Origin of the sequence: Nonomuraea jabiensis (genome assembly GCF_014204795.1) — a bacterium.
In the GTDB taxonomy this organism is placed as follows: Bacteria; Actinomycetota; Actinomycetes; order Streptosporangiales; family Streptosporangiaceae; genus Nonomuraea; species Nonomuraea jabiensis.
Window position 1 is genome coordinate 4,073,338 of sequence record NZ_JACHMB010000001.1, and the last position, 54,968, is coordinate 4,128,305.

64 protein-coding genes (2 of these 64 only partly in view) are annotated in these 54,968 nt (G+C 69.9%); 47 read left to right on the forward strand and 17 right to left on the reverse strand.

All coding sequences use genetic code 11. The annotated features are described in order from the left end of the window. The 21 genes from rplE to truA all read left to right on the forward strand — a co-directional run. Positions 1–463, forward strand: partial view of a 50S ribosomal protein L5 gene (gene rplE, locus HD596_RS18735; RefSeq protein ID WP_043623458.1) — the 3' portion only. It extends 113 nt beyond the left edge of the window; the window shows 463 of its 576 coding nt (coding positions 114–576); its start codon lies beyond the left edge, outside the window; its stop codon occupies positions 461–463. Positions 464–467: 4 nt separating this feature from the next. Then, positions 468–653 (forward strand): type Z 30S ribosomal protein S14, encoded by a 186-nt coding sequence (locus HD596_RS18740; RefSeq protein WP_020542298.1) that lies wholly within the window; start codon positions 468–470, stop codon positions 651–653. 154 nt (positions 654–807) lie between these two features. Next, positions 808–1,206 carry a 30S ribosomal protein S8 gene (gene rpsH, locus HD596_RS18745; RefSeq protein WP_090930448.1) on the forward strand — a complete coding sequence of 133 codons (399 nt, stop codon included), beginning with the start codon at positions 808–810 and terminating at the stop codon, positions 1,204–1,206. A 16-nt stretch (positions 1,207–1,222) separates the two neighbouring features. Continuing rightward, complete coding sequence (gene rplF / locus HD596_RS18750; protein ID WP_185070630.1) at positions 1,223–1,765, forward strand: 50S ribosomal protein L6; 543 nt, start codon at positions 1,223–1,225, stop codon at positions 1,763–1,765. A 2-nt stretch (positions 1,766–1,767) separates the two neighbouring features. Continuing rightward, complete coding sequence (gene rplR / locus HD596_RS18755; protein ID WP_185070632.1) at positions 1,768–2,151, forward strand: 50S ribosomal protein L18; 384 nt, start codon at positions 1,768–1,770, stop codon at positions 2,149–2,151. Positions 2,152–2,200: 49 nt separating this feature from the next. After that, positions 2,201–2,830, forward strand: a complete 630-nt coding sequence (rpsE, locus tag HD596_RS18760; protein ID WP_091090115.1) for a 30S ribosomal protein S5 — start codon at positions 2,201–2,203, stop codon at positions 2,828–2,830. 2 nt (positions 2,831–2,832) lie between these two features. Next, positions 2,833–3,015 carry a 50S ribosomal protein L30 gene (gene rpmD, locus HD596_RS18765; RefSeq protein WP_080043226.1) on the forward strand — a complete coding sequence of 61 codons (183 nt, stop codon included), beginning with the start codon at positions 2,833–2,835 and terminating at the stop codon, positions 3,013–3,015. A gap of 2 nt (positions 3,016–3,017) precedes the next feature. Further along, positions 3,018–3,473 (forward strand): 50S ribosomal protein L15, encoded by a 456-nt coding sequence (rplO, locus tag HD596_RS18770; RefSeq protein WP_185070634.1) that lies wholly within the window; start codon positions 3,018–3,020, stop codon positions 3,471–3,473. A gap of 166 nt (positions 3,474–3,639) precedes the next feature. Then, positions 3,640–4,944 (forward strand): preprotein translocase subunit SecY, encoded by a 1,305-nt coding sequence (gene secY / locus HD596_RS18775; protein ID WP_185070635.1) that lies wholly within the window; start codon positions 3,640–3,642, stop codon positions 4,942–4,944. Continuing rightward, positions 4,944–5,594 carry an adenylate kinase gene (locus HD596_RS18780; protein ID WP_185070637.1) on the forward strand — a complete coding sequence of 217 codons (651 nt, stop codon included), beginning with the start codon at positions 4,944–4,946 and terminating at the stop codon, positions 5,592–5,594. Before secY ends, HD596_RS18780 begins: the two co-directional genes overlap by 1 nt. A gap of 113 nt (positions 5,595–5,707) precedes the next feature. Beyond that, a complete protein-coding gene (map, locus tag HD596_RS18785; protein ID WP_185070639.1) occupies positions 5,708–6,517 on the forward strand; it encodes a type I methionyl aminopeptidase in 810 nt (269 codons plus the stop codon). A gap of 18 nt (positions 6,518–6,535) precedes the next feature. Beyond that, positions 6,536–6,985: a DUF1707 SHOCT-like domain-containing protein gene (locus HD596_RS18790; RefSeq protein ID WP_185070642.1), complete on the forward strand. Its 450-nt coding sequence runs from the start codon at positions 6,536–6,538 to the stop codon at positions 6,983–6,985. Between the two features lie 103 nt (positions 6,986–7,088). Further along, positions 7,089–7,490, forward strand: coding sequence for a hypothetical protein (locus HD596_RS18795; protein WP_185070644.1), 402 nt, complete (start codon positions 7,089–7,091; stop codon positions 7,488–7,490). 291 nt (positions 7,491–7,781) lie between these two features. Then, positions 7,782–8,003 carry a translation initiation factor IF-1 gene (gene infA / locus HD596_RS18800; RefSeq protein WP_012887858.1) on the forward strand — a complete coding sequence of 74 codons (222 nt, stop codon included), beginning with the start codon at positions 7,782–7,784 and terminating at the stop codon, positions 8,001–8,003. A 25-nt stretch (positions 8,004–8,028) separates the two neighbouring features. Continuing rightward, positions 8,029–8,142 (forward strand): 50S ribosomal protein L36, encoded by a 114-nt coding sequence (rpmJ, locus tag HD596_RS18805; RefSeq protein ID WP_003956441.1) that lies wholly within the window; start codon positions 8,029–8,031, stop codon positions 8,140–8,142. Positions 8,143–8,364: 222 nt separating this feature from the next. After that, complete coding sequence (rpsM, locus tag HD596_RS18810; RefSeq protein ID WP_125644650.1) at positions 8,365–8,745, forward strand: 30S ribosomal protein S13; 381 nt, start codon at positions 8,365–8,367, stop codon at positions 8,743–8,745. A gap of 42 nt (positions 8,746–8,787) precedes the next feature. Then, the gene (rpsK, locus tag HD596_RS18815; RefSeq protein WP_020542285.1) at positions 8,788–9,192 is read left to right on the forward strand and encodes a 30S ribosomal protein S11; all 405 of its coding nucleotides are present in this window, start codon (positions 8,788–8,790) and stop codon (positions 9,190–9,192) included. Positions 9,193–9,215: 23 nt separating this feature from the next. Further along, complete coding sequence (gene rpsD, locus HD596_RS18820) at positions 9,216–9,842, forward strand: 30S ribosomal protein S4 (RefSeq protein ID WP_185070645.1); 627 nt, start codon at positions 9,216–9,218, stop codon at positions 9,840–9,842. Positions 9,843–9,936: 94 nt separating this feature from the next. Next, positions 9,937–10,953, forward strand: coding sequence for a DNA-directed RNA polymerase subunit alpha (locus HD596_RS18825; protein WP_103960866.1), 1,017 nt, complete (start codon positions 9,937–9,939; stop codon positions 10,951–10,953). 131 nt (positions 10,954–11,084) lie between these two features. Next, a complete protein-coding gene (gene rplQ, locus HD596_RS18830; RefSeq protein WP_185070648.1) occupies positions 11,085–11,639 on the forward strand; it encodes a 50S ribosomal protein L17 in 555 nt (184 codons plus the stop codon). 74 nt (positions 11,640–11,713) lie between these two features. After that, a complete protein-coding gene (gene truA / locus HD596_RS18835; RefSeq protein WP_185070649.1) occupies positions 11,714–12,610 on the forward strand; it encodes a tRNA pseudouridine(38-40) synthase TruA in 897 nt (298 codons plus the stop codon). Here truA and HD596_RS18840 read toward each other — a convergent pair. The 3 genes from HD596_RS18840 to HD596_RS18850 form a co-directional block, all read right to left on the reverse strand. Next, on the reverse strand, positions 12,575–14,488 hold the full coding sequence (locus HD596_RS18840; protein ID WP_185070650.1) for a hypothetical protein: 1,914 nt from the start codon (positions 14,486–14,488) through the stop codon (positions 12,575–12,577). The two genes, truA and HD596_RS18840, sit on opposite strands and share 36 nt — an antisense overlap. A 104-nt stretch (positions 14,489–14,592) precedes the next feature. Further along, positions 14,593–15,258 carry a hypothetical protein gene (locus HD596_RS18845; RefSeq protein ID WP_185070651.1) on the reverse strand — a complete coding sequence of 222 codons (666 nt, stop codon included), beginning with the start codon at positions 15,256–15,258 and terminating at the stop codon, positions 14,593–14,595. 660 nt (positions 15,259–15,918) lie between these two features. Continuing rightward, positions 15,919–16,599 carry a CAP domain-containing protein gene (locus HD596_RS18850; RefSeq protein WP_185070654.1) on the reverse strand — a complete coding sequence of 227 codons (681 nt, stop codon included), beginning with the start codon at positions 16,597–16,599 and terminating at the stop codon, positions 15,919–15,921. Between the two features lie 386 nt (positions 16,600–16,985). Here HD596_RS18850 and rplM point away from each other — a divergent pair, with 386 nt between their 5' ends. From rplM to glmM, 3 genes are read left to right on the forward strand one after another with little or no spacing between them, the layout of a single operon-like run. Then, positions 16,986–17,429: a 50S ribosomal protein L13 gene (gene rplM / locus HD596_RS18855; protein WP_185070656.1), complete on the forward strand. Its 444-nt coding sequence runs from the start codon at positions 16,986–16,988 to the stop codon at positions 17,427–17,429. 26 nt (positions 17,430–17,455) lie between these two features. Beyond that, positions 17,456–17,977 carry a 30S ribosomal protein S9 gene (rpsI, locus tag HD596_RS18860; protein ID WP_185070658.1) on the forward strand — a complete coding sequence of 174 codons (522 nt, stop codon included), beginning with the start codon at positions 17,456–17,458 and terminating at the stop codon, positions 17,975–17,977. Between the two features lies 1 nt (position 17,978). Next, positions 17,979–19,331, forward strand: a complete 1,353-nt coding sequence (gene glmM, locus HD596_RS18865) for a phosphoglucosamine mutase (protein ID WP_185070659.1) — start codon at positions 17,979–17,981, stop codon at positions 19,329–19,331. 47 nt (positions 19,332–19,378) lie between these two features. Here glmM and HD596_RS18870 read toward each other — a convergent pair whose 3' ends face one another. From HD596_RS18870 to coaA, 6 genes are all read right to left on the reverse strand, one after another. After that, positions 19,379–20,095, reverse strand: a complete 717-nt coding sequence (locus HD596_RS18870; RefSeq protein WP_221519392.1) for an ABC transporter permease subunit — start codon at positions 20,093–20,095, stop codon at positions 19,379–19,381. Continuing rightward, a complete protein-coding gene (locus tag HD596_RS18875; RefSeq protein ID WP_185070660.1) occupies positions 20,095–21,009 on the reverse strand; it encodes an ABC transporter ATP-binding protein in 915 nt (304 codons plus the stop codon). Before HD596_RS18875 ends, HD596_RS18870 begins: the two co-directional genes overlap by 1 nt. After that, on the reverse strand, positions 21,006–21,863 hold the full coding sequence (locus HD596_RS18880) for an ABC transporter permease (RefSeq protein WP_185070662.1): 858 nt from the start codon (positions 21,861–21,863) through the stop codon (positions 21,006–21,008). Before HD596_RS18880 ends, HD596_RS18875 begins: the two co-directional genes overlap by 4 nt. Beyond that, positions 21,856–22,764 carry an ABC transporter ATP-binding protein gene (locus HD596_RS18885; protein ID WP_185070664.1) on the reverse strand — a complete coding sequence of 303 codons (909 nt, stop codon included), beginning with the start codon at positions 22,762–22,764 and terminating at the stop codon, positions 21,856–21,858. The genes HD596_RS18880 and HD596_RS18885 overlap by 8 nt, the downstream gene beginning before the upstream one ends. Before the next feature lie 40 nt (positions 22,765–22,804). Further along, a complete protein-coding gene (locus HD596_RS18890; RefSeq protein WP_185070666.1) occupies positions 22,805–23,731 on the reverse strand; it encodes a DUF389 domain-containing protein in 927 nt (308 codons plus the stop codon). Positions 23,732–23,901: 170 nt separating this feature from the next. Further along, positions 23,902–24,804, reverse strand: a complete 903-nt coding sequence (coaA, locus tag HD596_RS18895; RefSeq protein ID WP_185078558.1) for a type I pantothenate kinase — start codon at positions 24,802–24,804, stop codon at positions 23,902–23,904. 194 nt (positions 24,805–24,998) lie between these two features. Between coaA and HD596_RS18900 the strand changes: the two genes are divergently transcribed. From HD596_RS18900 to tsaD, 12 genes are all read left to right on the forward strand, one after another. Continuing rightward, complete coding sequence (locus tag HD596_RS18900) at positions 24,999–26,405, forward strand: alkaline phosphatase PhoX (protein ID WP_185070668.1); 1,407 nt, start codon at positions 24,999–25,001, stop codon at positions 26,403–26,405. Positions 26,406–26,418: 13 nt separating this feature from the next. Continuing rightward, the gene (locus HD596_RS18905) at positions 26,419–26,769 is read left to right on the forward strand and encodes a holo-ACP synthase (protein WP_185070670.1); all 351 of its coding nucleotides are present in this window, start codon (positions 26,419–26,421) and stop codon (positions 26,767–26,769) included. 10 nt (positions 26,770–26,779) lie between these two features. Continuing rightward, complete coding sequence (locus HD596_RS18910) at positions 26,780–28,237, forward strand: NAD(P)H-hydrate dehydratase (RefSeq protein ID WP_185070672.1); 1,458 nt, start codon at positions 26,780–26,782, stop codon at positions 28,235–28,237. 81 nt (positions 28,238–28,318) lie between these two features. After that, on the forward strand, positions 28,319–29,476 hold the full coding sequence (gene alr / locus HD596_RS18915; protein WP_185070673.1) for an alanine racemase: 1,158 nt from the start codon (positions 28,319–28,321) through the stop codon (positions 29,474–29,476). 19 nt (positions 29,477–29,495) lie between these two features. After that, the gene (locus HD596_RS18920) at positions 29,496–30,623 is read left to right on the forward strand and encodes an alpha/beta fold hydrolase (protein WP_185070675.1); all 1,128 of its coding nucleotides are present in this window, start codon (positions 29,496–29,498) and stop codon (positions 30,621–30,623) included. Beyond that, complete coding sequence (gene tsaE, locus HD596_RS18925) at positions 30,620–31,078, forward strand: tRNA (adenosine(37)-N6)-threonylcarbamoyltransferase complex ATPase subunit type 1 TsaE (RefSeq protein ID WP_313044548.1); 459 nt, start codon at positions 30,620–30,622, stop codon at positions 31,076–31,078. The genes HD596_RS18920 and tsaE overlap by 4 nt, the downstream gene beginning before the upstream one ends. Before the next feature lie 207 nt (positions 31,079–31,285). Then, positions 31,286–31,942 (forward strand): hypothetical protein, encoded by a 657-nt coding sequence (locus tag HD596_RS18930; protein ID WP_185070677.1) that lies wholly within the window; start codon positions 31,286–31,288, stop codon positions 31,940–31,942. A 2-nt stretch (positions 31,943–31,944) separates the two neighbouring features. Next, the gene (locus HD596_RS18935) at positions 31,945–32,481 is read left to right on the forward strand and encodes a class F sortase (protein WP_225963919.1); all 537 of its coding nucleotides are present in this window, start codon (positions 31,945–31,947) and stop codon (positions 32,479–32,481) included. Positions 32,482–32,526: 45 nt separating this feature from the next. After that, on the forward strand, positions 32,527–33,456 hold the full coding sequence (locus HD596_RS18940) for an aminoglycoside phosphotransferase family protein (RefSeq protein ID WP_185070679.1): 930 nt from the start codon (positions 32,527–32,529) through the stop codon (positions 33,454–33,456). Positions 33,457–33,499: 43 nt separating this feature from the next. Next, positions 33,500–34,144, forward strand: coding sequence for a tRNA (adenosine(37)-N6)-threonylcarbamoyltransferase complex dimerization subunit type 1 TsaB (tsaB, locus tag HD596_RS18945; protein WP_185070680.1), 645 nt, complete (start codon positions 33,500–33,502; stop codon positions 34,142–34,144). Positions 34,145–34,155: 11 nt separating this feature from the next. Continuing rightward, the gene (gene rimI, locus HD596_RS18950; protein ID WP_185070682.1) at positions 34,156–34,587 is read left to right on the forward strand and encodes a ribosomal protein S18-alanine N-acetyltransferase; all 432 of its coding nucleotides are present in this window, start codon (positions 34,156–34,158) and stop codon (positions 34,585–34,587) included. After that, on the forward strand, positions 34,580–35,611 hold the full coding sequence (gene tsaD / locus HD596_RS18955; protein WP_185070683.1) for a tRNA (adenosine(37)-N6)-threonylcarbamoyltransferase complex transferase subunit TsaD: 1,032 nt from the start codon (positions 34,580–34,582) through the stop codon (positions 35,609–35,611). Before rimI ends, tsaD begins: the two co-directional genes overlap by 8 nt. 160 nt (positions 35,612–35,771) lie before the next feature. On the opposite strand, the gene HD596_RS18960 is transcribed toward tsaD, so the two are convergent. Both HD596_RS18960 and HD596_RS61835 read right to left on the reverse strand, forming a co-directional pair. After that, positions 35,772–37,958 (reverse strand): apolipoprotein A-IV repeat region-like domain-containing protein, encoded by a 2,187-nt coding sequence (locus tag HD596_RS18960; protein WP_185070685.1) that lies wholly within the window; start codon positions 37,956–37,958, stop codon positions 35,772–35,774. Between the two features lie 185 nt (positions 37,959–38,143). Continuing rightward, positions 38,144–39,679, reverse strand: coding sequence for a THUMP-like domain-containing protein (locus tag HD596_RS61835; RefSeq protein WP_313044553.1), 1,536 nt, complete (start codon positions 39,677–39,679; stop codon positions 38,144–38,146). Between the two features lie 253 nt (positions 39,680–39,932). On the opposite strand from HD596_RS61835, the gene groES reads away from it, so the two are divergent. Both groES and groL read left to right on the forward strand, forming a co-directional pair. Continuing rightward, entirely contained in the window at positions 39,933–40,244 is a 312-nt protein-coding gene (gene groES / locus HD596_RS18970) for a co-chaperone GroES (RefSeq protein WP_043623565.1), read from the forward strand. 73 nt (positions 40,245–40,317) lie between these two features. After that, positions 40,318–41,937, forward strand: a complete 1,620-nt coding sequence (gene groL / locus HD596_RS18975; protein WP_185070686.1) for a chaperonin GroEL — start codon at positions 40,318–40,320, stop codon at positions 41,935–41,937. 168 nt (positions 41,938–42,105) lie between these two features. Here the strand turns inward: groL and HD596_RS18980 are convergent, their stop codons facing one another. Next, on the reverse strand, positions 42,106–43,314 hold the full coding sequence (locus tag HD596_RS18980) for a sialidase family protein (protein WP_185070688.1): 1,209 nt from the start codon (positions 43,312–43,314) through the stop codon (positions 42,106–42,108). Between the two features lie 176 nt (positions 43,315–43,490). Between HD596_RS18980 and HD596_RS18985 the strand changes: the two genes are divergently transcribed. The 3 genes from HD596_RS18985 to HD596_RS18995 all read left to right on the forward strand — a co-directional run bounded on the left by HD596_RS18985 (position 43,491) and on the right by HD596_RS18995 (position 45,741). Then, a complete protein-coding gene (locus HD596_RS18985; RefSeq protein ID WP_185070690.1) occupies positions 43,491–44,105 on the forward strand; it encodes an ArsR family transcriptional regulator in 615 nt (204 codons plus the stop codon). Further along, complete coding sequence (locus tag HD596_RS18990) at positions 44,102–44,572, forward strand: HEPN domain-containing protein (RefSeq protein ID WP_185070691.1); 471 nt, start codon at positions 44,102–44,104, stop codon at positions 44,570–44,572. The genes HD596_RS18985 and HD596_RS18990 overlap by 4 nt, the downstream gene beginning before the upstream one ends. Before the next feature lie 533 nt (positions 44,573–45,105). Continuing rightward, positions 45,106–45,741: a sigma-70 family RNA polymerase sigma factor gene (locus HD596_RS18995; protein ID WP_132334441.1), complete on the forward strand. Its 636-nt coding sequence runs from the start codon at positions 45,106–45,108 to the stop codon at positions 45,739–45,741. 109 nt (positions 45,742–45,850) lie between these two features. On the opposite strand, the gene HD596_RS19000 is transcribed toward HD596_RS18995, so the two are convergent. Then, positions 45,851–46,228, reverse strand: a complete 378-nt coding sequence (locus HD596_RS19000; protein ID WP_090930411.1) for a DUF5319 domain-containing protein — start codon at positions 46,226–46,228, stop codon at positions 45,851–45,853. A gap of 39 nt (positions 46,229–46,267) precedes the next feature. Continuing rightward, the gene (locus HD596_RS19005; RefSeq protein ID WP_246554571.1) at positions 46,268–47,257 is read right to left on the reverse strand and encodes a helix-turn-helix transcriptional regulator; all 990 of its coding nucleotides are present in this window, start codon (positions 47,255–47,257) and stop codon (positions 46,268–46,270) included. A 630-nt stretch (positions 47,258–47,887) separates the two neighbouring features. On the opposite strand from HD596_RS19005, the gene guaB reads away from it, so the two are divergent. The 3 genes from guaB to HD596_RS19020 are packed head-to-tail and all read left to right on the forward strand — an operon-like array spanning position 47,888 to position 51,700. Beyond that, complete coding sequence (gene guaB / locus HD596_RS19010; protein ID WP_185070695.1) at positions 47,888–49,369, forward strand: IMP dehydrogenase; 1,482 nt, start codon at positions 47,888–47,890, stop codon at positions 49,367–49,369. Between the two features lie 4 nt (positions 49,370–49,373). Next, entirely contained in the window at positions 49,374–50,495 is a 1,122-nt protein-coding gene (locus HD596_RS19015) for a GuaB3 family IMP dehydrogenase-related protein (RefSeq protein ID WP_185070697.1), read from the forward strand. 5 nt (positions 50,496–50,500) lie between these two features. After that, on the forward strand, positions 50,501–51,700 hold the full coding sequence (locus HD596_RS19020; protein WP_185070699.1) for an RNA polymerase sigma factor: 1,200 nt from the start codon (positions 50,501–50,503) through the stop codon (positions 51,698–51,700). Here the strand turns inward: HD596_RS19020 and HD596_RS19025 are convergent. Continuing rightward, positions 51,678–52,238, reverse strand: a complete 561-nt coding sequence (locus HD596_RS19025) for a dihydrofolate reductase family protein (protein ID WP_185070701.1) — start codon at positions 52,236–52,238, stop codon at positions 51,678–51,680. The genes HD596_RS19020 and HD596_RS19025 overlap by 23 nt on opposite strands. A 69-nt stretch (positions 52,239–52,307) precedes the next feature. Between HD596_RS19025 and HD596_RS19030 the strand changes: the two genes are divergently transcribed. Genes HD596_RS19030 through HD596_RS19040 form a run of 3 tightly spaced genes read left to right on the forward strand, consistent with a single transcriptional unit; the run spans position 52,308 to position 54,097 of the window. After that, complete coding sequence (locus tag HD596_RS19030; protein ID WP_185070702.1) at positions 52,308–52,880, forward strand: TetR/AcrR family transcriptional regulator; 573 nt, start codon at positions 52,308–52,310, stop codon at positions 52,878–52,880. Between the two features lie 9 nt (positions 52,881–52,889). Next, on the forward strand, positions 52,890–53,666 hold the full coding sequence (locus tag HD596_RS19035) for a phosphotransferase family protein (RefSeq protein ID WP_185070703.1): 777 nt from the start codon (positions 52,890–52,892) through the stop codon (positions 53,664–53,666). Then, entirely contained in the window at positions 53,663–54,097 is a 435-nt protein-coding gene (locus HD596_RS19040) for a GNAT family N-acetyltransferase (protein ID WP_185070704.1), read from the forward strand. Before HD596_RS19035 ends, HD596_RS19040 begins: the two co-directional genes overlap by 4 nt. On the opposite strand, the gene HD596_RS19045 is transcribed toward HD596_RS19040, so the two are convergent. Together HD596_RS19045 and HD596_RS19050 are read right to left on the reverse strand one after the other, a co-directional pair. Beyond that, complete coding sequence (locus HD596_RS19045) at positions 54,087–54,911, reverse strand: class II fructose-bisphosphate aldolase (protein ID WP_185070705.1); 825 nt, start codon at positions 54,909–54,911, stop codon at positions 54,087–54,089. The genes HD596_RS19040 and HD596_RS19045 overlap by 11 nt on opposite strands. Before the next feature lie 10 nt (positions 54,912–54,921). After that, on the reverse strand, positions 54,922–54,968 hold the end of the coding sequence (locus tag HD596_RS19050) for a 1-phosphofructokinase family hexose kinase (RefSeq protein WP_185070706.1). 862 nt of this gene lie beyond the right edge of the window; only the last 47 of its 909 coding nucleotides appear in the window; the start codon falls outside the window, past its right edge; it ends in the stop codon at positions 54,922–54,924.

The window sequence follows — 54,968 nt, forward strand, 5'->3', positions numbered from 1 at the left end:
GATCCCGGCCCTGACCAAGATCAAGGTCAACATGGGCGTCGGCGAGGCGGCCCGCGACTCGAAGCTCATCGAGGGTGCCGTCCGCGACCTCACCGCGATCACCGGCCAGAAGCCGGCCGTCGTCCGGGCGCGCAAGTCCATCGCCCAGTTCAAGCTGCGCGAGGGCATGCCGATCGGCGCTCACGTCACGCTGCGCGGCGACCGCATGTGGGAGTTCCTCGACCGGCTGCTGGCGCTGGCCCTGCCCCGTATCCGGGACTTCCGCGGCCTGTCGCCCAAGCAGTTCGACGGCAACGGCAACTACACGTTCGGTCTGACCGAGCAGGTCATGTTCCACGAGGTCGACCAGGACAAGGTCGACCGGCCGCGGGGCATGGACATCACGATCGTGACCACGGCGAAGAACGACGACCAGGGCCGGGCGCTGCTGAAGCTCCTCGGCTTCCCGTTCAAGGAGGCCTGATCCAATGGCGAAGAAGTCGCTGATCGCCAAGGCGGGGCGCAAGCAGAAGTTCGAGGTCCGGGCGTACACCCGTTGCTCGCGTTGTGGCCGGCCGCGCGCCGTCTACCGCAAGTTCGGGCTCTGCCGCGTGTGCTTCCGTGAGATGGCGCACCGGGGCGAGCTGCCCGGCATCACCAAGTCGAGCTGGTAGATAACCTTAGGGGCGGCCTCGTGCCGCCCCCTGGGTGATCATATTTCAGAAGAAGACCAGGGCGCTCTCAAAGAGCGTCCATGACCACGCCGAAGGTCCACCGGCAGAGCGCTGCTTGGCCGACTGGAAACCGCGGCGAGGAAGGCCACTGGCCATGACGATGACCGACCCGATCGCAGACATGCTCACGCGTCTGCGTAACGCGAATTCGGCGTACCACGACAGCGTGTCGATGCCGTACTCGAAGATCAAGGCGCACATCGCCGAGATCCTCCAGCAGGAGGGTTACATCCAGGCTTGGACCGTCGAGGACGCCAAGGTTGGCAAGAACCTCGTGGTGGAGCTCAAGTTCGGGCCTACCCGTGAGCGGTCGCTCGCGGGCCTGCGCCGGGTTTCCAAGCCCGGTCTGCGGGTTTATGCGAAGAAGGACAACCTGCCTCGAGTCCTGGGCGGGCTGGGCGTCGCGATCATCTCGACGTCCGCCGGTCTCATGACCGACAAGCAGGCCGGCAAGCGTGGTGTGGGCGGGGAAGTCCTCGCCTACGTCTGGTAGAGGGGAGGAACACAGCATGTCGAGAATCGGACGGCTGCCCATCCCTGTGCCCAGTGGCGTAGACATCACGATCACCGGCCAGGATGTCCAGGTCAAGGGCCCGAAGGGCACGCTCAGTCACAAGGTCGCCGAGCCCATCTCGGTGGCTCGCGACGAGGACGGCGCCATCGCCGTCTCCCGGCCCAACGACGAGAACAAGGTCCGTGCGCTGCACGGCCTGTCCCGGACGCTCATCGCCAACATGGTGCAGGGCGTCACCCAGGGGTACTCCAAGTCCCTGGAGATCGTCGGCGTCGGTTACCGCGTCCAGGCCAAGGGCCCGACGCAGCTGGAGTTCTCGCTGGGCTTCAGCCACCCGGTCATCGTGGACGCCCCCGAGGGCGTCACCTTCCGCGTCGAGAAGCCGACCCTGTTCCACGTGGACGGCATCGACAAGCAGAAGGTCGGCGAGGTCGCGGCCAACATCCGCAAGCTGCGCAAGCCTGACCCGTACAAGGGCAAGGGCGTGCGCTACCAGGGAGAACAGATCCGCCGCAAGGTCGGAAAGGCTGGTAAGTAGGCATGGCTCCGAAGACTGCGTTCAGCAAGCACACGGCTGCCCGCACCGTCTCGCGGGCCCGCCGTCACCGCCGCGTCCGCAAGTTCGTCGTCGGTACGGCCGAGCGTCCGCGCCTGGTCGTCAACCGCTCGACGCGTCACATGTTCGTCCAGATCGTGGACGACTCCGTCGGCCACACGCTGGTGAGCGCGTCCACCATGGACGCCGCACTGCGCACGCTGGAGGCGGACAAGACCGAGAAGGCGAAGAAGGTCGGCGAGCTCCTCGCTCAGCGGGCCAAGGAAGCCGGGATCACCAAGGTCGTCTTCGACCGCGGCGGCAACCGGTATGCGGGCCGGATCGCGGCGCTGGCTGACAGCGCGCGCGAGGGCGGGCTCGAATTCTGATGAGGGCCCGAGGATCGCAAATGATGGCAACTGAGAAGAGGAACCACTGATGGCTGCAGCTCCGCGTCGCGGTGGCGGCACCGGTGGCGAGCGGCGGGACCGTCGTGACGATCGCCGCGGTGGCGCCGCCGACAAGGGCGTCTCGTACATCGAGCGCGTAGTGAAGATCAACCGAGTGGCCAAGGTCGTGAAGGGTGGTCGTCGCTTCAGCTTCACCGCCCTCGTCGTCGTCGGTGACGGCAACGGCCTGGTCGGCGTCGGCTACGGCAAGGCCAAGGAAGTGCCCGCGGCCATCGCCAAGGGCGTCGAAGAGGCGAAGAAGCACTTTTTCAAGGTGCCTCGGATCCAGGGCACCATCCCGCACACCGTGCAGGGCGAGGAGGCGGCCGGTGTCGTCTTCCTGCGTCCGGCCTCGGCCGGTACCGGCGTCATCGCCGGCGGTCCGGTGCGTGCGGTGCTGGAGTGCGCCGGCATCCACGACGTGCTGTCGAAGTCGCTCGGGTCCGACAACCCGATCAACATCGTGCACGCCACCGTGGCGGCTCTGAAGGGCCTCTCGCGCCCCGAGGAGATCGCCGCCCGCCGTGGCCTGCCGATCGAGGACGTCGCCCCGGCCCGCATGCTGAAGGCTCAGCGTGAGGGTCTCGCGGAGGCGGCGGCCGCGAAGGCGGTGAGCTAGTCATGGCACGCCTGAAGATCACTCAGGTTCGCTCGAAGATCGGTGGCAAGCAGAACCAGCGTGACTCGCTGCGTTCGCTTGGCCTGAAGCGAATCGGCGACGTCGTCGTCAAGGAGGACCGGCCCGAGATTCGCGGGATGGTCTCCGTGGTGACGCACCTCGTCGAGGTGGAAGAGGTCGACTAGTCATGACTGACAAGGCTCCGCTCAAGATTCACGACCTGCGTCCCGCCCCCGGCGCCAACAAGGCCAAGATCCGCAAGGGTCGCGGCGAGGCGTCGAAGGGCAAGACCGCCGGTCGCGGCACCAAGGGCAGCCACGCCCGTACGACGGTCCCCCTCGGCTTCGAGGGTGGCCAGGTGCCGCTGCAGAGGCGTCTGCCGAAGCTCAAGGGCTTCTCCAACGCGCTGTTCAAGACGACCTACCAGGTCGTCAACCTGGACAAGCTCGGTGAGCTGTTCCCCGAGGGTGGCGAGGTCACCGTCGAGGCGCTGGTCGCCAAGGGCGCTGTCCGCAAGAACCAGCTCGTGAAGGTGCTCGGCACCGGCGAGATCTCCGTCGCGGTGAACGTTCAGGCGCACGCCTTCTCGTCCACCGCGAAGGACAAGATCGCCGCTGCGGGTGGCTCCGTTACCGAGCTGTAAGAGCTATTACGAGGCGTGGGGGCTTTGACAAATGCCCCCACGCCCGTAGTGCGTTAGAGTTCGCGAGACGGCAGGCTTCTGACCGACTCGTTTGACCTATGAGACACATGGCAGATCCCCGCACCATCGCATACTCACACCGCCGTAAAGGCGCGCAGGAGGGACCGTGCTGACCGCGTTTACCCGGGCGTTCCGGACACCGGACCTGCGCAAGAAGTTGCTCTTCACCCTGGGCATCATCGCGCTTTTCCGTCTCGGCTCGGTTCTTCCGACTCCGGGAGTTCACGTCCAGAACCTCGCAGCCTGTTTCGAGCAGGCCCGCAACGGAGCCGCCGGCAACATCTACGGGATGGTGCAGCTGTTCAGCGGTGGTGCGCTCCTGAAACTTTCGGTGTTCGCGCTGGGCATCATGCCGTACATCACCGCGAGCATCATTCTCCAGCTGCTCGTCGTCGTCATTCCGCGACTCGAGGCGCTGAAGAAGGAGGGACAGGCCGGCCAGACCAAGATCACGCAGTATACGCGTTATCTGACCATCGGTCTCGCCGTCCTCCAGTCGACCGCCTTCATCGCGCTGGCCCGCACCGGGCAGCTGTTCCCGAACTGCCAGCAGGACGTTCTGCTCGACCCCGACAACATCTTCCAGATCGTGACGATGGTGGTCATCATGACCGCCGGTACGTCCGTGATCATGTGGCTCGGTGAGCTCATCACCGACCGCGGCGTCGGCAACGGCATGTCCATCCTGATCTTCACCCAGGTCGTCGCGGTCTTCCCGTCCGAGCTGGCCAACATCTTCCAGGCGAACAAGTTCACCTTCACGGTCGTCATGGTCGTCGGTGTCTTCATGATCGCCGCGGTGGTCTTCGTCGAGCAGGCGCAGCGCCGCATCCCGGTCCAGTACGCCAAGCGGATGGTCGGGCGCAGGATGTACGGCGGCACGTCCACCTACATTCCGCTGAAGGTCAACCAGGCCGGCATCATCCCGGTCATCTTCGCCTCCTCGCTGCTCTACCTGCCGCAGCTGCTGACGTCGCTCTTCCAGAGCACGGACAACGCGTTCATCCGCTGGATCTCGCAGAACCTGGCCACGGGTGACACGCCCATCTACATGGCCACGTTCTTCGTGCTGATCATCTTCTTCACGTACTTCTACGTGTCGATTACGTTCAACCCCACTGAAGTCGCCGACAACATGAAGAAGTACGGTGGTTTCATTCCGGGCATCCGTCCTGGCAGGCCGACGGCTGAATACCTGAACTTCGTGCTCACTCGTCTGACCGCGCCGGGCTCGCTCTATCTGGGTCTGATCGCCATGGTCCCGATCGTCGCGCTGGCGGTGTCCGGTGCGAGCCAGAACTTCCCGTTCGGAGGGACGAGTATTCTGATCATGGTAGGCGTCGGCCTTGACACCGTTAAGCAGATCGAGAGCCAGCTCCAGCAGCGTAACTACGAAGGTTTCCTGCGGTAGTGCGTCTCGTTCTGGTCGGGCCCCCCGGAGCGGGTAAGGGGACACAGGCCCAGTACATCGCATCGAACCTGTCCATCCCGAAGATCTCGACAGGTGACATCTTCCGTGCCAACGTCTCGGGGGGCACGGACCTTGGCAAGCTGGCCAAGACGTACATGGACCGTGGTGATCTGGTGCCCGACGAGGTCACGATCGCCATGGTCCGTGACCGCCTGTCCGAGGACGACGCGCAGGACGGGTTCCTGCTCGACGGCTTCCCGAGGAACGTCGCACAGGCGGAGATCCTGCGCGACATGCTCAAGGACTGGGGCCAGGCGCTCGACCTCGTGCTCGAGCTCGTCGTCGACGACGACGAGGTGGTCAGGCGGCTGGCCGGCCGGCGCACCTGCAGCCAGTGCGGCCGTATCTGGCACGTCGAGTTCGACGACAAGAAGGACGACAAGTGCGACGCGTGCGGGGGCGCGCTCTTCCAGCGTGACGACGACAAGGAGGAGACCGTCAGGCACCGCCTGGAGGTCTACCAGGAGCAGACGGCGCCGCTGGTCTCCTACTACGCCGACGAGGGCATTCTCGTGGGGGTCGACGCCACGGGTCCGGTCGAGGAGGTCACTCAGCGGGCCATGGAGGCGATCCGGCCGTTCATGGGATAGCTCCACTTACGAGCGATTTGCGGAGGTGGCACGGGTTTCCGTGCCACCTCGCGGCTATTGTGGGGGGAATTGGGCCCCCATTGTGGCCCATTGAAGACCCAGGGGGGCAGAAGATGTTCAAAAGGAACAAACACGGCATCCAGATCAAGTCGCCGGAGCAACTGGAGAAGATGCGGGCGGCCGGCCTGGTGGTCGGGCGCACGCTCGACCTGCTGAAGCGCTCGGTCGAGCCCGGCATGACGCCGCTCGACCTCGACGTCATCGCCGAGAAGGCGATCAGGGACGAGGGCGCGATCCCGTCGTTCAAGGGCTACCAGGGCTTCCCGGCGACGATCTGCGCGTCGGTGAACGACGAGGTGGTGCACGGCATCCCGACCGACGCCAGGAAGCTGCGCGAGGGCGACATCATCTCCATCGACTGCGGCGCGATCCTGGACGGCTGGCACGGCGACTCGGCCGTGACGGTCCCGGTCGGCGAGGTGGACCCGAAGCTGACCGAGCTGATGCGGATCACCGAGGAGGCCATGTGGCGCGGCATCGCGGCGCTGCGGGTCGGCCGCCACCTGTCCGACATCGGCTGCGAGGTGGAGCGGTACGTCAAGTCTCAGGGCCGCTTCGGCATCCCCCCGGAGTACGGCGGCCACGGCATCGGCACCGAGATGCACATGGACCCCTGGATCGCCAACCACGGCCGCCCCGGCCGGGGCCCGGTGCTGGAAGAGGGCATGTGCCTGGCCATCGAGCCCATGGTGAACCTGGGCACCGAGCGCACCCGCGTGCTGGCCGACGAGTGGACCGTCGTGACGGTCGACGGCAAGCACTCCGCGCACTTCGAGCACAGTGTCGCCGTGACACATAATGGTCCTTGGGTGCTGACCGCCTTGGACGGCGGGCAAGAGCGCCTGGCCCAACCGCAGAACTGACCCCCGGGAGTGGGTGGGATGGCGAACAGCCCCGAGATGCGAGCCTCCGACGCCGACCGCGACCGCGTCGCCGCCATCCTCCGCGAGCACACCGCGCAGGGTCGCATCACGATGGACGAGTTCAACGAGCGGCTCGAGCAGCTCTACAAGAGCAGGACGTACGGAGAGCTGGCCAAGCTGACGGTCGACCTGCCCGACGTGGACCTGCGCAACCAGCCCGCCACGGTGTCACAGAGCCCCGCACGGCGCACCGGCCTGCACCCCGGCCTGCGGGCGGCCTGGGGCGCATGGGCGTCGGCCAGCGGCATCAACTGGGTGATCTGGCTGATCGTGAGCATCACGTCCGAGCACCTGATCTACCCCTGGCCGCTGTGGGTCATGGGCCCGTGGGGCGTCATCCTGCTGATCAGCACCGTCTTCGGCAGCCCGCCGCCCGACAAGTCCAAGAAGAAAAAGAAGAACAAGTAGGGCTGTGTGCACTAGTGCACTGTGTGCATTCGTGCGCAGTACGGATATGTCTGGATTCCTAACGTGAGCTGTGTCGAGAAGCACGACTCACGGAGGAACCGAAATGCGCAAGATCCTGGCGGCCACCGCTCTCGCCGGCTCGATCGCCCTCACCGGGCTCGCCGTCGCCCCCGCCGCCCAGGCGGCCACCGCCACCCAGTCGACGGCCACGTCGATCAGCAGCTGGGGCAAGTACTACTCCGGCAACCACAAGGCCTTCACCTACGGCAAGACCTGGAAGCAGCACGGCAAGGTCTACACCCACTGGTACGGCAAGGAGTTCACGCCGAAGAAGGGGTACGTGTGGTTCAAGTACTACTCCGGCGGCAGCTGGCACAAGTTCGTCCAGGGCTGGGACGGCTCGTACCAGGCGACCTGGTCGAAGTTCGGCATCCAGAAGCTGTACACCTACACCTGCTGGGGCGGCCCGACCACGTACTGCGGTCCGACGCACCGCATCTACTAGGACCTCACCCAATGGAACAGGGCCCGCCGGGATCTCTCCCTCGGCGGGCCTTCCGCTGTGCAGGAAGGTCCGAAGGCCGGTGAACGTGGGGTAGACTCGTCCGTGGTTGTGTCAGGACACCTGGCACGCGTTTCGCGTTTTAGGCTCAGGTGTCGTACACTCCTTAGTCGGCTCACTATGACCATCACGCGTCGGCGACCGTTGCCGGTCGCCGCTCTCTTCGAAGCGTGAGGTCGCGGCTGCTTAGTGAACCGGAGCCTCAGACGATCGATCAGTGAAACGCGAGGAATCTTGGCCAAGAAAGACGGCGCCATCGAGATCGAGGGCACTGTGGTCGAGTCGCTCCCGAACGCCATGTTCCGGGTGCAGCTCGACAACGGCCATAAGGTCCTGGCCCATATCAGCGGGCGAATGCGGATGCACTACATCCGGATTCTGCCGGACGACCGGGTAGTCGTTGAACTGAGCCCCTACGACCTGAGTCGTGGGCGGATCGTCTACCGATACAAGTAAGACGTCTGAGGAATCACGAAGGACAATGAAGGTAAAGCCGAGCGTCAAGAAGATCTGCGACAAGTGCAAGGTGATCCGCCGGCACGGTCGCGTCATGGTGATCTGCGACAACCTGCGCCACAAGCAGCGCCAGGGCTAGTCGCCGCAAGGCTCCTCCGAGTCCGCCCCGATTGAGGGAGCGGGCTCGACGCATGAGGAGCCTGAGTCAGTAATCGCGTCCCACACCTGAGCAGGCGGGCCCTTTTCGAAGGCCCGAACCACTCGGGAGACCCCCGGTCGGAGGCCGGGGCCCTCACCCCGGGCATTGGGGAGGGGTAGTGCGGCGCAAGACCTCCGCCACAAAGAAGGAGAATGCCCGACCATGGCTCGCCTGGTTGGCGTCGACCTCCCCCGCGAGAAGCGGCTGGAGATCGCTCTCACCTACATCTACGGAATCGGCCGCACCCGCGCCCAGGAGATCCTCCAGGCCACCGGTGTCAGCGGCGACCTGCGCGTGCACCAGCTCAGCGACACCGAGCTCGTCCCGATGCGTGACTACATCGAGGCGAACTTCAAGATCGAGGGTGACCTGCGCCGCGAGGTCCAGGCCGACATTCGTCGCAAGATCGAAATCGGTTGCTACCAGGGCATCCGGCACCGCAAGGGCCTGCCCGTCCACGGTCAGCGCACGCAGACCAACGCGCGCACCCGCAAGGGCAAGAAGAAGACCGTGGCCGGCAAGAAGAAGCCCGGTAAGAAGTAGTCCACAGCCGCGGACCGAAGACCTCAGGAGTAATGGCAAACAATGCCTCCTAAGAGCCGTCAGGGCGCGCCGAAGAAGGTGCGCCGCAAGGAAAAGAAGAACGTCGCTCACGGGCACGCCCACATCAAGAGCACGTTCAACAACACCATCGTCTCGATCACGGACCCCAACGGGAACGTGATCTCCTGGGCCAGCGCCGGCCACGTGGGTTTCAAGGGCTCCCGCAAGTCCACCCCGTTCGCCGCCCAGATGGCCGCGGAGAACGCCGCTCGCCGCGCCATGGAGCACGGCATGCGCAAGGTTGACGTCTTCGTCAAGGGTCCCGGCTCCGGCCGTGAGACCGCGATCCGCTCCCTCCAGGCCACCGGCCTCGAGGTGGGCTCGATCCAGGACGTCACCCCGGTCCCGCACAACGGTTGCCGGCCGCCGAAGCGCCGCCGCGTCTGAACAAGCCCAGGAGATACTGAGAAATGGCTCGTTACACGGGCGCCGACTGCAAGCTGTGCCGTCGCGAGAAGACCAAGCTCTTCCTCAAGGGCAGCAAGTGCGAGTCTGCCAAGTGCCCCATCGAGATCCGTCCTTACCCGCCGGGTGAGCACGGCCGCGGACGTCCCAAGGAGTCCGAGTACCAGCTTCAGCTTCGTGAGAAGCAGAAGACCCGCCGCATCTACGGCGTCCTCGAGAAGCAGTTCCACAACTACTACGAGGAAGCCACCCGCAAGACCGGCAAGACCGGTGAGGCGCTGCTCCAGATCCTGGAGAGCCGTCTCGACAACGTCGTCTACCGCGCCGGGTTCGCCCAGTCGCGCGACGCCGCCCGCCAGCAGGTGCGCCACGGCCACATCCTGGTGAACGGCAAGAAGGTCGACATCCCGTCCTACCGCATTCGCGAGCACGACATCATCGAGGTCCGCGAGAACAAGCGCAACCTTCTGCCCTACGAGGTCGCCCGGGCGACCGCGGGCGAGCGCACCGTTCCCGCGTGGCTCGGCGTCGTGCCCGAGAAGCTCCGCGTCCTGGTTCACCAGCTGCCGGTTCGCCAGCAGATCGACACCCAGGTCCAGGAGCAGCTCATCGTCGAGTACTACTCGAAGTGAGCCTGAGTCGAGGTGCGGATTTCCGCACCTCGACTACGCTGTTTATCGGAGTGGCGTCATATAGCGGGCGCCACACGAAAAGGGGAGACCCCACATGCTGATCGCTCAGCGTCCGACTCTTCTCGAAGAGTCGATCGACGACACCCGGTCCCGGTTCGTCATCGAGCCGCTGGAGCCGGGCTTCGGCTACACCATCGGCAACTCGCTCCGCCGCACGCTGCTGTCGTCCATTCCGGGCGCGGCCGTGACGAGCATCCGGATCGAGGGCGTCCTGCACGAGTTCTCGACCGTTCCCGGGGTCAAGGAAGACGTCACCGACATCATCCTCAACCTCAAGGAACTGGTCGTCTCCTCCGAGCACGACGAGCCGGTCGTGATGTACCTGCGCAAGCAGGGCCCGGGTGAGGTCACCGCCGCCGACATCGCGCCGCCGGCCGGTGTCGAGGTGCACAACCCCGAGCTGCGCATCGCCACGCTCAACGGCAAGGCGAAGCTGGAGATGGAGCTGACCGTCGAGCGCGGTCGCGGCTACGTCTCCGCCGCCCAGAACAAGCAGCCGGGTCAGGAGATCGGTCGCATTCCGATCGACTCGATCTACTCCCCGGTGCTCAAGGTCACCTACAAGGTCGAGGCGACCCGAGTCGAGCAGCGCACCGACTTCGACCGTCTCATCCTCGACGTCGAGACCAAGCCGGCCATGAAGCCCCGCGACGCGGTGGCCTCCGCCGGTAAGACCCTCGTCGAGCTCTTCGGCCTGGCCCGCGAGCTCAACGTCGAGGCCGAGGGCATCGACATCGGCCCGTCGCCGACCGACGCCGCCCTGGCCGCCGACCTGGCGCTGCCGATCGAGGAGCTCAACCTCACCGTTCGCTCCTACAACTGCCTCAAGCGCGAGGGCATCCACACCGTGGGCGAGCTCGTCGCGCGCAGCGAGCAGGACCTGCTGGACATCCGCAACTTCGGCGCCAAGTCGATCGAAGAGGTCAAGCAGAAGCTGCACGAGATGTCGCTGGCGCTCAAGGACTCCCCGCCCGGGTTCGACCCGAGCGCGGTGGCCGGCGGCGGCTACGACGACGACGACAGCGCCTACGTCGAGACCGAGCAGTACTGATCCGCTTTTCGAAGGCCCCGCGCGGTGTCATGGCGCGGGGCCACAGCAACGGATCGCATGAGCGACTGCGATCCGGCCCGACTCCGGTACCTGGTACGGCCGGGGCGGGTTAATCCAGGAGGAGAAAGACCATGCCCAAGCCCACCAAGGGTGCACGTCTTGGCGGCAGCCCGGCGCACGAGCGGCTGATCCTGGCCAACCTGGCCACCGATCTGTTCCGCCACGGCAAGATCCGCACGACGGTCGCCAAGGCCAAGCGCCTGCGCCCGGTGGCGGAGCGCCTGATCACCAAGGCGAAGAAGGGCGACATCCACAACCGTCGCCAGGTCCTGACCGTCGTCAAGGACAAGGGCGTCGTGCACCACCTCTTCACCGAGATCGCGACGACGTTCGCCGAGCGTCCCGGTGGCTACACCCGGATCACCAAGGTCGGTCCGCGTAAGGGCGACAACGCCCCGATGGCGGTCATCGAGCTGGTGACCGAGCCGCTGAACGGCGTCACGACCCGCCGCACCGAGGCCCCGGCCGCCGCCGCGGCTCCGGCGCCCGCCGCGGAGGAGACCGAGGCTCCCAAGGCCGAGGAGAGCGCCGAGGAGAGCAAGGCCCCCGAGGCCGCCGCCGAGGAGGCTCCCGCCGCCGAGGAGACCCCGGCCGCCGAGGCTGAGGCGAAGAAGGACGAGGCCTGATCTTTCAGGTCGGACGAGACGGGCCCGGACCCCCTGCGGGGTGCGGGCCCGTTTTCAGTTGAAGGAGGATCATCGTGGTACGGCTCCGCCTCGACCTCGCGTACGACGGGACCGACTTCTCCGGGTGGGCCAGGCAGCCGGGACGCCGGACCGTCCAGGGCGAGATCGAGCAGGCGCTCGGCAGGATCCTGCGCCTCGGCGAGCCCGCGATGCTGACCGTGGCCGGCCGCACCGACGCCGGCGTGCACGCGCGCGGCCAGGTGGCCCACGTGGACGTCCCCGACGGGTCGCTGGCCGAGCTCGACGGCAACAGAGGGCCCCTGGACGTCCATGAGCGGCTCGCTGCGCTCGTCAGGCGCCTGGGTGGGATCCTGACCCCGGATGTGCGGGTTCATCGGGTCTGCGTGGCTCCTGAGGGCTTCGACGCGCGTTTCTCGGCGATGTTCCGGAGGTACGCGTACCGGGTGAGCGACGCGGCGGGCGGCGTCGACCCGCTGCGGCGGCGCGAGGTGGTCTGGCACAACCGGCCGCTGGACGCCGGCGCGCTCAACGCGGCGGCGGCGCGGCTGCTCGGGGAGCACGACTTCGCGGCGTTCTGCAAGAAGCGCGAGGGCGCTACCACGATCAGGGAGCTGCAGCGGCTGGACTGGGCGCGCGAGCCCGACGGGGTGCTGGTGGCGACCGTCGTGGCGGACGCGTTCTGCCACTCGATGGTGCGGGCGCTGGTCGGGTCGCTGCTGGCGGCCGGTGACGGCAGCCGGCCGGTGGAGTGGCCCGGCCAGGTGCTGGCGCGGGCCGTACGGGACTCGGGGGTGCACGTCGCGCCCGCGCACGGGCTGTGCCTGGAGGAGGTGGGCTACCCGGCGGAGCCGGAGCTCGCCGCGCGGGCTCAGGCCACGCGGCGAGTGCGCACCGCCGTCCTGCAGCGGACGCCGTCAGCCCTTGGTGACGCGGCGCTCGAGGACGAGTGAGGTCTGGTCTCGGAACGCCCCGCTGACCTTGGGCAGCGTCTTCTCCTTGGACTCGGGGGTGTGGCCGTCGGCGTAGGTGGCGTAGCTGAAGACGATGTAGCGGCCCCACACCATCCCGGCCGCGTAGCCGCCGGCGATGTTCACGCGCTCGCCGCCCGAGCCGTCGGCGCCGGGGAGCGGGCGGAACCAGACGTTGCGTGAGAGGTTCTTGGACTGGTCGGCGATGATGGCCGCGTCCTTGTCGGGCAGGACCGCTATGCCCGTGGTGACCGCGTAGCGGTGCTTGCCGTCGACGTAGGTGGCCCTGAGGACGCGGCTGCACTTCTGCTCTTTCAGCGCGTCCGCGAACTCCCCTGTGGCGGCCTTGTCGCAGCTCGTCTCGACGGTCGCCTTGACCCTGGTGAACGTGGTGCCCGCCGCGCTGACCTTCTTCTTCGGGAACGCCTCCGAGAGCGACAGCTTCTGCGGGTCGGTCTGCTCGGAGTTGAGGATGGACGTGCCGTCGGGGGCGTCGGAGGGCGCCGCGGCGGCGGGCGTCCCGGTGCTGGGCTCGCTCGACGCGGTGGGCCGGGTGGCGGCCGTGGTGGGCGTGGGGGAGGTGACCGCCTGGTAGGCGAAGAATCCGCCGGTCGCGACCCCGGCCAGGGCCAGCGCGCCCAGCGTGACGAGCAGCGCCCGCTTGCTCTTGCCGGGTGGGGCGGGCGGCGGGGGCGGGGTCTGGAAGGGGGCCTGTTTGAACGCTCCAGGCGGGAACGCCGGACTGCCGCCCTGGGGCCGGCTGAGCGGGGCGGCGGGCTTCTGTCCCCAGGTGTCCCTGGAGAACGGGAGATCGGGCAGCTTGGCCTCGGATGGCGGGTTGGGCGGCCAGACGGGCACGTCGCCGGGCTCGGGCGGGCGGGCCGACGCGTTGGCCGGATCGGACAGTGAGAGCGGCGGGGTGCCGGGTTCGGTGGGCTTGGGGGGGAAGGGTGGAACCGCCGGTTCGGCGAGATCCTCCTCCGGCGTGGCGACCGGGGCCGCCAGGAAGCCGTCGGGAGGGGTGTCCTGGTCGGCGATGGACGGCGGCTGGGCCCTGACCTCCGCCTGCTGGGCGGCCTCCCGGCGGGCCGCCTCCGGGTCGAAGTAGTGGGCCGGGCGGGTGAGGCCCTCCGGCTGGGTGGCGTTGGGGTCGAAGGGGGAGCCCGGCTCGTCGTTGTCGGGCTCGGCCACCAGCTCGCCCGTGGCGGCGGGCCAGGGCGGCATGGCGTGCGGGTCGCCGGGGGGCGCGGGCCACACCGGCATGCCCGCCGCCGCGGCGGTGAACGCCGGTGGCGGCTCCCACGACGGGCCGCCGGGCGCGGCCGGCTCGGCGGGCCAGACGCCGGGCTCCGGATCGTCCCAGGGGCGGATGGCCCGCACCTGTTCGGCTCGCAGCTGCTCGCCCAGCGTGGACCGGGGCCGGCCGACGAGCGTCTGGTCGGGGTCCTCCGCCTCGGCGACCGGGTGCGGCGGGCGCAGGCCGCCCGGGCGGGTGGGCTCGGACTCGTCGTCGTACCAGTCGTACGGCGCGGCGTCGTCGCCCGCCACCTCCCACGGCTGTACGCCGGGCGGCTCGTCGCCGGGGTCGGGCGGCGCGCTCCGGAGGACGGGGACGGAGGGTTGCGTCCCCGCCTCCGCCGCCTCGCCTGCCGCCTCGCCCGCCGTTTCGCCCCGCGGGGCCGGCGGCGGGGCGGGCGGCGCGTCGTCGGAGGAGCCGCGCACCTCCTCGTCGGCGGGGGCGAACGCCGGTGGTACGTCTCGCCCGCTGGTCTGGCCGAAGCTCGGCGGTGGCGTCGCTGGTGCGGCCGATCCGTCGGCTTCCCTGCGATCGTGCTCAGACCCGGGTTCCTGGCCACGCATAGGGCGAGCCTAGCGAGAGTAGCGAGATCGTTATGTCGGTATGAGCGTTCCCAGTGGGATCCGGCATCCCGTTTGGGGGCCTATCGAATGAGAAGCCGGTTTCGCTAGAGGGGGCTTCCGGTGACCGAGCGGTTGTCCAGAGCCTTGAAGACCGTCGCCTTGGTGATGTCGTCGATGGCGGAGAAGATCTGCTTGGAGCCCTTCTTGTCTGGCTTCGTGCCGTCCTTGTTCTGGAACCAGACCATGATCGCGTAGTGGCCGTGCGTCCAGATCCTGGCGCCGCCCGCGCCCGACCCGAGCTGTTTGGTGACACTGTCCTTGCCCGCCAGCGGCTTCACGTAGTTGGCCGTGCTGCCGGCCTTGGCCACCTTGGACGCCGACTTGCTGGTCTTGAGGTTGGCCACGCCGACCGTGCCGATGATCTTGCCGGCCTTGTCGCGGAAGCTGGCGCGTACGAGCTGGTTGCACTTGCCGTCCTTGAGCGCCTTCTTCAAGGCGTCGCCCAGGGCGCCGTCAGAGCACTTCTTGTCCTTGCTCGTGATCGTCATCTCGTACGACCGGCCCGCGATCGTGATCTTCTTCGTCTTGCCGAAGATCTCCTTGACCGTGATCGGCTCGGGGTCCGTGGACCGTTCGGCCGCGAAGCCGTACTTGCCGGGCGGGGCCGACGGGAGCGGCGGCGCGGTCATGCGGGGGGTCGTGGTCTGGGCCGTGACGGGCTTGTCGGCGTTCCACATCATCGCGAGGCCGCCGCCGAGCAGGCCGAGCACCGCTATGCCGCCGATGGCGAACCACAGCGGGGCGCGCGAGCGGGGGCCCTCGTCGTACGGGCTCCAGCCGACCCGGCTCTGCGGGGCCCTGTCGGGGGTCTGCGGCGCGCTGTCGGACTTGCTCTCCTGCTCGGAGTCGTCGGCGGCGCGTTCCTTGCGGGAACGGCGGGAGCGGCGGGGGGTGTCGCCGCCGTCGCCGGGAGCGTCCGGACCGTCAGGGCCTCCAGGACCCCCGGGGCCACCGGGGCCGTCCGGTCCGCTCGGGCCGCCGAAAAAGCCGGGGCCGCCAGGACCGCCCGGGCCCGGGCCACCGGGACCGCCAGGGCCGCCGGGACCGGGACCGCCAGGGCCCCCGGGACCAGGACCGCCAGGGCCCCCGGGACCAGGGCCGCCAGGGCCGTTGGGGGCGCCGAAGAAGCCCGGCCCACCGGGACCGCCTGGGCCTCCGGAGCCGCCGGGACCGCCTGGGCCGCCGGAGCCGCCAGGGCCACCGGGGCCGCCTGGGCCAGGGCCGCCGGGACCGCCGGGGCCGTCCGGACCGCCGGGACCGTTCGGAGCGCGGCGTCTGCCCGCAGGCTGGAAGACACTCCCCATGCCATAGGGGGCGCTGTTTTCACGTCCTTCGGGAAAAGCCATGCGGCGACATTACCGTGATGCGCGTCATCGGGTTCCGAAGTCCTGAGTCCACCATGGCCCGTCCGGGCCGGACGCGACGCCCACCCCGATGGCCTTCAGACCGCAGTCGAGGATGTTCTTGCGGTGGTCGGGGCTGTCGAGCCAGCCGCGTACCGCCTCTTCGGGGGTGCTGTACCCGGCGCCGATGTTCTCGGCGGCGCCCCAGCGGTATCCCGCCCGCTCCATCCGGTCCCACGGCGACGAGCCGTCGGGGGAGGTGTGCGCGAGCTGCCCGGTCCGGGCCATCTCCAGCGAGTGCGTACGCGCGGAGCTGGAAAGGCCGGAGTCCACCCGCAGCGCCCCGCAGCCCCGGCGGGACCTGGCGGAGTTGGTCAGCGAGACGACCTTGGCCGCCAGCCCGGGCATGATCTGCACGTCGCCGCCGCCGTCGCTGAGCAGCGCGGGGTTGTCCTCGGTGTTGAACCCGGCGATCCGGCCGTCGGGCGATCTGGTCGCCTTGGGGGTGGCCCGGGTGCGGGGCAGGGCCTTGGTCGTGACCTCCCTGGGGATCATCTCGACCTGCTGCTGCGCCTTCCTGGCCGTCGTCGGCGCGGGGTTGGCGGTGGCCGCCGCGGGCGGTGCGGTCTCGTTGAGATAGACATGGGGGATCGGCTCCGCGTCGTCGGTGAGCCGGCCGAGCAGCACCCCCGTGAAGAGCACGGTCATGAGGCAGGCCAGCACCCCCAGGTGATTCCGGCGCCGAGCGCCCCGCTGGGTTGGCCGGGAGTGAGAGTTCTGCCACATACCGCCGCTAACGATAGGGATGTCTGGTCCTGGGAAAGAAGAGGTCCCAGGGAAACGAAACCGAACCGTTCTGCGTTCGGGTAGAATCGCTCCGGGCTACTGGTCGTTTTGACCTGCGCGCCTTTGGGCGAGTAGCTTAGGTTCGTTGTGTGCATAGGTCCCGCGAGACCAATGCGCGGCGCGTCCGGCGTCATCTCCCGTGATGAGGAGACGGAAGGTCCGGGCCGTCGTGTGCCCGCACCGACCGACCAAATGTAGCTGTCGCATCCGACAGCGCCGAAGACGCGAGCATAAAGAAGGCTACGACCGTGCGCACGTACTCACCGAAGCCCGCCGACGTCCAGCGTCAGTGGTACGTCATCGACGCGACCGATGTCGTGCTGGGCCGGCTGGCCAGCCACGTCGCGACCCTGCTCCGCGGCAAGCACAAGCCGATCTTCGCTCCCCACGTCGACACCGGTGACTTCGTCATCGTGATCAACGCGGACAAGATCGCGCTCAGTGGCAACAAGCTTGAGCAGAAGAAGGCGTACCGCCACTCGGGCTACCCGGGCGGTCTGCGTTCCGTCAGCTATGGCGAGCTCATGGAGAAGCGGCCCGACAAGGCCGTCGAGAAGGCCGTCAAGGGCATGCTTCCGAAGAACTCCCTCGGCCGGAAGATGGCGAAGAAGCTGAAGGTCTACGCGGGTTCCGAGCACCCGCACCAGGCCCAGCAGCCGGTGCCGTTCCAGATCACCCAGATCGCCCAGTAGTAGTTCGAAAGAGTTAGAGGAGAACCGTGGCTGAGCCCACCGGTGTCGAGACGGCCGTCGAGGCCGAGCTGGAGGAATTCTCCGGCGAGGACTTCCCGTCCGAGTACACCACCGAGTCCGCCGCCAGCGCCGACGCGCCCGTGCGCAAGCCCGTCACCACGGGCAACTCGTACGGCACCGGCCGCCGCAAGGAGGCGATCGCCCGCGTGCGCATCGTCCCCGGCACCGGCAAGTGGACGATCAACGGTCGTTCGCTGGACGTCTACTTCCCGAACAAGGTCCACCAGCAGATCGTCAACGAGCCCTTCGTGGTGCTCGGCGCCGAGGAGGCGTTCGACGTCATCGCGCGCATCGACGGCGGCGGCGTGACCGGCCAGGCCGGCGCGCTGCGCATGGGCCTGTCCCGCGCCCTGGCGATCCTGGACGTCGAGGTCAACCGGCCGCCGCTGAAGAAGGCCGGCTTCCTCACCCGTGACGCCCGCGCCACGGAGCGGAAGAAGTACGGCCTCAAGAAGGCCCGCAAGGCTCCGCAGTACAGCAAGCGCTAAATTGGCGCGCCTTTTCGGCACCGACGGGGTACGCGGGGTCGCCGGTCGCGACCTCACGGCGCAGCTCGCCATGGACCTTTCGGTCGCGGCGGCTCACGTCCTCGGCGATGCGGGCGCGTTCGCCGCTGCCGGCCGCAAGAGCAGGCCGGTGGCGGTCGTGGGCCGGGACCCTCGCGCCTCGGGAGAGTTTCTCGAGGCCGCGGTGGTCGCCGGCCTCGCGGCGTCCGGTGTGGACGTGCTGCGCCTCGGCGTACTGCCCACCCCGGCCGTCGCCCACCTCACCGCCGCGCTCGGCGCCGATCTCGGCGTCATGCTGTCGGCCTCGCACAACCCGGCGCCGGACAACGGCATCAAGTTCCTGGCCCGCGGCGGCTTCAAGCTGTCCGACGCGGTCGAGGACGAGATCGAACGGCGGCTGGGCGAGGACTGGAGCTTCCCGGTCGGCTCGGCCGTGGGCCGGGTGCGGGACGCGTACGGTGAGGCCAACCGGTACGTCTCCCACCTGCTGACCACGATGAAGTCCGCGCTCGACGGGCTGAACATCGTGGTCGACTGCGCCCACGGCGCCGCCCACATGGTGGCCCCGGAGGCGCTGGTGCGGGCGGGCGCCAGGGTCGAGGCCATCGGCGCCAGGCCCGACGGCCTCAACATCAACGCCGGTCACGGCTCCACCCACCTGGACAAGCTCGCGCAGGTCGTCGTGTCGCGCGGGGCGGACCTGGGCGTGGCCTACGACGGCGACGCCGACCGCTGCCTGGCGATCGACCACACGGGCGCGATCGTCGACGGCGACCACATCATGGCCATCCTCGCCGCCGCCATGCACGGCGAGGGCCTCCTGGCCAAGGACACCGTGGTCGCGACCGTGATGTCCAACCTGGGCTTCAAGCTGGCCATGCGCGACGCGGGCATCACCGTGGTGGAGACCGCGGTGGGCGACCGCTACGTGCTGGAGCGGATGAAGTCCGACGGCTACAACCTGGGCGGGGAGCAGTCGGGCCACGTCATCATGCTCGACCACGCCACCACCGGCGACGGCCTGCTCACCTCGCTCCACCTGCTGGGCGTGGTGGCCAAGTCGGGCGTGCCGCTGAAGGAGCTGGCCGCGGTGATGACGCCGCTGCCGCAGATCCTGATCAACGTCAAGGACGTGGACAAGGGCAAGGCCGCCGCCCCCGAGCTGCTGGCCGCCGTCGCCGAGGCGGAGGTCGAGCTGGGGGAGACGGGCCGGGTCCTGATCAGGCCGAGCGGTACCGAGCCGATGATCCGGGTCATGGTCGAGGCCGCGTCGGAGGAGCACGCCACCCAGGTGGCCGGCCGCCTCGCCGACGTGGTGCGCACCGCCTGCGTCTGAGCGAACCGTGCGAACGGCCCGCGGGGTGACCCCCGCGGGCCGTTCGTTCATTCGTCCCCGGTGAGGGAGAAGACCCGCAGCCGCCGGCCCGCCCAGAAGACGCCGACCACCGTGACGACGATCAGGGCGGGTACGGCGAAGCTCAGGGCGACGTCCGCCTGGACGAAGGCCGAGTCGGAGATCTGCTTGGCTATGGTCTGGCCCCACTGCTGGATCGAGAACTTGCGGGCACCCTCGATGAAGTTGCCCACCGCGCTCTCCCAGACGAGGGCGTAGATGATGCCGATCGTGACCGCGTGCCGGGTGACGACGCCCAGCAGGAGGAAGACGGCGGCGTACGCGATGCCGGCCACCAGCGCTCCCAGGGCGAAGCCCGGGGCGATGCCGTCCTCGTTGCCGGCCAGGATCCAGGCCGCCACGTAGGTGGGCACGGCGCCGAACAGGGCCATCAGCGAGGCCGCCACCAGGAACTTCGTCTGGATGATGACCGGGCGGGAGATCGGCTTGGACATCAGGTGGATGATCGTGCCGTCGTCGATCTCCGGGGCGATGACACCCGTGCCGGCGATCAGGCCCAGCAGGGGGAGCACGGTGCTGATGGCGAACTTCTGCATCAGCTGCACGGCCGCGCCCTGGTCGCCGCCGCCGAGCACGCGGAAGAGCACGGCCAGCCCGATCAGGGCGAGCGGCAGCAGCAGAAGCAGGATGATACGGCGCCTACCGAGCAGAGCCCGATAGGTGATACCGGCAACAACTGGATTCATCAGGTGCTCCTGGTGATGAGGTAGGAGAAGACGCTCTCCAGGTCCTCGTCCGCCGGGGAGACCTGGTGCAGGTGTACGCCCTCCGCCTGGGCCACCCGGGGGAGGAGCCAGGCGAAGCGGCGGAACTCGGCGGCCTGGACCTCCAGGCCGTCGGGGCGCAGCGTGATGCCGCCCGTCGAATGGTCGCGGATGAGGGCGGCGGCCAGCTTCCTGTCGTCGCTCGAACGGATCACGAACAGGTGCGGCCTGTCGGTCATCAGGCGCCGGATCTCGCGGAAGTTGCCCGACGCCGCGTGCCGGCCCGCCACCAGGACCTCGATGTGCTGGGCGACCCGTTCGACCTCCTCCAGGATGTGGGAGCTGAACAGGATCGTCTTGCCCGCCGTGCCCATGGCGCGGATCAGGTCCATGAGGTGGAGGCGCTGGCGGGGGTCCATGCCGTTGAACGGCTCGTCGAGCAGGAGCACGGGCGGGTCGTGGACGAGCGCCGCGGCCACCTTGACGCGCTGGCGCATGCCCTTGGAGTACGTCTCCACGCGCCGGTCCTTGGGCTCCTCCATCTCGACCGTGGCCAGGGCCTTGCGGGCCGCCTCGATCGGGTCGTCCAGCCCGTGGAGGCGGGCGGCCGAGAGGACGAACTGCCAGCCGGTGAGGAAGCCATACACGCCCTCCCGTTCCGGAACCAGGCCGATATTTCGGTAAATGTGGTGGTTCTTCCAGACCTGCTGGCCGTCCAGCGTGACCGACCCGCTGGAGGGCGCCAGGAAGCCCGCCATCATGTGCAGGAGCGTGGACTTGCCCGCCCCGTTGGGGCCGAGCAGGCCCGTGACGCCGGGGCCGATCGTCATGGTGACGTCGTTGACCGCCACCACGTTGCCGTACCAGCGGGAAACCTGAGACAGCTCGATCTTCACCGCGAGGCCGCCTTCCTGTAGCGCAGCGCGAGGGCGCCCAGGGCGAGCGCCACCAGCACCACGAGGACCGCGGCCGAGGCGGGGCCGCTCGGATAGTCCCCTTCGGGGATGTGCGGCGGGGTGTCGAACAGCCAGGACTGCACGGAGTCCACCAGCCAGAACGGGTTGGCCAGCCAGGCCCAGGTCGCGGCGGCCTCGTTGCCCGAGGAGTACAGGGACGCGTAGAGCAACGGGACCGACGCCGACGACAGCAGGTAGACGGCGATCACGGAGGCCACCCCGAGCCCGCGCCGCGGCGTGAACGAGGCCAGCGCCAGCCCGAACGACGACAGCAGCACGGCCAGCAGCAGGGCCACGAGGACGGAGCCGAGGTATTCGCCGGTGGCCGGCGGCCCGGGCATGTCCACCACCAGCTCGCCGGCGTAGACCAAGGTCAGGGGCACCGCCACCAGCAGGAACAGCGCCGCGGTCATCGCCGTGACCTTGGCGCCCACGTACTCGGCGATCGAGACGGGACGCGACAGGTAGAGCGGCAGCACGCGGTAGCGCAGGTCCGGCGCGACCACGGTGGGCGCCTGCGCGGCCAGGAAGACCGCGACGACGGCCTGCATGATGACGGCGAAGCCGCTGTAGGGGAGGATGCGCTGCTTGGCCAGGGCCATCGACGCGACGGCCACGACGGCCGGCAGGAGCATGATGACGAAGAGGGAGAACGGCATGATCTTGCTGCGGGCCGTGCGCCCGAGGCCGAAGATGCCGCGCAGGCTGTGGACGGTCAGCGCCCGGGTCACGTGGGCGCGGCCGAGCCGGGGCCCGTCGTAGTGCCGGTAGCCGATGTCGTAGATCTCAGACACCTGCCACCTCCTCCCTGAAGACGTCCTCGATGCGGTGACGTCCCTGTTCGAGGCGGATGAGGCAGAGGTCCAGGTCGACGGCGGCGTCCCTGATCATGTCGTACGTCTCGGGCCCGAGGACCTTGACCACCAGCAGGCGGCCCTGCTGCGAGACCGTCTGGCCGGCCTCGGCCAGCCGGGCGGCCAGCGGCTCCAGCCCCTCCTCGACCTCGACCGTGACGGTCTGGGTGGCCTGGGTGAACTCGCCGATCGCGGACGAGCGCAGCAGCCGCCCGGAGTCGATGACGATCACGTGGTCGCAGATGCGCTCCAGCTCGCCCAGCAGGTGGGAGGTGACCAGCACGCTGATGCCGAACTCGGTGCCGATGCGCCTGATCAGCGTCAGCATCTCGTCGCGGCCGCGCGGGTCGAGGCCGTTGGTGGGCTCGTCCAGGAAGACCAGCTTGGGGTCGTGCACCAGAGCCTGGGCCAGCTTGACGCGCTGCTTCATGCCCGTGGAGTAGCCCCCGACGGCACGGTAGCGCTCTTCGGCCAGGCCCACGTGGCGCAGCACGTCGGCGGCGCGCTCGCGGGCGGCGGTGCGCGGCAGGCCGGACATCTGTGCGAGGTGGACGACCAGTTCGGTGGCGGAGACGTCGGGCGGGAGGCATTCGTGCTCGGGCATGTAACCGACGAGCCGGCGGATCTCGGCGCCCTGCGCGGTCACGTCCAGGTCGAGCACCTTGGCCGCGCCGCCGGTGGGCGGCAGCAGGCCGAGCAGGATCTTGATCAGCGTCGACTTGCCCGCGCCGTTCGCCCCCACCAGACCGGTGACGCCGGGCCCCACGGTGACCGTGAGCTGGTCGACCGCGGTGACGGTGGGGAAGCGTTTGGTCAGCCCCTCGGTGGCGAGGATGTGCATGTGCCCGACCGTACCCGGCGGCCAGGGCGCGCCGCCTCGTTCAGACGGATGAACGCCGTCCTACTTGAGGCCAGAATTTCCGCTGGACCAGCAGCGTGCCCGTGCCCGCGATGACCATGCCGAGGATGTTGACGGCGAGCTGCGAGACCGAGCCGTAGACCTCTTGCCAGTCGCCCAGGGCCAGCGCCACGGCCACGTAGCCGGCCGCGGGCACGGTGGTGACCGAGATGAAGACGCCGACCAGGGCCGACGACTTGCCCGCCGTGATCGACAGCACCCCGGCCGCGCCCGCGAGCAGCGCCACGATGAACGACCACCGGTCCGGCTTGACGATGAACTGGACCTCCGCGTTCCGGAGGAGGTTGCCGACGTCGATCCAGCCCAGCCAGTTCGAGACGAGCGCGCAGGCGAAGGTGATCGCGATCGCCACCGTGAACCCGATGACCAGCGTCCGCAGCGAGGTGATGACCAGGTGCCAGCTGCCGCGCAGCAGGCCGAAGCAGATGGCGGCGACCGCGCCGAACTCCGGTCCGAGCACCATCGCGCCGACGATCAGGATGGGGGAGTTCTGCAGGATGCCGATGCCCGCGAGCTGCGTGGCGATGGCCAGGAAGGCCAGGTACGCCCACGTCATGCGGGAGTCGGCGTGCACCCGGTGGGCGAGTTCCTCCCACACCACGGCGTCGTCGGGATCGCCGGGCGCCTCCTCGACCGCGTCGGTCGCGACCCTGGACAGCGACAGATCGACCTGCTCGATGGCGATGGAGCCCTCGGTCTCCAGCCACTTGAGGCGGTTCAGCACCTCGTTGGCCGACTCGCGGGCCGCGTCGCAGAGGATCACGTCGCCCACCGGCTCGCGGGCCGCGCCCGGCAGGACGACGATGTTGGTGACGCCCGGGCAGTCCTCCAACACCGTGGTCGCCTCGGCACTCCGCGCGGCCGGGCTGATCAGTCGCAGATGTAGCACAGAGGCCATTGTCGTCTATCGGACGTTGATGGCGTTTTGACACATGTGCGTGAGGCTGACGCGCATGATCCGATACCGATGCCACGACCATGGTGAGGAGTGCTGGTTCGCCGGGGTGGACGACCAGGAGTGCGGGGGCAGGTTCGCCCGTTTCCTGTTCGAGGAGGTGCTCAGGTCTGGCGGAGGCGTACCCGCCGTACCGAGTGGTCGGCGCCCTTCTTGAGCACGAGGTCGGCCCGGCCCCTCGTGGGGGCGATGTTCTCGACCAGGTTGCGCTCGTTGATGTCGCGCCAGACGTTGACCGCGAAGGCTGTGGCCTCCTCGTACGAGAGCTCCGCGATGTGCCGGAAGTACGACTTCGGGTCCTCGAAGGCGGTGCGGCGGAGTTTGTGGAAGCGGTCGACGTACCAGTTGCGGATGTCCTCGACCTTGGCGTCCACGTAGATGGAGAAGTCGAAGTAGTCGTTGACCGCGAGGGACGTGGGCGGGGCCGGCTGGAGGACGTTGAGCCCCTCGATGATCAAGATGTCCGGACTTTTCACGACTTGGCTTGCGCCGGGGACGATGTCGTACTCCAGGTGGCTGTAGATCGGCGCGCGCACCTCCGCCGCCCCGGCCTTCACCTCCGCCACGAACCTGACCAGCGCCCTGCGGTCATAGCTCTCCGGGAAACCCTTGCGATGCATGATCCCCTTGGCCTCCAGCACCGCGTTCGGGTAGAGGAAGCTGTCGGTGGTGATCAGCTCCACGTGCGGGTGCTCGGGCCAGCGGGCCAGCAGGGTGTGCAGGAGCCGCGCCGTCGTCGACTTGCCGACCGCGACGCTGCCCGCGATGCCCAGGATGTACGGCACGCGCTGCTCGGGGTGCCCGAGGAACGCGCTCAGCACGCTGCTGCGCGCTTTGGATCCGGTGAAGTGCAGGTTCAGCAGCCGGGTCAGGGGGAGATAGATGTCGGTGACTTCAGTGAGATCGATGGGGTCATCGAGGCCTCGAAGCTCTTCCAGCTCGTCTGCGGTGAGAGTCAAGGGCGTGTTCTTGCGGAGCTCGCTCCACTGCTCCCTGCTCAGTTCCACGTAGCCGTTGTTCACCTAGGCAGCGTAGCGATGAGCGGTGAACCGGATCATGGCCGGGTGCGCGCAGCGAGATCCACAGCCTGTGGATAAATGCGTGGGATTACCGAGACTCAGTTCGGGGAAGGAAGATCCGTCTTGCCGAATCGCGCGTATGAACAAGTGTCGGCGGCTACTGTGCGGGGCTGGGAGGTCTGATGGACCGTCGTCGCTTCATCACGAACGTGATCGCCGTCGCGGGCCCCTTCGCCGGGGTCGCGTGCGCGGGAGCGCAAGGGGGCGTCAAGCCGGTGCAGGGGGGTTACGGGCGGCTGAGGCCCGTGCCCGACCTGCGTGACGGGAAGGTGCGGCTGCACCTGCCCGAGGGGTTCAGATATCGCTCGTTCAGCGCCGCCGGCGAGAAGTTCAGCGACGGGTCGGCCGTGCCGGGCAGGCACGACGGCATGGCGGCGTTCTCCGGTCCCAAGGACAGCGCGATCCTGATCCGCAACCACGAGGTCAACGGCCCCGTCGGCGCGTTCGGCGACAAGGCCAAGGCGTACGACCCGATGGCCGGGGGCGGCACCTCCACGCTGCGCGTCACGCGCTACGGAGAGGTGATCCAGTCCGGCCCCTCGCTCAACGGCACCATGATGAACTGCTCGGGCGGCCCCATGGCGTGGCGGGCCTGGGTGAGCTGCGAGGAGACGGTCAACGGCCCCGACGTGGCCGACGACTTCTCCGGCGGCGACAACTCCAAGCTCACGCGCAAGCACGGCTACATCTTCGAGGTGCCGGTCAACCGCGCCGCCACCGCCCGGCCCATCAGGTCGGCCGGCCGGTTCCCGCACGAGTCGGTCGCGTTCGACCCCTCCACGGGCGCGCTCTACATGACCGAGGACAACTTCTCCTTCCCCTCCGGCTTCTACCGCTACCTGCCGCCGAAGCACCCCGTCCAGGCCGGGCGGCTGCTCGACGGCGGGCGGCTGCAGATGCTGGCCGTCAAGGGCGCCAAGCGCAAGGACCTGTCCGTCGGGCAGCGGCCCGCGGCCACGTACGAGACCGTCTGGGTGGACATCGAGGACCCCGACCCGACCTTCACCGGCAGGCCCGCCTACGACGACGCCGTCCAGGCCGTGGGCAGGCAGGGGCGCGAGGCGGGCGCGGCCGTCTTCTCCCGGCTGGAGGGGGCCGTCTTCCACCAGGGGGTCGTGTACTTCGTCTCCACCCAGGGCGGGGCCACCGCGGCCGGCGACACGCCGCCCTCCGGGTTCGGCAAGGGGCGGGGGCAGGTGTGGGCGTACGAGACGTGGAGCGGGAGGCTCAGGCTCGCCTACGAGTCGCCGCGCTCGGCGGTGCTCGACCTGCCCGACAACGTGACGGCCAGCAGGCGCGGCACGCTCGTGCTGTGCGAGGACGGCGACGGCGACAACTACCTGCGCGGGCTCACGAAGTCGGGGCAGATCTTCGACTTCTGCCGCCTGGAGCCGATCCCCGACGACCCGGGGGCGGAGTTCGCGGGCTCGACGTTCGGGCCCGGCGGCCACACCCTGTACGTCAACGTCCAGGCGAAACAGGGCAGGTCATTCGCGATCTGGGGTCCGTGGGAGCGCGGCCTGTTCTGAGTACGCTGGGGTCATGATCCTTGGCATCGGCGTTGACGTCGTGGACATCGACCGCTTCGAGGCGGCGCTGGAGCGCACACCGCAGCTCAAGGAGCGGCTGTTCACCGAGGCCGAGATAGAGCTGCCGGTGCGGTCCTTGGCGGCCAGGTTCGCCGCCAAGGAGGCCGTGGCCAAGGCGCTCGGCGCGCCCAGGGGGCTGGCCCACCTGGAGGCCGAGGTGCACCGCGACGAGCGCGGCAAGCCCGAGTTGCGGATCACCGGCAAGGCCGCGGAGGTCGCCTACGACCTCGGGGTCAAGCGCTGGCACGTCTCGCTCAGCCACGACGCGGGCGTGGCCGTGGCCTATGTGATCGCGGAGGGATAGCTTCGGAATCATGAGGACCGCCTACACCGCCGACCAGATCCGGGGCGCCGAGCACGAGTTGATGGCGCGGCTGCCCGAGGGCACGCTCATGCAGCGGGCCGCCACCGGGCTCGCCGCCGTCTGCGCCGACCTGCTGGGCAGGGTCTACGGCAAACGCGTCGTGCTCCTCGTCGGCAGCGGCGACAACGGCGGTGACGCGCTCTACGCGGGCGAGCGGCTGGCCCGGCGCGGGGCGTGGGTGGGCGCCGTCCTGGCCGGGTCCAAGACGCACGAGGCCGGGCTCGCGGCGCTCATGCGGGCCGGCGGGCGGGTCGTCGAGCGTGACGCCCTGGAGCGCGCGGACCTGATCGTCGACGGGCTCGTCGGGATCGGGGCCTCGGGGGCGCTGCGGGAGCCGTACCGGGCCCTCGTCGAGGAGGCGAACGCGGCCCGCGGGCCGATCGTCGCGGTGGACGTGCCGAGCGGCGTGGACGCCGGCAGCGGCCGGGTGGAGGGCCCGGCGGTGCGGGCCCGGGTGACCGTGACCATGGGGGCGTACAAGACGGGCCTGCTCGTCGATCCCGGCGCCGAGCACGCGGGCACGGTCGAGCTGGTGGACATCGGGCTCGGGGCCCACCTGCCCGATCCCGACGTCGCGGCGCTGACCGGCGCCGACGTGGACGTCCTGCTGCCGCGGCCCGGCAACGAGTCCGACAAGTACCGCAGGGGCGTGCTGGGCGTCGCCGCCGGGAGCGACACGTTCACCGGCGCCGCCGTGCTCGCCGTGGGCGGCGCGTTGCGGGCGGGAGCCGGCATGGTGCGGTACGCGGGCCCCGGCGCGCCGGTCGCCCAGGTGCGCGCGCACTGGCCGGAGGCCGTGGTCACCGAGCTGGAGCGGCCCTCCATCGACGACGTGGGCCGGGTGCAGGCGTGGGTGCTCGGGCCGGGGCTGGGCACCGGGGACTGGGCGCACGAGGTGGCCGCCCAGGTGCTGGCCTCCAGCGTGCCCGTGCTGATCGACGCCGACGCGCTGACGCTGGTGGCCCGGGACCGCGGGCTGCTGCGGCGGCCGGCGCCCGTCCTGATCACGCCGCACGCCGGCGAGCTGGCGCGGCTCATCCGCGCCGACCGGGACGACATCGAGGCCGCCCGGCTGGAGCACGCCCGCCGGGCCGCGGCCGAGCTGGGCGTCACCGTGCTGCTCAAGGGCTCCACCACGGTGGTGGCCGAGGAGTCGCGGCCGGTCCGGGTGAACGTCACGGGCACGTCCTGGCTGGCCACCGGGGGGACCGGCGACGTGCTGGCGGGGGTGGCGGGGGCCCTGCTCGCCCAGGGCCTGAGCTGCTACGACGCGGCGTCCTGCGGCGCGTTCCTGCACGGGCTCGCCGGGCGGCGGGCCGCCGAGGGCGCGCCCCTGACCGCGGCCGACGTGGCCACGGCGGTGCCGGCGGCCATCCGCGCGGTGACCGGCGGAGGCCGCCTGTCGTAGGGGTCGCGGGCCGCGAGGGCGGGGCGGAAACCGCGCTCGACCACCCGCGTGAGCTGCCACACTAGAAGGATGTACTCCTCGATGGCCACACCGGCCCAGGCGCGGGTCGATCTGGCCGCGATCAGGCACAACGTGGCCCTGCTCAAGGAGCGGGCCGGCGGCGCGGAGCTGATGGGCGCCGTCAAGGCCGACGCGTACGGGCACGGCCTGGTGCCGGCCGCCGAGGCCGTGATCGAGGCGGGCGCGAGCCGGCTGGGCACCGCGTTCGTCCGGGAGGCGCTCGAGCTGCGCGCGGGCGGGGTGACCGCGCCGATCCTGTCGTGGCTCATCACCCCGGGCGAGCCGCTGGACGAGGCCCTCGACGCGGACATCGAGCTGTCGGCCTCCGACACCGGGCTGCTCGGCGAGATCGAGGCCGCCGCCCGCCGCACGGGGCGCACGGCCAGGCTCCACCTGGAGGCCGACACCGGCATGAGCAGGGGCGGCTCGCCGCTGGCCGCCTGGCAGGGGCTCCTCGACGGGGCGCTGAAGCTGCAGGCCGAGGGCGTCGTCGAGATCGTCGGCCTCTGGTCCCACTTCGCCTGCGCCGACATCCCCGGCCACCCGTCCATCGAGCAGCAGCAGGAGGCGTACCGCACGGCGCTGAAGCTGGCCGAGCGGGCCGGCGCGGCGGGCTCCCACGTGATCAGGCACCTCGCCAACTCCGCGGCCACCGTGACGCTTCCTGAGGCCCGCTACGACCTGGTCAGGCCCGGCATCGCGATGTACGGCCTGAGCCCCATCCCCGAGCTGGGCGACTTCGGGCTCAGACCGGCGATGACGCTCGTGGCGCAGGCCGGGCTCGTCAAGCGGGTTCCGGAGGGCTCGGGCGTGTCATACGCTCACCTGTACGTCACCGACCGCGAGACCACGCTCGGCCTCGTGCCGCTCGGATACGCCGACGGGATCCTCAGGCACGCGACGGGGCGGGCCGAGGTGCTGGCCGGCGGGCGGCGCAGGTTGATCGCGGGCCGGGTGTGCATGGACCAGTTCATGATCGACCTGGGCGACGACGCCCTGTCGGCGGGTGACGAGGTCGTGCTGTTCGGCCCCGGTGACGGGGGCGAGCCGACAGTTCAGGAGTGGGCGGATAATCTCGGCACGATCACGCATGAGATCGTGACCAGGATCGGGTCGCGCGTGCCGCGGGTCTACGAGCACAGGCGCTCGCAGTCGACGGGCACTTCGCGGCGGGCATGAGCGGAGAAGGATCGGGGAGATGACGACGACAACACGGCGCAGGGTAGGCATCGCCGGCGCGCTCGTCGGTGCGGCTTCCGCCGGCGTCGCGGCGGCGGCGCTGGCCAAGCGGTACGCGGTCGGCCGGATCAGGCTGCGCCCCGACACCGAGGCCAGCGAGCCGTTCGGCGAGCTGCGGGGCAGGGAGCGCACGCTCGTCACCTCCGACGGCAAGGCGCTGCACGTCGAGATCGACGGGCCCGAGGAGCGAAGGAGCTCGGGGGGAGAGAGCGAGAGCAACGATGCCAACGAGCCCCGAAGCGGTCGCGACCATAAGCGCGGCGCCGAGCTGACCGTCGTCTTCTGCCACGGCTACTGCCTCAGCCTGGAGTCCTGGCACTACCAGCGCAAGGACCTGCGCGAGAACTACCGCATGGTGCTGTGGGACCAGCGCTCGCACGGGCGCTCGCAGCGCGCGGGGGCCGACGACAGCACGATCGACCGGCTGGGCGCCGACCTGGCCGAGGTGATCGAGCGGTTCGTGCCGGGCCCGTGCGTGCTGGTGGGCCACTCCATGGGCGGCATGACGATCATGGCGCTGGCCGACAGCCACCCCGAGCTGTTCGCGGACAAGATCCGCGGCGTCGCGCTCATCGCGACCTCGGCGGGCAAGCTGGCCGAGCTCACGCTGGGCCTGCCCGCGATGGTGTCCAAGGCGGTGCACAAGATCGCCCCGTCCACGGTCTCGATCCTGGGCAAGGGCGGCGCCCTCGTCGACCGCACCCGCAGCGCGGGCAGCGACATCGCGTTCCTGATGACCCGCTACATGGGCTTCGGCGACTCCAAGAACGTCAGCCCGACCGTGGTCGACTTCGCCGAGTCGATGATCAGGGCCACGCCGACCGAGGTGGTCGCCGACTTCTACCCCGCGCTGATGAACCACGACAAGCTCTCCGCGCTCGACGTCCTCGACCCGGTGCCCACCGCGATCATGGTGGGCGAGCGTGACTGGCTCACCCCGCCCGAGCACAGCAGGGCCATCGCCGCTGCGCTGCCCAAGGCACAGCTCACCGAGGTGCCGGACACGTCCCACCTCATCCAGCTGGAGCGGCCGGGCGCCGTCAACGACGCGCTGCGCGACCTGATCAAGAGGGTGGAGATGCAGTGAGGCTCGCGACCGCCGAGGACATGCGCGCGTACGGTGCCCGCCTGGCCGGGCTGCTGCGCGCCGGAGACCTGCTTGTCCTGTCTGGCGCGCTCGGCGCCGGCAAGACCACGCTCGTGCAGGGCATCGCCGAAGGGCTCAAAGTACGCGGCCCGATCACCTCGCCCACGTTCGTGATCGCCCGGGTGCACCCTTCGCTGCGCCAGGGGCCGCCGCTCGTGCACGTGGACGCCTACCGGCTCGGCGGCGACCTGGAGGTCGACGACCTCGACCTGGACGCCTCGCTGGAAGACTCCGTCACCGTCGTGGAGTGGGGCGAGGGGCTGGTCGAGGGGCTGGCCGAGGACCGGCTGGAGATCCACATCGACCGCGAGGCGGGCGAGGAGGCCCGCATTGTCACCCTGCGCGGCGTGGGTCCGCGATGGGCCGACACGCCGTCTGAGCCGGTAGAAGACTAAAACCGCCGTCAATTTTCGGCAATACTGGCACCCTTGACGTACCAGGCCATAGATATAAATCATGATCGTTGGTCAGGGATTGGCCCAGATTTTCTGGGTATCAGGAGGGGCGACATCCATATTTCTGATGGATGCTGGGTGGTACGACGGCGGAGTGGGGTGCGGCCGGTGCTCAGGGTCAGGCGAGTCGCGTACGCGGGAGCCATCGTGATGGTCGGTCTGACCGGCTGCACGGCCTCCGCCGAGACAAATCCAACAGGCACAGCCACGCCCACCGCCACAGCCAGCGGCACCGCCGCCCCGACCGCCACCGCGACCACCACCGCGACCACCACTGGCAGCCCGCGGCCCACGACCACCAGGCAGACCATCTCGGTCCAGCTCAACCCCGACCGCGTCATCGCGGGCGAGACCTCCAAGGTGTGGATCCTGGCCAACTGCCCCGTGCCGACCGGCGGCCCGGCGCACACCGGCACCGGGACCTCGCGGGCGTTCGTCAACGGCGTCGTGCTCAACCCCGTCACCGGGGCCTCGGCGACCCCCGCCGCCACCGCCACGCCCGCCAACGGCTCGCCCTGGGTGCGCGGCGAGGCGCAGGTCTCGGGAACGGTCCGGCGCGGCTCCTACCGGGTCGACGTCAAGTGCGACGGCACCAACGACATGGGCCGGGCCACCCTCAGGGTCGCCGCGGACGAGCCCGTGCCGTCCACCGTGCCGACCAAGGCGCCCAAGGCGGGCGGCGGCGGCACGTACGGGATGGACGCGAGCGACGACTCCTCGATCCCGATCGGCCCCGCGGGCGTGCTGGTCGGCCTCGCCCTGGTCGCGGGCGTCGGCTTCGCGGTCAAGCGCCGCAAGGCGTAGCGATGGCCCGCCCTGGACGGGTGGTGCTCGCCGGCGCCGCCACGGGCCTGCTGCTGGTCGCGTTCGGCAAGGGCATGCAGACCGGCACCACGCCCACCGCGTCGATCGTGCCCGAGAGCATCGACATCCCCTCGATCGACGTCGACGCACCGCTCATGAAGCTCGGCCTGTCGAAGGACGGCGAGGTCGAGCTGCCCCCGTACGAGAAGCCGAAGGTGGCCGGCTGGTACACCGGCAGTGCCGTGCCCGGCGAGAAGGGCGCCTCGGTGATCATCGGCCACGTCGACACCAAGACGGCCCCCGCCGTGTTCTACAAGCTCAGGCAGTTACGCAAGGGTGAGACCGTCAAGGTCGAGCGCAGCGACGGCAAGGTCGTGAGCTTCAAGGTCGACCATATCGAGCAGGTGCACAAGGACAGCTTCCCCACCAGGCGCGTGTACCTGGAGGACGGCCTCAAGCTGGTCACCTGCGGCGGCAAGTTCGACTACGCCAAGGGTGAATACCTGGACAACATCATCGTGTACGCCTCCCGCGCCTGAAAAACGGTTTGCGGTCCCCTTCCCCTCGTCCAGGATCATGGACGCGTGAGTGTGAACACCAACCCGCCCGCGACCGGCGTGCGCCTGCCCTGGGGCAGGGTGCACCCGCAGGTGCGCGTGGCGGTCGAGGGCTTCCTCGGGGCGCGCGTGGCCGAGGCGGTCACCCAGCCCGGCGGCTTCTCGCCGGCGGCCGCGGTCCGCCTGCGCGCGGAGAACGGCAGGCGCGCCTTCGTCAAGGCCGTCGGCCCCGAGCCGAACGCCGAGAGCGTCCGCATCTACCGCGCCGAGCTGGAGATCGCCGCCGCGCTGCCGGAGTCCGTGCCCGCGCCCAGGCTGCTGACCGGATTCGAGCTGGAGGGCTGGGTCGCGCTGGTCTTCGAGGACGTCGAGGGCGAGCATCCCGAGCTGCCGTGGCGGCCGGACCAGCTCGACCGGGTGCTCGCCGCCGTCCGGCGGATGTCGGCCGAGCTCACCCCCGCCCCGATCGCCGCGCCGCCCGTGGCCGAGGCTCTCGACTCGTCGTTCCGCGGCTGGCGCCACCTGCTGGAGGAGGACACCGGCGGGCTCGACCCGTGGGCGCTGCGCCACCTCGGCGAGCTGGCCGAGCTCGAGGCCGGCTGGGCCGCGGGGGCGGCCGGCGACACCCTGCTCCACCGGGACCTGCGGGCCGACAACATCCTGCTCAGCGGCGAGCGCGTCTACGTCGTCGACTGGCCGTGGGCCTGCGTGGGCGCGCCGTGGATCGATCTGGTGGCCATGCTGCCGTCGGTCGGCATGCAGGGCGGGCCGATGCCGCACGAGCTGTTCACCGATCCCGACCCCGCGGTGACCGCGTTCGTCGCCGGGCTCTGCGGCTACTTCGTCCGCCACGGCCGCCTGCCGGACCCGCCGGGACTGCCCACGGTCAGGGCGTTCCAGCGGGCGCAGGGATTGGTCGCGCTCGACTGGCTCAAGCGTCGTACGGGCTGGTCTTGACTTTTGGAGGCGGCGCGCCGTACGGCGGGTAGGCTAGACAGCCGTGCTGGTCCTGGCCTTTGATACCGCGACACCCGCCGTCACCGCCGCGCTCCACGACGGGGGGCGGGTGCTCGCCGAGCACACGACGATCGACGCCCGGCGTCACGGCGAGCTGCTCGTCCCCACCATCGAACGCGTGCTGGCCGAGGCGGGCGCCGCGCTGCGCGACGTGACCGCCATCGTGGCCGGCAGCGGCCCCGGCCCCTACACCGGCCTGCGCGTCGGGCTGATGACCGCGCAGGGGCTCGCCACCACGCTGGGCGTCCCCGCGTACGGCATCTGCACGCTCGACGCCGTCGCCTACGGCAGCGGGCTCGCCGAGCCGTTCCTGGTGGCCACCGACGCGCGGCGCAAAGAGGTGTTCTGGGCGCGTTACGCCGACATGCGCACCCGGCTCGACGGGCCCTTCGTCGACCGGCCCGCCGACGTGCCCGTGCACGGGCTGCCGGTCGTGGGCGCCGGCGCCGCGCTCTACGCCGAGATCCTCGGCGAGAGCGACGCGCCCCCCTACCCCTACGCCGGGGCCCTGGCGGCGCTCGCGGCCGAACGGCTCGCCCAGGGCACGCCGCTCGACCCGCCCCGCCCGATCTACCTGCGCAGACCCGACGCCGTCGTGCCCGGGGCGCCCAAGCGGGTGACAGCGTGAATCTCCGGCCGATGACCCAGGCCGACCTGCCGGCGGTCATGTCGATCGAGCGGGCCACGTTCCCGCTCGACGCGTGGAGCGAGGGCATGATGCGCGGCGAGCTGGCCGAGATGCCGCGCTCGCGCCACTACCTGGTGGCCCTCGTGGACGGCGAGATCATCGGCTACGCCGGGCTCGCCGCCGCGGCCGACCAGGCCGACGTGCAGACCATCGCGGTGCTGGAGAAGCACCAGGGCACCGGCGTCGGCGGCGCCATGCTGACCGAGCTGCTGGCCGAGGCGGGCCGCCGGGGGGCGCGGGAGATCTTCCTGGAAGTACGCGCCGACAACCCGCGCGCCCAGGCCGTCTACCGGCACTACGGGTTCGAGGAGATCGGCACCCGCCGCCGCTACTACGACGACGGCACCGACGCGATCATGATGAGAAGGAATCTTGATGACTGACGAACCACTGGTCCTGGGCATCGAGACCTCCTGCGACGAGACCGGCATCGGCATCGTCAGGGGCCACACCCTGCTGGCCAACACGATCGCCTCCAGCATGGACGAGCACGCCCGCTACGGCGGCGTGGTGCCCGAGGTGGCCTCGCGCGCCCACCTGGAGGCCATGACGCCGACCGTGGAGGCCGCGCTGGCCCAGGCCGGCCTGAAGTTCTCCGACATCGACGCCATCGCCGTCACCGCGGGCCCGGGCCTGGCGGGGGCGCTGCTGGTGGGCGTGGCCGCCGCCAAGTCCTACGCGCTGGGCCTCGGCCTGCCCCTCTACGGCGTCAACCACCTGGCCGCCCACGTGGCCGTCGACCAGCTCGAACACGGGCCGCTGCCCAAGCCGTGCATCGCCCTGCTCGTGTCGGGCGGCCACTCGTCGCTGCTGCTCGTGCCCGACGTGGCCGCGGACGTGATCTCGCTCGGCTCGACGGTCGACGACGCGGCCGGCGAGGCGTTCGACAAGGTCGCGCGGGTGCTGGGGCTGCCGTTCCCCGGCGGGCCGCACATCGACCGGGCCGCGCGCGACGGCTCGGGCGCGGCGATCACGTTCCCGCGCGGCAAGATCGACGACGGGACGCTCGACTTCTCCTTCTCCGGGCTCAAGACGGCCGTGGCGCGCTGGGTCGAGGCCCGCGAGGCGTCCGGGGAGTCGATCCACGTGCCCGACGTGGCCGCCTCGTTCCAGGAGGCCGTGGTCGACGTGCTGACCCGCAAGGCGCTGCAGGCGTGCCGGAAGTACGACGTGCACGACCTGCTCATCGGGGGCGGCGTGGCGGCCAACTCGCGGCTGCGCGCGCTGGCCCAGGAGCGGTGCGACGCGGCCGGCGTACGGTTGCGCGTGCCGCGGCCCGGGCTGTGCACCGACAACGGCGCGATGGTCGCCGCCCTGGGGTCCAACCTGGTCGCGGCCGGGATCACGCCGTCGACGCTGGAGATCCCCGCCGACTCCTCGCTGCCGATCACGACCGTTCACGTGTGAGGGTCGCCGGCTGGGGCCGTGCCTGCGACGGCACGGCCCCAGGCGGCGCTCACCGCGTCCCTGGTCTCCCCAAGCGACGCCGGCCGCGGTGAGGGACTTCGGCCCGTCAGGGACTGGCTGAGCGCCCTGGGCCGTGCCGCCGGGGACACGGCCCAGGGGCTCAGTCCTTGGTCCTGACGGGGCGTAGGAGGGCCTCGGCCAGGGCCAGCATGGTCTCCTCCAGGGCGCCCAGGCGCTTGGTGAGGTCGTCGGTCGCGGGCTGGACGATGCCGGTGACCGTCTCCGTGAGCTGGTCGCGGTCGGGACGCGCCGTGACGAGCTCGGTGAGCGCGTTCGCGGCGGCGGTCAGGCGCTCGGCCTGGTCTCCGGCGTGCGCCTGGAGCAGCTCGCTCTGGCCCGCCAGGGCCTCGGGGAGGCGGCCCACGCGCTCGCTGACGGTCTCGATGCGGTCGTCGACGGACTCCAGGTGCGCGCTGGCCTGCTCGGCGCGGGTGGCCAGGCCGTTGAGATGGGTGTCGAGGCCGTTGAAGCGGGTGTCGATGCCGTCGAAGCGGCTGCTCAGGAGCTCCTCGGCCTCGACCAGGCGCTCGTCGACGGAGTCGATCTGGGTGTCGAGCTTGTTGAAGCGGCCCTCGTTGCGCGTGGACAGCTCGCCGAGGCGCTGGTCAGAGGCGGCCATGCGCTCGTCGAGGGCGCCGAAGCGGGCGTCGATGCGTACGTCGAGCGCGTCGAACCTGTCGTCGTGGCGACCGAGGTGGCCGTCCACGGTGCCCAGGCGCTTGTCCACGCCGCCGAGCTGGTTGTCCACGGACAGGAGCCGCTTGTCGACGCCGGCCATCCTGCCGTCGAGGCCGTCGAGCCTGGTGTCGATGTCGGCCAGGCACTCGTCGGCGGACTCCAGGCGGCTGTCGAACCCGGTGAGCCTCGAGTCGAGCCCCGTGAGCCGGCCCTCGACCCGGTCGAGCCGGGCGTCCACGCCGCTGAGGCGGGCGCTCAGGCGCTGCTCGCTCTCGCCGAGCTGGACGGCGAGGTGCTGGTCGGCCTCGTCGAGCCGGGTGGCGAGCCGCAGCTCGACGTCGGACAGGCGGCTGCCGAGCTGCTCGTCGGACTCCTTGAGGCGGCTGGCCAGCCGCTCGTCCGCCTCGACGAGGCTGGTGGCCAGGCGCTGGTCGGTCTCGTCCATCCGGGCGGTCAGCCGCAGGCCGGTCTGGTCGAGGCGGTCGGACAGTCGCTGGTCGGTCTGGTCGAGCCGGTCGGTCAGCCGCTGGTCCGTCTCGTCGAGCCGGTCGGAGAGCCGCTCTTCGGCCTCGCCCAGGCGGTCGGAGAGCCGCTCTTCGGTCTCGCCGAGGCGGTTGGACAGTCGCTGGTCGGTCTCGCCGAGGCGGGCCGTCAGTCGCTGGTCGGTCTCGTCGAGCCGGGCCGTCAGCCGTTGGTCGGTCTCGTCCATCCGGGCGGTCAGCCGTTGGTCGGTCTCGTCCATCCGGGCCGTCAGTCGCTGGTCGGCCTGGTCGAACCGGGCCGTCAGGTGCTGGTCGGCCTCGTCGAGCCGATCGGAGAGCCGCCGGTCGGTGGCGTCGAGGCGGTCGGAGAGCCGCTGGTCGGTGTCGTCGAGGCGGGCCGTGAGGCGCTGGTCGGCCTCGTCGAGCCGCGTGGTCAGCCGCTGGTCCGTCTCGTCCATCCGGACGGCGAGCTGCTTGTCCTGCGCGCTCAGCCGGGCGGTGAGGTGCTCCGACAGGTCGCCGACCGCGACCTCGACCCGGTCGGTGCGGGTGCTCAGGTCGGCCATCGACTTGTCGAGCCTGGTGAAGCGGCTCGCGGCGGCCTCCATGCTGCTGTTGAGCGTGGCCAGCGTGGCGGCGAAGTCGGACATTCCCTTCGTGAGGCCGTCCGTGGTTTCGAGCACCGTCTGCAGGCGGGTGAGCGCTTCGCCCACACCCTCGCCCATGGTGCCCAGGTCGGCCCGCAGGCCGGGCAGGTCGGCCACCGGGGCGACGCGGGCGTCCACGTCTCCGATCCGCTCCCCGACGGCGTCCACGTGGTCGCGTACCGCCTCGACGTGCTGAGCCAGCCCCTCCGCCCACATCGGCGGCTTGGCGGTGATGTCGTCCAGCCGCCCGCTCACCGCCTGCAGGGTGCCGCTGAGGCCCCCGAGCTCGCGCTCGCGCACCTCGCGCAGCAGCCACTCCATGCCTTCGAGCCGCTGGCGGATCTCGTCCAGCACGGCCCCCTGCGTGCGCTGCTCGTACACATGATCCTGCGAGGCGCGCGCCAGCAGGTCCCGCATCCTCTCGGAGATGCCGGACTGGCCTCCTGCCTGGAGAAGGGTGGTGTGGTTGGAATGGTCCACCGAAAGCTCCTTTGGCTCGCCGACGGTCTGCCGCGCAGCGGTGGGATATAGGTCGATTTTCAGATGAACGAGAGGAAACGCGGAAAACGCATTAGGGGAGAACTCCCGTCCGCCCACCTTAGCCCCTCGAGCAAGGTCCGTCAGGGGCGAAGTGAAAGATCGAGGTTAACGGCAGAATGACCGGTTCAAGCAGGTGGAGAGGTGTCGCAGATGATGACCGATGGCTTATCGAGGATCCGGGTAAGGATGATAGTTGCCGATTTTTCGCCATTTAGGCGGAGATCTGCGCGGAGGCGTTCGATGTCCACGGCGGAGCCGCGCTTCTTGATGGTGACATTTCCGACTTGTCGCTCTCGAAGGGCGGCGCGCAGCTTTTTCCCTGAAAAGGGGAGAATGTCCTCAATTTCATATCTGGCCGCCCATGGGGTGTCGATCGGGTCGTCACCGGTGATGTAGGCGATCATCGGGTCGAGCAGGCGTCCGTTCACGATTTCCGACACCTCGCCCACGAGGTGCGCCCGGATGGCCGCGCCGTCCGGCTCGTAGACGTACCTGCCGGCCGGGCCGACCGGGGCCTCGGCGCCCGTGGCGGTCAGCGTGTGGCCGCCGGGCAGCAGGGTGGCGCGGCGCCCGGCCCCCTCCTGGCCGGTCCAGAGGGCGGCCTCCTTGACCTCGCCCTTGTACGAGACCCACTCGGCCTCGGCGCCCGCGGGGATGAACTCGTACGGGATGCCCGGGGCGACCTTGACGCACGCCCGGGAGGCTCTGGAGATCAGGTCCAGCACCACCGGCCAGGGCGGGGAGTAGGCCATGGGGTCGAACGTCCTGCCCCGGCCCGTCCGCCTGGCCGGGTCGGCGAAGAGCACGTCGTACTCCTCCGGCCGGACCTCGGCCGCGTCCCCCACCGACACCGTCACCCTGTCGCCCAGCCCGAGCGCCTCGGCGTTGGCCCTGGCCACGGCGACGGTCAGCGGGTCGGTGTCCACGGCGGCCACGGTGCAGCCGGCGCGGGCCAGCGCGAGGAAGTCGCCACCGATGCCGCAGCACGCGTCCACGACCCTCAGCCGATGCGGCGGAATGTCCGCGATGCCGAGCCCGGGCGGAGGAGGCGCATCCGGTCCGTGCGGAGGCGTGCCCGGTCCGTGCGGGGGCGTGCCTGGCCCGTGCGAGGGTGCGGCCGGTCCGTGCGGAGGCGTGCCCGGTCCGTGCGGAGGTGTGCCCGGTCCGTGCGGGGGCGCGCCGGGTCCACGTGAGGGAGTGTGTGGTCCGAGGGAGGGTGCGGCCGGTCCGTGCGGAGGTGTGTCCAGCCCGTGCGGAGGTGTGTCCGGTCCGTGTGGAGGCACATCCGGCCGGTGTGGGGACGTGCCCGGACCGTGTGGGAATGCGGCCAGACCGTGTGGGAGTGCGGCCGGCTCGTGTGGGGGTGGGGCCGGGTGTGCCTGGGTCAGGCGGTGGGCGCGGTGTTCGGCGACCTCCGTCCGGGTGGACTGCTCCAGGCCGTGCGGCGTGAAGTACATCCGCCGCGCGTCCTCGCCGAACTTGGCCCTGGCGCGCTCCCGCAGCCCCGCCTGGGTGAGCGCCGCGGAGGTGAGCGCGGCGTCGTACGTCCTGCGCAGCCTCGTGGCGGCCGCCACCGGATCCGTGCCCACCAGCTCCACGGCCTCGGCGAGCGCGCGTTGCCCGCGCGGTGTCAGCAGCTCGTCGAAGGCGTCAAGGTCCACATCACCCGACGTTATCGCCACGTCGCACCCGGTCGGACCAAGGGCGTACCGTATCCAGAGGGGGACGGGTTCGGTCTGATCGCTCTCAGCAGACGCGTTCGTGTTGACTGTCAAGCCCCTCTTGCATATGTTTCCTGTTGGCACTCTCCCCTTGAGAGTGCCAACGTGCGACGAGGCAGGTCTGACACCCGCGACGGCAGGCCCCGCTGGTCGCCTCTTCTAGATCATTCAAATCTGAAGGGGAGGTCCGATCGTGACGACCGCCACCAAGGTTCCCGTTAAGCCGCTCGGCGACCGCATTGTGGTTCAGCCGCTTGAGGCAGAGCAGACCACCGCTTCCGGCCTGGTCATCCCTGACACCGCCAAGGAGAAGCCGCAGGAGGGCAAGGTCCTCGCGGTGGGCCCGGGCAACTGGGACGAGGACGGCGACAAGCGGATTCCGCTCGACGTCTCGGAGGGCGACATCGTCCTCTACAGCAAGTACGGCGGCACTGAGGTCAAGTACGGCGGCGAGGAGTACCTCGTGCTCTCCGCCCGCGACGTTCTCGCGATCATCGAGAAGTAAGCCGGATGTGTCGAGCCCCGGGCGCTCTTGAGGGCGGCCGGGGCTTTCGACGCTAGGAGAGGACTTTCAAGCAATGGCGAAGATCCTGGAGTTCGACGAGGACGCCCGCCGCGCGCTCGAGCGCGGTGTGAATGCGCTCGCCGACGCCGTGAAGGTAACCCTCGGCCCGCGTGGCCGTAACGTCGTCATCGACAAGAAGTTCGGTGCGCCGACGATCACGAACGACGGTGTGACCATCGCTCGTGAGATCGAGCTGGAAGAGCGCTACGAAAACCTCGGCGCCCAGCTCGCCAAGGAAGTTGCCACCAAGACCAACGACATCGCGGGTGACGGCACCACCACCGCCACCGTGCTGGCCCAGGCCATGGTCCGCGAGGGCCTGCGCAACGTGGCCGCCGGCGCCTCGCCGCTGTCGCTCAAGCGCGGCATCGACAAGGCCGCCAAGGCGATCAGCGACAAGCTGCTCGACAGCGCCCGCGAGGTGGCCGACAAGAAGGAGATCGCCAACGTCGCCACGATCTCCGCTCAGGACGCGCAGATCGGCGACCTGATCGCCGAGGCGTTCGACAAGGTGGGCAAGGACGGTGTCCTCACCGTCGAAGAGTCCAACGCCATGGGCATGGAGCTCGAGTTCACCGAGGGCATGCAGTTCGACAAGGGCTACGTGTCGCAGTACATGGTGACTGACCCCGAGCGGATGGAGTCGGTCCTCGAGGACGCCTACATCCTGATCAACCAGGGCAAGATCGCCTCCATCGCGGACTTCCTGCCGCTGCTGGAGAAGATCGCCCAGACGAAGAAGCCGCTCCTCGTGATCGCCGAGGACGTCGAGGGCGAGGCCCTGGCCGTCCTGGTCACCAACAAGATTCGCGGCACCTTCACCTCCGTGGCCGTCAAGGCCCCGGGCTTCGGCGACCGCCGCAAGGCCATGCTGCAGGACATCGCCATCCTCACCGGTGGCCAGGTCGTCAGCGAGGAGGTCGGCCTCAAGCTGGAGCACGTCGGTCTCGAGGTGCTCGGCACGGCCCGCCGCGTCGTCGTCACGAAGGACAACACCACCATCGTCGACGGCGCCGGTGACGCGCAGGCCATCGAGGACCGCGTCAAGGAGATCAAGCTCGCCATCGAGCAGTCCGACTCCGACTGGGACCGCGAGAAGCTGCAGGAGCGCCTGGCCAAGCTCGCCGGCGGTGTGTGCGTGCTGCGCGTCGGCGCCGCCACCGAGGTGGAGCTGAAGGAGAAGAAGCACCGCCTCGAGGACGCGATCTCCGCGACGCGCGCCGCGATCGAGGAGGGCATCGTCTCCGGCGGTGGCTCCGCGCTGATCCACGTCTCCAAGACCCTCGACGACCTCGGCCTGACGGGCGACGAGGCCACGGGTGTCGGCGTCGTCCGCCGCGCCCTGGTCGAGCCGGCCCGCTGGATCGCCGAGAACGCCGGTCTCGAGGGCTACGTGGTGACGCACAAGGTCGCCGAGCTGGAGGCCGGCCACGGCCTCAACGCCGCGACCGGTGAGTACGGCGACCTGATCGCGCAGGGCGTCATCGACCCGGTCAAGGTCACGCGTTCGGCCGTCCAGAACGCCGCGTCGATCGCGGGCATGCTCCTCACGACCGAGGCGCTCGTGGTGGACAAGCCCGAGGAGGAGGCCCCGGCCGCCGGCGCGGGCCACGGTCACGGCCACGGCCACTGACCAGGCTCTTCTCTCGTCACGGCCCGCACCCGAAAGGGTTGCGGGCCGTTCGGCGTTCCGGGGACGGGTCAGCGCGGGCGGTTTGGGGTTCGGGGGACGGGTCGGCGTAGGCGGTTCGGGGTTCCAGGGGCGGGTCGGCGCGGGCCGTTCGGGGTTTCGGGGGGCGGGTCAGCGTAGGCCGATTGCGCTCTCCCAGAACCAGTTCCAGCGGATCTCGTCCCGGAAGCGGTTCACCCCCGCCTCGTACAGAACGCCGATCGCGCCGTTGCCGAGGAGTGTCATGTCGGAATAGCCGGCGTGGTCGCCGTCGATCCTCACCCCCGCGTTGTTGGTGGAGTTGTCGTAGTTCCGCCAGGTCGCGCCCTCGTCGAAGGAGGAGCGCACGTTCATCCCCACCGGGTTGTTGTCGGTCTTCGGCGTGGCGGGCGCCGAGAGCAGGATCCGGGTGTAGGGGGCCTTGTCCCGCTGGCGCAGCAGGGCCGGATGGGTGGGCGGAGCGGTGATCGCGCCGTCGGCCAGGAAGTCGCCGTCGAACGACTGGCCCCCGTCCGTGCTCACGCCCCGGGCCAGGCCGTGGACGGAGGTCTGGTCGTCGGGTACGGCGCCGTTGCGGGCGATCACGAGGATGCTGCCGTCGGTCCGCTCGACCAGGGTCTGCTCGCCCAGCTTCAGTACCGACTTGTCGTAGGTGGCGGTCGCGCCGATCTGCCAGGTCGCGCCGTGGTCGTCGCTGTAGATCAGCCGTACGCTCTGCGTGTCGCCCACGCTGAAGTAGACGGGCACCACGAGGCGGCCGCTGTGGGCCGGCTGGGTCAGCTGGATGCCGTGCCCGGGCCCCGTGGCGAACCAGTCCCCGGCGCCCGCGGGCGCCTTGATGACGCCCGACAGGTCCTTCGGGCTCGACCAGGTGACGCCGTCGTCCGTGCTGACCTGGACCTTCGGCGTACGAGGCGTGGTCTGGGACGCGGTCGGCTCGGAGGTCGTGAACAGGAACACCGGCCCGCTGGAGTCGGCGACCATGGTCGCGTTCCCCTGCAGGGCCGCTCCGGCCGTGCTGGGCAGGACGACCCTGCTCGCCTCCCAGGTGACGCCGTTGTCGGTCGAGCGCCGCATGACGACGTCGAACGCGCCGTGGTCGGCGCAGTTGTTCCTGTTGCGCCGCTCGGCGAAGGCGAGCAGCACGTCGTTCCTGGTCTTCACGACCGCCGGCAGCCGGTAGCAGGTGGCGGCCTGCGATCCACTGGCGGGGATCGACCTCCACAGGGTCTGCGTGTGGAAGACGTACGTGGGCGGCTGCGCGGCCGCCGCGGGTGATGCGGTGAGGGCCACGGCCATGAGCGCTGCGGCTGCCGCGGTGAACGTCCGTAATGTACGCATCAATGCCTCCATTTACGCGTTCGCGGCCATGATCGTCTCATCGGTCGTTCCCCCGATCCACCGCCTTCTGAAGGCCGGCGTTGCCGTCGCGGCGTGGAGGCGAGCTAATCTGTCAAAGGGCCAGAATATCCTGCCGTTTTGCCAGTAAACTACCATGCGTGATCAACCAATCACGCATGCCGCTGCCGAAGGATCCAGGCATGCAGAAACCACCTCCTGCCGTCTTCCCGATCTTCCGCTCCCGGATCACCTGTGCGGTGCTGACCTGCGCCTACATAGGTGACCAGGAGCACTCGGTCGGAGATCTGGCGGTGATCGCCGGGACGGACAGCGGCACGATGGCCCGCGAGGTCGCCAAGCTCGAACAGGCGGGAGTTCTCAGCGCTCGGCACGTAGGACGTACCAAGCTGGTGACCGCCAACCGGAGCGCTCCCTTCTACGGCCCGCTCCGCGATCTCGTCACGATCACCCTCGGCCCGGCCCAGGTGCTCGCCGAGGAGCTGGCGGGCGTCGATGGCATGGACACAGCCCTGGTCTTCGGCTCGTGGGCGGCCCGGATGCGTGGAGAGCCCGGCCCTTCTCCGGTCGACATCGACCTTCTGGTGATCGGGCGTCCCGATCGTGATGATCTACACGATGCCACGGAACATGCGAGATCCAGGCTGGGACGTCAGGTCAACACGGTGGTCATCAGCCGGGCGCGCTGGGAGGCCGGCGAGGACGGGTTTATCCGCGAGCTCCGTAGCCGTCCGCAGGTGATGGTGCCGATCTCGGGCGGAGATACGGAATGACGAGCTGGGCACGCGGGAGGGAAGAGATCATCGGCATGCTGCAGCGCCGTGAGCTCACGCAAGTCGTGGCGGACGCCGAACTCGCCGAACGCATGCTCTCAACCGCCCGCCGGCATCTGACCAGCGCGGAGGCCCTTGCCGCCGCGGATCCGTATCTTGCGTACGCGGCGTTGCATGATGCTGTCCGCAAGTCCCTGGCGGCGCTCTTGCAGATCCAAGGTCTCCGGGCGACGACGACCGGCGGCCACCTGGCGGTCCAGCATGCGGCGCGGGCGCAGTTCGGGGCGTCCATGGGGGCGATCCTTCGGCCGGTCGATCGCATCCGCACCACGCGGCACGAAAGCGAGTACCCGACCAGCAGCACCTGGATCGATGAGGACAGCGTCCGGGACGACCTGCCGGCGGCGACGGCGGTCGTGGACGCGGCGGAACGGGCGCTGCATCACCTCTCGCCGTTCGTCCTTTGACGGGCATCCGGAAGTGGACGATGGCTTGCTCGCCCCCCGTGATCGCCTGCCCCCTGCGCCCGGACGGGCGCCGCTCCCGCGCCCGATCTGCCATCACCGGCCATCTCCTGCCTGGTCCCAGAGGTGACCGTGGCGACCCGCGGCTGCCCTGCGTGCCGACTCCAGCCTCTTCTTGAGGTGGGTGCCTTCTGCCGAAACGGCTCTCGGTTGACGGGGGGTCACCTTGGCTGTGCGGTGATCCAGCGGGACTGGCAAGTCCTGAGGCGAGGGCCGGGTCGCCTTGGGCTTCCAGGGGGCCCTGGGCGGGCGGTTGGGGAGAAGTGGGGGAAAAGGTGGATTATTGGAGTAAACCGGAAGTGGGTGATAAGCGTCCGGGATCTGACAATTGTCGTGCATTCCAGGTTATGGGATGAAACATTATGTCACTAGTTAAGGCTTAGTGTGGTCATTTGATTACTGCCCGTTATCGTCGCTTCAATGTGACCAATCCGTAGCCGTTCGCCATGACGACAGGCCGGATCAGTGCGGGCATCATGCCTATCGTGAGCGAGGGAAGCGTCGCCGACGCCAAAATTGGGGTAAGGCTCGCGTCGAGACTTCCGGCACGGACGGATGACTCCGACCTTAGGGAACTGACGAGCCTCGCCGTACAGGGAGATCGCAGTGCGATCGAATCCCTGCTCGGCGAGTTGCGTCCGATGGTGGTGCGGTATTGCCGCGCCCGGCTGGGCAGGGTTTCAGGGCAATATCACATTGCCGATGACGTAGCCCAGGAGGTGTGCATCGCGGTGCTGTCCGCGCTGCCGCGATACCGCGACATGGGGCGGCCGTTCGCCTCCTTCGTGTTCGGGATCGCCTCGCACAAAGTGGCCGACGCGCTACGGAGTTCGGTGCGCTCGGCCGTACCGACTCAGGATCTGCCCGATGGGCCGGACGACGGGCCGGGGCCCGAGGAGACCGTGGTCCGCTACATCGAGGTCGAACACGCGCGCAGGCTCCTGGCCAGGTTGCCCGAGAACCAGCGCGAGTTGCTGCTGTTGCGGGTGGTGTCGGGATTGTCGGCTGAGGAGACCGGTAATGTACTCGGTATGTCACCGGGTGCGGTTCGTGTCGCCCAGCATCGGGCGCTTGCCAGGTTGCGGCAGATGGCCGAGCTGGAGTCGGCTTGACGCCTGAGGAGGAGACCGACGCGCTGCTCGACGCGCTCGGTCGTGGAGAGAGGCCTGACTCAGGCGATCCAGCCGTGCGGTTGCTGGCCGTGCTGCTCGATGATGTCGGTCAGCGGCGTTCCTCCGTGTCGATGACGCCGTCGACGTAGCCTCTGGCGTACTCCCAGCTGACGTAGTCGGCGGGGTCCGGGTGAAAGGCCGGCTCGTGGACCTGCGGCTGGCCTTTCTCGATCATTTGCCGTAGGTTGCCGCGCAGCAGCTCCCAGTCGAAGAAGTGCTGCTCGCCGCATTCAGGGCAGTCGAGTACGAGGCCCAGCACCCCCTGCGGTTCGAGCAGGGAGCGGAAGACCTCGACGTCGGCGAGGTCCGTGATGGCCTCGTCACGTTCGGCCGCGGTGAGTGGCTCGGCGTCGTCGAGGGCGCCCATCGCCGAGGAAGGGTCGTTCGGGTCGTCCGCGAACGGGTCGCGGGGGACGTCTTCCAGCACCTTCCCACCATATGACCGAAGCGGCCCGAGCGGTGGACATTACCTCAGCCATCCGCGCCTGGCCGCCTCCACGCCCGCGTGGAAACGCGACTGGGCGCCCAGCTCGGACATGGCGTCCGCGAACCTCGCCCGGACCGTTCGCACCGACACGCCCAGCTGGCGGGCTATGGAGTCGTCACACATGCCCTGGGCGGCCAGGCGGAGGACCTGGACCATGCCGTCGCCCCGCCGGCCCCACGGCAGGGGCACGGCCCTGGCCCACAGCTCCCTGAACAGCGTGCGGAGCATGCCCACGACGATCGGCGTGCGGATCAGATAGAAGTTGTACGCGTGGTCGGGCAGGTTGCCACCCCAGTACGGAGGCAGGCCCGCGACCTCGGGCCCCGCGGTCATGAACCAGCTCGGCACCCGGTCCAGCGTGCGTACCTTGCCGCCGGTCTCCAGCACCCGGGTGAGCTGGTCGCGTACGCCCGGCAGAGCCAGGGTCGAAACCGGGATGATCGCGTGAACCGTGAGAAGTTTTCGTTCTTGCGCGTCAATCCATAGTTCCGCAAATTTGCGCGCGAAATCGATCATCGTGCGTTCGTCGGGAACAGCGGTCAATAATTCCATCGGCGGGGACTGCACGGCTATGCCGACCACGCTCTCGTACATCACGTCGGCCCCGTTCACCATCTCCACCGTGAACGTGCCGCTCTGGTAGTCGCGGCCGACGTCGTAGTCGCGGATCAGTGACCGGATCGAGCCGAGCGCCGAGTCGATCCTGCGGCTCTCCTCCGCCAGCCGGTCGAGCCGATCGGCGATCACCCTGCCGAGGGCCGCCGCCGGATGCCTGGCCAGGTACTCCCCCGACTGCTCGTCGATCACGCCCAGCTTGACGAGGTCGTCGAGCTGCCGGCCGACCTTCTCGACGGGACCGTCCATGGCCTGCGCGAGATCGGTGCGGGTCGCGCGGTGCAGGCGCAGCACCGCGGTGTAGAGCGCGGTCTGCGTCGGGTCGAGGCCCAGCGTCTCGAAAGGATCAGGCATGGTACGGGGCTCGTTGCGCATTATGGGCGGCTCCGTTGGGGGGACACGGGCGTGCCGTGAGGATAACCCCGCATTACGCTCGTGTCCCCCCGTTGCGATGACTGGTCGGTGCGCGGCGTGCAACTTCGTGCAATTGCACGTTTTCACATTGCGTTGTTCCGTTGAGTAACGCAGGCTTTACCTAGCGTCGGCATCCTGCGAGGGCTGAGGCGACAGCGGGCCATCAGGACGCGGAGGGGGGTTCGGTGGCGTCAAGCGTCGCCTTGACCCGGATGCCGGTGGCCGAGGCACGGGACGGATCACCGACCGTCCCGTGCCTCGGCACTTTTCGATGCCGGGAGTAGGACGGACCGTGGGGGTCATCGTGCTCCCGGCATCGCCGTTTCCACCGGCCCCGGGGCCCGTCGAAGGATCCCCCCGTACTTCGGCTGAGGGCCTTTTGGGGTTGGGTGGGGCACGACTGCAATCCCTCGGGTGGGGCGGGGGTGCGGCTTGAGGGCCGAGTGTGCGGTCGTGAGCCCCGATGGTGAGCGTTGGGGCTGGACGTGGCCGGTGTGGGTGCTGCGGCGCAGTTTGGAGGCAGGGCCTAGACTTGGCTCAATCAGAGCCACGGCAAGAGGGGGCCGCAGCATGTCCAAGTTCACCGAAACCGGATTGACCTTCGATGACGTGCTGCTGGTCCCCGGCTATTCAGACCTGCAACCAGGCGAGGCCGACACCAGGGCCCGCCTGTCCCGCGGCATCACCCTGTCCATCCCGCTGGTCTCCGCGGCCATGGACACCGTCACCGAGGCCCGCATGGCGGTCGCCATGGCCCGCCAGGGCGGCATCGGGATCCTGCACCGCAACCTGTCGGTCGAGGAGCAGGCCCAGCAGGCCGACCTGGTCAAGCGGTCCGAGGCCGGCATGGTCACCAACCCGGTGACCTGCAGCCCCGACAACACGCTGGCCGACGTGGAGCGGCTCTGCGCGACGTACCGGATCTCGGGTGTGCCCGTGACGGACGTGGACGGCACGCTGCTCGGCATCGTGACCAACCGCGACATGCGCTTCGAGACCGACCAGTCGCGTGCCGTGCGCGAGGTCATGACCAAGATGCCGCTCGTCACCGCCCCGGTCGGGGTGTCGCGGGACGAGGCGTTCGCCCTGCTCCGGCGGAACAAGATCGAGAAGCTGCCGCTGGTCGACGCCGACGGCAGGCTGCGCGGCCTGGTCACGGTCAAGGACTTCACCAAGAGCGAGCAGTACCCGCTGTCCACCAAGGACGCCGACGGCCGGCTGGTCGTGGGGGCGGCCGTCGGCGTCGGTGGCGACGCCGAGCTGCGGGCCAAGGCGCTGATCGAGGCCGGCGTCGACGTGGTGGTCATCGACGTGGCCCACGGTCACTCCAAGGGCCTGGCCGACATGGTCGCCAAGATCAAGGCCAACAGCAAGGTGCAGGTCGTCGCGGGCAACATCGCGACCAGGGCCGGGGCGCAGATGCTGGTCGACGCGGGCGCGGACGCGGTCAAGGTGGGCGTCGGGCCCGGCTCGATCTGCACCACGCGGGTGGTGGCCGGGGTCGGCGCGCCGCAGGTCACGGCCATCTACGAGGCGTCCAAGGCGTGCGCTCCCGCGGGTGTGCCGGTCATCGGCGACGGCGGCCTGCAGTACTCCGGCGACATCGTCAAGGCCATCGCGGCCGGCGCCGACACGGTCATGCTGGGCTCGCTGCTCGCCGGCTGCGAGGAGTCGCCCGGTGAGCTGATCTTCATCAACGGCAAGCAGTTCAAGTCGTACCGGGGCATGGGCTCGCTCGGCGCGGTGCGCAACCGCGAGCGCGGCGGCACCTCCTTCAGCAAGGACCGCTACGCCCAGGCCGACGTCGGCGGCGAGGACAAGTACATCCCCGAGGGCATCGAGGGTCAGGTGCCCTACCGCGGCCCGGTCGCGGCCGTCGCGCACCAGCTCGTCGGAGGCCTGCGCCAGGGCATGTGGTACGCCGGCTGCCGCACGATCGAGCAGATGCACACCGACTGCGAGCTCATGCCGATCACGGCGGCGGGCCTCAAGGAGAGCCACCCCCACGACATCCAGATGACCGTGGAAGCTCCGAACTATCACAGAAGGTAAGTTCATGACTCAGCAGGTGGAGATCGGCCGGGGCAAGGCCGGACGGCGGGCGTACTCGCTTGACGAGATCGGCCTGGTTCCCTCGCGGCGCACCCGGGACCCGGAGGAGGTCTCGATCGCCTGGCAGATCGACGCCTACCGGTTCGAGCTGCCGGTAGTGGTCGCGCCCATGGACAGCGTGGTGTCCCCGGCGACCGCGATCGAGATCGGCCGGCTCGGCGGCCTCGCGCCGCTCGACCTCGAAGGGCTCTGGACGCGCTACGAGGACCCGTCGCCGCTGCTGGAGGAGTGCGCCGCGCTCGACGCGGAGGCGGCCACCAAGCGGCTCCAGGAGATCTACGCGGCGCCGATCAAGGAGGACCTGATCGGCCGGCGGATCGAGGAGATCCGGGCCTCCGGCGTGACCACCGCCGTGCGGCTGTCGCCGCAGCGTACGGTCCAGTACCACAAGGCCGTGATCGACGCGGGCGTCGACATCTTCGTCATCCGCGGCACCACCGTGTCGGCCGAGCACGTCTCGGGCCGGGCCGAGCCGCTCAACCTCAAGCAGTTCATCTACGAGCTGGACGTGCCGGTCATCGTGGGCGGCTGCGCCACGTACACGGCGGCCCTGCACCTGATGCGCACCGGCGCGGCGGGCGTGCTGGTGGGCTTCGGCGGCGGCGCCTCGCACACGACGCGCAACGTGCTGGGCGTGGCCGTGCCGATGGCCACCGCGATCTCCGACGTGGCGGCGGCGCGGCGCGACTACATGGACGAGTCCGGCGGGCGCTACGTGCACGTGATCGCCGACGGCGGCATGGGCACCTCCGGTGACATCGCCAAGGCCATCGCCTGCGGGGCCGACGCCGTGATGGTGGGCTCGCCGCTGGCCAGGGCCGCCGAGGCGCCCGGTCACGGGTTCCACTGGGGTTCGGAGGCGCACCACCCCGACCTGCCGCGCGGCCGGCGGGTCGAGTTCGGGACGGTCGGCACGCTGGAGCAGATCCTGCACGGGCCGTCGAGCGTGGCCGACGGCTCGATGAACCTGATGGGCGCGCTCAAGCGGACCATGGCCTCCACCGGCTACTCCGACATCAAGGAATTCCAGCGCGTCGAGGTCGTGGTGGCCCCGATCCAGCGCTGACGCCCATGCCGGAGACCGCGGTCGAGCGGGTGTTCCGCGAGGAGTACGGCAGGTCCGTCGCCGTGCTCGTACGGGTCTTCGGTGACATCGACGTCGCCGAGGAGGCGGTGCAGGAGGCGTTCAGCGTGGCGGTGCGGCAGTGGCCGTCCGCCGGCGTGCCGCCGAGCCCGGCCGGGTGGATCATCACGACCGCGCGCAACCGGGCCATCGACCGGTTGCGCAGGGAGTCGGCGCGGCCTGGCAAGCACGCGCAGGCCGCGCTCCTGCACGCCCAGGACGAGCCCGTGGACGTGGGGCCCGTCCAGGACGACCGGCTACGGCTGATCTTCACGTGCTGCCACCCCGCGCTGGCCGTCCACGCGCGGGTGGCTCTCACGCTGCGGCTGCTCGGCGGGCTGACGACGGCCGAGATCGCCCGCGCGTTCCTGGTGCCCGAGGCGACGCTGGCGCAGCGGCTGGTGCGGGCCAAGAGCAAGATCCGGGCCGCCGGGATCCCGTACCGGATCCCGGCGGAGGCGGATCTGCCCGAGCGCCTGCGCGCGGTGCTGGCCGTGGTCTACCTGATCTTCAACGAGGGGTACACGGCCGTCCGCGCGGACCTGTGCGCCGAGGCCGTCCGGCTCGGGCGGCTGCTGGTCGAGCTCATGCCGGACGAGCCCGAGGTCATGGGGCTGCTGGCGCTGATGCTGCTGACCGAGTCGCGGCGCGCCGCCCGTACCTCCGAGGAGGGCGAGCTGGTGCTGCTGGGGGAGCAGGACCGCGGGCTGTGGGACCGCGAGCTCATCGCGGAGGGCCAGGAGCTCGTACGGCGGTGCCTGCGGCGCGACGAGCCCGGCCCGTACCAGATCCAGGCCGCGATCAACGCCGTGCACAGCGACGCGGCGAGCGCGAAGGACACCGACTGGGGGCAGATCGTGCGGCTGTACGACCTGCTGGCGCAGTTCGACCCGGGCCCGGTCGTGGCGGTGCACCGGGCGGTGGCGGTGGCCGAGGTGGAGGGGCCCGAGGTGGCGCTGGGGCTGCTCAAGGGGCCCGACGACTACTACATGTTCCACGCGGTGCGGGCCGACCTGCTGCGGCGGCTCGGGCGCGAGGAGGAGGCCGCGACGGCGTACGAGGCCGCGGCCGCGCGGGCGGGCAACGAGATGGAACGGGACTTCCTGCGCGAGCGCGCACGGCTGATCACTGGCGGGCGTACGTCATGACCACCGCCCCGTTGCCGTACGCCTTCGAGCCGGTCAGCGTGAACACGGTCGGCCGGAACTCGCCGTCGAACGCCGAGATGCCCGCCCCGGCCACCACCGGGTAGCACTTGACGATCAGCTCGTCGATCTCCGGCAGCAGGGCGCCGGCCAGCTTGCCGCCCCCGCAGAGGTAGATGTCCAGGCCGTCCTCCTGCTTGAGCCGGCGCACCAGGCCGAGCGGGTCGGCGGTGACCAGCTCGACGGCCGGGTCCGCGATTTCCATGGTGCTGGACACGACGTACTGCCGCAGGTGGGCGTACGGGCTGGTCACGCTCTTGTCGATCTGGTAGGTGCCGCGGCCCATGAGCACCGTGTCGAAGCGCCGGTTGGGCGCGTCGAGGCCGATCATGGCGCGCAGGTGGGTGGGGACGGTCTCGGGATAACGGGCGTTGACGTCGGCCATCATGTCGTCGGACCACGGGTAGAAGTCGAACTCGCCGTTCGGCCCCGCGATGTAGCCGTCGATGGAGGTGGCGACGAAATACACGAGCTTCCGCAAAATGACTCCAGATAAAGTACTATGGTTGAAGTGGTTTAACCGTAGTACTACAGTTGGAGTGGTGTCAACGTGGTCAGGCAGAACGTCGCCCGGCGGGTGGCACTGGTGGATGCCGCGATCGAGGTGCTGGCCAGGGAAGGGGCCCGCGGGCTGACGTTCAGGGCGGTGGACAAGCAGGCGGAGGTGCCGCCGGGCACCGCGTCCAACTACTTCCCCAGCCGCGACGAGCTGTTCACCCAGGCGGGCGGCCGGATCTACGAGCTGCTGCAGCCGGACGCCGCCATGACCGCCGCCCACCTGAGCGGGCCGCGCGACCGCCACCGGGTGGTCGCGCTGATGCACGAGGTGGTCGATCGCGTGGCGTCGTACAGGTCGGGTTACCTGGCGCTGATGGAGCTGCGCCTGGAGGCCACCCGGCGGCCGGAGCTGCGGGCCGTGCTGACCGAGCGGATCCGCGCCGACGTGGACGCGAACGTACGCAACCACCTCGAATCGGGCCTCCCCGGCGACGCGACGAGCGTGTTGCTGCTCTACCTCGCCATGAACTGGCTGGTCGTCGAGCGGCTCACGCTGCCCGACGTGTTCGGCGAGGAGGAGATCCACAAGCTCGTGACCAGCGCCGTTGAGCGGTTGGTGCCCTAGCATGCGGGCATGGCCGACCTACGCCACACGCACGAGCTGGCCTTCGCCGGCGACGTCGTCATCAAGCGCTACATGGACAGCAAGCCCGGCGCGGCCGAGCGCGAGTGGCGCGCGCTGACCCTGCTGGCCGAGCACGCCCCCGGCCTGGCCCCGGAGCCGATCGGCTACGAGGACGGCGTGGTGACGATGTCCCGGATCGACGGGGTGTCGCTGCGCGGGCTGCTCGCGACGGCCGCGCACGTGGCGGCCCTGGTCGAGGCGCTCACCGAGCTGCACACCGCGGTGCCGCCGCACGTGCTCCAGGCCGTCCCGCTGCGCCCGTGGCACCTGGAGGCGCTCGCCGACTGGGCCGGCCGGCGCGGCGCGCGCTGGCAGCCCAGGGACCCGCTGGCGGACCGGGCGGTCAAGGAGGGCATGCGGTGGCTGCGGGGCTGGTCGCCGGGCGAGTCGGGGGTCACGCCGGCGTTCGGGGCCGGTGACGGCAACCTGTCGAACTTCCTGTGGGACGGCACCCGCGTCCGCATCGTCGACTACGAGGACTCGGGGCGCAGCGACGTGGCGTTCGAGCTGGCCGAGATGGCCGAGCACGTGTCGATGTGGGTGGACGGCGAGGTGGAGATCGCGCACCGGTTCGAGCTGAGCCCGCCGGAGGAGCGGCGGATGCGCGACTGCCGCAAGCTGCACGCGCTCGTCTGGCTGTTCCTGCTCTCGCACGAGCATCCGCGCAATCCACCGGGCACCTTCGAGCGACAGGTCGAACGCGTGCTGGCAACATTGGGCTCATGAGACTGGCGGAGCCCACCGACAAGGCGGCCGTGGAGCGGCTGGTCCACGACGCGTACTCGCCCTGGATCGAGGTCGTCGGCATGCGGCCGCTGCCGATGGAGGCCGACTACGGCGCGTTCATCGCGGCCGGCCGGGTGCACGTCACCGACGCGCTCGACGGGCTCGTCGTGCTCGTCCCCGAGGACGGCGTCCTGCTGGTGGAGAACGTCGCCGTACGGCCCGACCGCCAGGGCAAGGGGCTCGGCCGGGCGCTGATGGCGTACGCCGAGGAGGAGGCGCGCCGGCTGGGGCTGCCCGCGCTGCGCCTCTACACCAACACCAGGATGGCCGCCAACATCGCCCTGTACGAGTCGCTCGGCTACGTCGAGACCGGCCGCATGGGCATCGACGGCCGCTCGGCCGTCATGATGCGCAAACAGCTCACCCCGTGAGGACGCCCAGGAGGTGGCTGACCTCCCTGGCCACCGCGTCCCGCCCGGCCTTGAGATATTTGCGGGAGTCGACCACGCGCTCGTCGTGGGCGAGGTAGTCGCGCACCGCGCCGGTGAACGCCTTGTTCAGGTGGGTCGCGATGTTGATCTTCTTCATGCCGGTCCGCACGGCCTCGCGCAGCACGTCGTCCGGCACCCCCGACGAGCCGTGCAGCACCAGCGGCACCGGCACCGCGGCCCGCAGCTCGGCGATGAGCTCCAGGTCCAGCACCGCGTCCTTGGTCGTCATGGCGTGCGAGGTGCCCACGGCCACGGCCAGGGCGTCGACCCCGGTCCTGGCCACGTAGTCGACCGCCTCGTGCGGCTTGGTGCGCGCGCCGGGCGCGTGCACGCCGTCCTTGCCCCCGACCTCGCCCAGCTCGGCCTCCACCCACACGCCGCGCTCGTGGCACCACGCCACCACTTCGGCGGTCGTGCGGACGTTCTCGTCGTCGGGCAGGGCCGAGGCGTCGTACATCACCGAGCCCAGCCCCAGCGCCACCGCCTCCTCCACGAGGGCGCGGTCGGTGGCGTGGTCGAGGTGGACCGCGACCGGCACCTCGGCCCGCCTGGCCACCGCCAGCGAGGCCAGCGCGACGGGCTCCAGCGCGCCGTGGTAGCGCACGCAGTTCTCGCTGATCTGCAGCACGACCGGCAGGCCCAGGGCCTCGGCGCCGGCCACGATGGCGGTGGCGTGCTCGAGCTGGATCACGTTGAAGGCACCCACCCCGGCGGGCGACTGGCGGACGATGTCGCCGATGGCGGCGAGGGGCATGGCGTGCTCCTTACGTGATGATGATCTGGGGGTGTATGTCGGCGTAGACGTCGGGGT

Coding starts and splice junctions, on each gene's coding strand:
- HD596_RS18740 (WP_020542298.1), top strand. CDS start 468: ATGGCGAAGAAGTCGCTGATCGCCAAGGCGGGGCGCAAGCAGAAGTTC.
- rpsH (WP_090930448.1), top strand. CDS start 808: ATGACGATGACCGACCCGATCGCAGACATGCTCACGCGTCTGCGTAAC.
- rplF (WP_185070630.1), top strand. CDS start 1,223: ATGTCGAGAATCGGACGGCTGCCCATCCCTGTGCCCAGTGGCGTAGAC.
- rplR (WP_185070632.1), top strand. CDS start 1,768: ATGGCTCCGAAGACTGCGTTCAGCAAGCACACGGCTGCCCGCACCGTC.
- rpsE (WP_091090115.1), top strand. CDS start 2,201: ATGGCTGCAGCTCCGCGTCGCGGTGGCGGCACCGGTGGCGAGCGGCGG.
- rpmD (WP_080043226.1), top strand. CDS start 2,833: ATGGCACGCCTGAAGATCACTCAGGTTCGCTCGAAGATCGGTGGCAAG.
- rplO (WP_185070634.1), top strand. CDS start 3,018: ATGACTGACAAGGCTCCGCTCAAGATTCACGACCTGCGTCCCGCCCCC.
- map (WP_185070639.1), top strand. CDS start 5,708: ATGTTCAAAAGGAACAAACACGGCATCCAGATCAAGTCGCCGGAGCAA.
- HD596_RS18790 (WP_185070642.1), top strand. CDS start 6,536: ATGGCGAACAGCCCCGAGATGCGAGCCTCCGACGCCGACCGCGACCGC.
- HD596_RS18795 (WP_185070644.1), top strand. CDS start 7,089: ATGCGCAAGATCCTGGCGGCCACCGCTCTCGCCGGCTCGATCGCCCTC.
- rpmJ (WP_003956441.1), top strand. CDS start 8,029: ATGAAGGTAAAGCCGAGCGTCAAGAAGATCTGCGACAAGTGCAAGGTG.
- rpsM (WP_125644650.1), top strand. CDS start 8,365: ATGGCTCGCCTGGTTGGCGTCGACCTCCCCCGCGAGAAGCGGCTGGAG.
- rpsK (WP_020542285.1), top strand. CDS start 8,788: ATGCCTCCTAAGAGCCGTCAGGGCGCGCCGAAGAAGGTGCGCCGCAAG.
- rpsD (WP_185070645.1), top strand. CDS start 9,216: ATGGCTCGTTACACGGGCGCCGACTGCAAGCTGTGCCGTCGCGAGAAG.
- HD596_RS18825 (WP_103960866.1), top strand. CDS start 9,937: ATGCTGATCGCTCAGCGTCCGACTCTTCTCGAAGAGTCGATCGACGAC.
- rplQ (WP_185070648.1), top strand. CDS start 11,085: ATGCCCAAGCCCACCAAGGGTGCACGTCTTGGCGGCAGCCCGGCGCAC.
- HD596_RS18840 (WP_185070650.1), bottom strand. CDS start 14,488: ATGCGTGGCCAGGAACCCGGGTCTGAGCACGATCGCAGGGAAGCCGAC.
- HD596_RS18850 (WP_185070654.1), bottom strand. CDS start 16,599: ATGACCGTGCTCTTCACGGGGGTGCTGCTCGGCCGGCTCACCGACGAC.
- HD596_RS18870 (WP_221519392.1), bottom strand. CDS start 20,095: ATGAATCCAGTTGTTGCCGGTATCACCTATCGGGCTCTGCTCGGTAGG.
- HD596_RS18885 (WP_185070664.1), bottom strand. CDS start 22,764: ATGCACATCCTCGCCACCGAGGGGCTGACCAAACGCTTCCCCACCGTC.
- HD596_RS18900 (WP_185070668.1), top strand. CDS start 24,999: ATGGACCGTCGTCGCTTCATCACGAACGTGATCGCCGTCGCGGGCCCC.
- HD596_RS18905 (WP_185070670.1), top strand. CDS start 26,419: ATGATCCTTGGCATCGGCGTTGACGTCGTGGACATCGACCGCTTCGAG.
- HD596_RS18910 (WP_185070672.1), top strand. CDS start 26,780: ATGAGGACCGCCTACACCGCCGACCAGATCCGGGGCGCCGAGCACGAG.
- alr (WP_185070673.1), top strand. CDS start 28,319: ATGGCCACACCGGCCCAGGCGCGGGTCGATCTGGCCGCGATCAGGCAC.
- HD596_RS18920 (WP_185070675.1), top strand. CDS start 29,496: ATGACGACGACAACACGGCGCAGGGTAGGCATCGCCGGCGCGCTCGTC.
- HD596_RS18935 (WP_225963919.1), top strand. CDS start 31,945: ATGGCCCGCCCTGGACGGGTGGTGCTCGCCGGCGCCGCCACGGGCCTG.
- rimI (WP_185070682.1), top strand. CDS start 34,156: ATGACCCAGGCCGACCTGCCGGCGGTCATGTCGATCGAGCGGGCCACG.
- tsaD (WP_185070683.1), top strand. CDS start 34,580: ATGACTGACGAACCACTGGTCCTGGGCATCGAGACCTCCTGCGACGAG.
- groL (WP_185070686.1), top strand. CDS start 40,318: ATGGCGAAGATCCTGGAGTTCGACGAGGACGCCCGCCGCGCGCTCGAG.
- HD596_RS18980 (WP_185070688.1), bottom strand. CDS start 43,314: ATGCGTACATTACGGACGTTCACCGCGGCAGCCGCAGCGCTCATGGCC.
- HD596_RS18985 (WP_185070690.1), top strand. CDS start 43,491: ATGCCGCTGCCGAAGGATCCAGGCATGCAGAAACCACCTCCTGCCGTC.
- HD596_RS18990 (WP_185070691.1), top strand. CDS start 44,102: ATGACGAGCTGGGCACGCGGGAGGGAAGAGATCATCGGCATGCTGCAG.
- HD596_RS18995 (WP_132334441.1), top strand. CDS start 45,106: ATGCCTATCGTGAGCGAGGGAAGCGTCGCCGACGCCAAAATTGGGGTA.
- HD596_RS19005 (WP_246554571.1), bottom strand. CDS start 47,257: ATGCCTGATCCTTTCGAGACGCTGGGCCTCGACCCGACGCAGACCGCG.
- guaB (WP_185070695.1), top strand. CDS start 47,888: ATGTCCAAGTTCACCGAAACCGGATTGACCTTCGATGACGTGCTGCTG.
- HD596_RS19015 (WP_185070697.1), top strand. CDS start 49,374: ATGACTCAGCAGGTGGAGATCGGCCGGGGCAAGGCCGGACGGCGGGCG.
- HD596_RS19020 (WP_185070699.1), top strand. CDS start 50,501: ATGCCGGAGACCGCGGTCGAGCGGGTGTTCCGCGAGGAGTACGGCAGG.
- HD596_RS19035 (WP_185070703.1), top strand. CDS start 52,890: ATGGCCGACCTACGCCACACGCACGAGCTGGCCTTCGCCGGCGACGTC.
- HD596_RS19040 (WP_185070704.1), top strand. CDS start 53,663: ATGAGACTGGCGGAGCCCACCGACAAGGCGGCCGTGGAGCGGCTGGTC.
- HD596_RS19045 (WP_185070705.1), bottom strand. CDS start 54,911: ATGCCCCTCGCCGCCATCGGCGACATCGTCCGCCAGTCGCCCGCCGGG.